This is a genomic window from Limosilactobacillus mucosae (genome assembly GCF_046939755.1).
In the GTDB taxonomy this organism is placed as follows: Bacteria; Bacillota; Bacilli; order Lactobacillales; family Lactobacillaceae; genus Limosilactobacillus; species Limosilactobacillus mucosae_A.
The window spans coordinates 1-56,932 of the sequence record NZ_JBKZAY010000013.1 but is presented as its reverse complement, the minus strand read 5'-3'; the positions used below and the strand labels follow the sequence as shown (position 1 = coordinate 56,932).

General features: G+C 46.6%; 56 protein-coding genes and 2 riboswitches. Of the genes, 26 read left to right on the top strand and 30 right to left on the bottom strand.

Features of this window, described 5'->3' with window-relative positions:
* Positions 1-165: 165 nt before the first annotated feature.
* Both zwf and ACLUWI_RS05935 read right to left on the bottom strand, forming a co-directional pair.
* Positions 166-1,644, bottom strand: coding sequence for a glucose-6-phosphate dehydrogenase (zwf, locus tag ACLUWI_RS05940; RefSeq protein ID WP_347953905.1), 1,479 nt, complete (start codon positions 1,642-1,644; stop codon positions 166-168).
* 301 nt (positions 1,645-1,945) lie between these two features.
* Positions 1,946-3,112, bottom strand: a complete 1,167-nt coding sequence (locus tag ACLUWI_RS05935) for a CynX/NimT family MFS transporter (RefSeq protein WP_412146579.1) — start codon at positions 3,110-3,112, stop codon at positions 1,946-1,948.
* A gap of 255 nt (positions 3,113-3,367) precedes the next feature.
* Between ACLUWI_RS05935 and ACLUWI_RS05930 the strand changes: the two genes are divergently transcribed.
* On the top strand, positions 3,368-3,799 hold the full coding sequence (locus ACLUWI_RS05930) for a VOC family protein (RefSeq protein ID WP_412146578.1): 432 nt from the start codon (positions 3,368-3,370) through the stop codon (positions 3,797-3,799).
* Between the two features lie 53 nt (positions 3,800-3,852).
* Here ACLUWI_RS05930 and ACLUWI_RS05925 read toward each other — a convergent pair whose 3' ends face one another.
* A complete protein-coding gene (locus tag ACLUWI_RS05925; RefSeq protein ID WP_412146577.1) occupies positions 3,853-4,782 on the bottom strand; it encodes an aldo/keto reductase in 930 nt (309 codons plus the stop codon).
* A gap of 92 nt (positions 4,783-4,874) precedes the next feature.
* Positions 4,875-5,333, bottom strand: coding sequence for a class Ib ribonucleoside-diphosphate reductase assembly flavoprotein NrdI (gene nrdI, locus ACLUWI_RS05920; RefSeq protein ID WP_412146576.1), 459 nt, complete (start codon positions 5,331-5,333; stop codon positions 4,875-4,877).
* Between the two features lie 154 nt (positions 5,334-5,487).
* On the opposite strand from nrdI, the gene ACLUWI_RS05915 reads away from it, so the two are divergent.
* The 3 genes from ACLUWI_RS05915 (at position 5,488) to ACLUWI_RS05905 (ending at position 7,515) form a co-directional block, all read left to right on the top strand.
* Positions 5,488-6,351 (top strand): ATP-binding cassette domain-containing protein, encoded by an 864-nt coding sequence (locus tag ACLUWI_RS05915; protein WP_412146575.1) that lies wholly within the window; start codon positions 5,488-5,490, stop codon positions 6,349-6,351.
* Positions 6,352-6,368: 17 nt separating this feature from the next.
* Entirely contained in the window at positions 6,369-6,893 is a 525-nt protein-coding gene (locus tag ACLUWI_RS05910; protein ID WP_412146574.1) for a saccharopine dehydrogenase related protein, read from the top strand.
* 103 nt (positions 6,894-6,996) lie between these two features.
* The gene (locus tag ACLUWI_RS05905) at positions 6,997-7,515 is read left to right on the top strand and encodes a DUF1836 domain-containing protein (RefSeq protein ID WP_412146573.1); all 519 of its coding nucleotides are present in this window, start codon (positions 6,997-6,999) and stop codon (positions 7,513-7,515) included.
* Here ACLUWI_RS05905 and ACLUWI_RS05900 read toward each other — a convergent pair.
* A complete protein-coding gene (locus ACLUWI_RS05900; RefSeq protein ID WP_412146572.1) occupies positions 7,512-8,333 on the bottom strand; it encodes a sugar phosphate isomerase/epimerase family protein in 822 nt (273 codons plus the stop codon). The genes ACLUWI_RS05905 and ACLUWI_RS05900 overlap by 4 nt on opposite strands.
* A 400-nt stretch (positions 8,334-8,733) precedes the next feature.
* Between ACLUWI_RS05900 and ACLUWI_RS05895 the strand changes: the two genes are divergently transcribed.
* Complete coding sequence (locus ACLUWI_RS05895) at positions 8,734-10,110, top strand: Na+/H+ antiporter NhaC family protein (RefSeq protein WP_412146571.1); 1,377 nt, start codon at positions 8,734-8,736, stop codon at positions 10,108-10,110.
* A 55-nt stretch (positions 10,111-10,165) separates the two neighbouring features.
* Here ACLUWI_RS05895 and ACLUWI_RS05890 read toward each other — a convergent pair whose 3' ends face one another.
* The 3 genes from ACLUWI_RS05890 to ybaK form a co-directional block, all read right to left on the bottom strand.
* Complete coding sequence (locus ACLUWI_RS05890; RefSeq protein WP_412146570.1) at positions 10,166-11,599, bottom strand: C69 family dipeptidase; 1,434 nt, start codon at positions 11,597-11,599, stop codon at positions 10,166-10,168.
* Positions 11,600-11,679: 80 nt separating this feature from the next.
* Positions 11,680-12,420, bottom strand: a complete 741-nt coding sequence (locus tag ACLUWI_RS05885; protein ID WP_412146569.1) for a hypothetical protein — start codon at positions 12,418-12,420, stop codon at positions 11,680-11,682.
* Positions 12,421-12,426: 6 nt separating this feature from the next.
* A complete protein-coding gene (gene ybaK / locus ACLUWI_RS05880; protein WP_412146568.1) occupies positions 12,427-12,927 on the bottom strand; it encodes a Cys-tRNA(Pro) deacylase in 501 nt (166 codons plus the stop codon).
* Positions 12,928-13,199: 272 nt separating this feature from the next.
* Between ybaK and ACLUWI_RS05875 the strand changes: the two genes are divergently transcribed.
* From ACLUWI_RS05875 to ptsP, 4 genes are all read left to right on the top strand, one after another.
* On the top strand, positions 13,200-13,928 hold the full coding sequence (locus ACLUWI_RS05875) for a GntR family transcriptional regulator (RefSeq protein ID WP_412146567.1): 729 nt from the start codon (positions 13,200-13,202) through the stop codon (positions 13,926-13,928).
* An 11-nt stretch (positions 13,929-13,939) separates the two neighbouring features.
* Positions 13,940-14,743: a Cof-type HAD-IIB family hydrolase gene (locus ACLUWI_RS05870; RefSeq protein WP_412146566.1), complete on the top strand. Its 804-nt coding sequence runs from the start codon at positions 13,940-13,942 to the stop codon at positions 14,741-14,743.
* Between the two features lie 293 nt (positions 14,744-15,036).
* Positions 15,037-17,436, top strand: coding sequence for a phosphoketolase (locus ACLUWI_RS05865; protein WP_412146565.1), 2,400 nt, complete (start codon positions 15,037-15,039; stop codon positions 17,434-17,436).
* Positions 17,437-17,670: 234 nt separating this feature from the next.
* On the top strand, positions 17,671-19,398 hold the full coding sequence (gene ptsP / locus ACLUWI_RS05860; protein WP_412146564.1) for a phosphoenolpyruvate--protein phosphotransferase: 1,728 nt from the start codon (positions 17,671-17,673) through the stop codon (positions 19,396-19,398).
* Positions 19,399-19,476: 78 nt separating this feature from the next.
* Here the strand turns inward: ptsP and ACLUWI_RS05855 are convergent, their stop codons facing one another.
* Complete coding sequence (locus ACLUWI_RS05855) at positions 19,477-19,935, bottom strand: universal stress protein (RefSeq protein WP_412146563.1); 459 nt, start codon at positions 19,933-19,935, stop codon at positions 19,477-19,479.
* A 137-nt stretch (positions 19,936-20,072) separates the two neighbouring features.
* On the opposite strand from ACLUWI_RS05855, the gene ACLUWI_RS05850 reads away from it, so the two are divergent.
* Positions 20,073-20,480, top strand: a complete 408-nt coding sequence (locus tag ACLUWI_RS05850) for a hypothetical protein (RefSeq protein WP_412146562.1) — start codon at positions 20,073-20,075, stop codon at positions 20,478-20,480.
* A gap of 3 nt (positions 20,481-20,483) precedes the next feature.
* Positions 20,484-20,951, top strand: coding sequence for a hypothetical protein (locus ACLUWI_RS05845; RefSeq protein WP_412146561.1), 468 nt, complete (start codon positions 20,484-20,486; stop codon positions 20,949-20,951).
* 236 nt (positions 20,952-21,187) lie between these two features.
* On the opposite strand, the gene ACLUWI_RS05840 is transcribed toward ACLUWI_RS05845, so the two are convergent.
* Positions 21,188-22,045 (bottom strand): SAM-dependent methyltransferase, encoded by an 858-nt coding sequence (locus ACLUWI_RS05840; protein WP_412146560.1) that lies wholly within the window; start codon positions 22,043-22,045, stop codon positions 21,188-21,190.
* 3 nt (positions 22,046-22,048) lie between these two features.
* Complete coding sequence (locus ACLUWI_RS05835) at positions 22,049-22,465, bottom strand: helix-turn-helix domain-containing protein (RefSeq protein WP_412146559.1); 417 nt, start codon at positions 22,463-22,465, stop codon at positions 22,049-22,051.
* Between the two features lie 138 nt (positions 22,466-22,603).
* Here ACLUWI_RS05835 and ACLUWI_RS05830 point away from each other — a divergent pair, with 138 nt between their 5' ends.
* Entirely contained in the window at positions 22,604-23,563 is a 960-nt protein-coding gene (locus ACLUWI_RS05830) for an alpha/beta hydrolase (RefSeq protein WP_412146558.1), read from the top strand.
* Between the two features lie 171 nt (positions 23,564-23,734).
* Here ACLUWI_RS05830 and ACLUWI_RS05825 read toward each other — a convergent pair whose 3' ends face one another.
* Genes ACLUWI_RS05825 through ACLUWI_RS05810 form a run of 4 tightly spaced genes read right to left on the bottom strand, consistent with a single transcriptional unit; the run spans position 23,735 to position 26,756 of the window.
* On the bottom strand, positions 23,735-24,094 hold the full coding sequence (locus ACLUWI_RS05825; protein WP_412146557.1) for a hypothetical protein: 360 nt from the start codon (positions 24,092-24,094) through the stop codon (positions 23,735-23,737).
* A gap of 44 nt (positions 24,095-24,138) precedes the next feature.
* Positions 24,139-24,792 carry an energy-coupling factor transporter transmembrane component T family protein gene (locus tag ACLUWI_RS05820; protein WP_412146556.1) on the bottom strand — a complete coding sequence of 218 codons (654 nt, stop codon included), beginning with the start codon at positions 24,790-24,792 and terminating at the stop codon, positions 24,139-24,141.
* A complete protein-coding gene (locus ACLUWI_RS05815) occupies positions 24,793-26,178 on the bottom strand; it encodes an ATP-binding cassette domain-containing protein (protein ID WP_412146555.1) in 1,386 nt (461 codons plus the stop codon).
* Positions 26,178-26,756, bottom strand: coding sequence for an ECF transporter S component (locus tag ACLUWI_RS05810; RefSeq protein ID WP_169461653.1), 579 nt, complete (start codon positions 26,754-26,756; stop codon positions 26,178-26,180). Before ACLUWI_RS05810 ends, ACLUWI_RS05815 begins: the two co-directional genes overlap by 1 nt.
* Before the next feature lie 88 nt (positions 26,757-26,844).
* Positions 26,845-26,934: riboswitch (TPP riboswitch) on the bottom strand.
* Positions 26,935-27,190: 256 nt separating this feature from the next.
* On the opposite strand from ACLUWI_RS05810, the gene hemH reads away from it, so the two are divergent.
* Complete coding sequence (gene hemH, locus ACLUWI_RS05805) at positions 27,191-28,207, top strand: ferrochelatase (RefSeq protein WP_412146554.1); 1,017 nt, start codon at positions 27,191-27,193, stop codon at positions 28,205-28,207.
* Positions 28,208-28,257: 50 nt separating this feature from the next.
* Here hemH and ACLUWI_RS05800 read toward each other — a convergent pair whose 3' ends face one another.
* Positions 28,258-29,217 carry a nucleoside hydrolase gene (locus tag ACLUWI_RS05800; protein ID WP_272215417.1) on the bottom strand — a complete coding sequence of 320 codons (960 nt, stop codon included), beginning with the start codon at positions 29,215-29,217 and terminating at the stop codon, positions 28,258-28,260.
* 180 nt (positions 29,218-29,397) lie between these two features.
* Here ACLUWI_RS05800 and ACLUWI_RS05795 point away from each other — a divergent pair, with 180 nt between their 5' ends.
* Complete coding sequence (locus tag ACLUWI_RS05795) at positions 29,398-30,405, top strand: NAD(P)/FAD-dependent oxidoreductase (RefSeq protein ID WP_412146553.1); 1,008 nt, start codon at positions 29,398-29,400, stop codon at positions 30,403-30,405.
* 107 nt (positions 30,406-30,512) lie between these two features.
* Here the strand turns inward: ACLUWI_RS05795 and ACLUWI_RS05790 are convergent, their stop codons facing one another.
* The 4 genes from ACLUWI_RS05790 to ACLUWI_RS05775 form a co-directional block, all read right to left on the bottom strand.
* Positions 30,513-30,839, bottom strand: a complete 327-nt coding sequence (locus ACLUWI_RS05790) for a heavy metal-binding domain-containing protein (protein ID WP_412146552.1) — start codon at positions 30,837-30,839, stop codon at positions 30,513-30,515.
* Between the two features lie 15 nt (positions 30,840-30,854).
* Entirely contained in the window at positions 30,855-31,523 is a 669-nt protein-coding gene (locus ACLUWI_RS05785) for an NAD(P)H-dependent oxidoreductase (protein WP_412146551.1), read from the bottom strand.
* 144 nt (positions 31,524-31,667) lie between these two features.
* The gene (locus ACLUWI_RS05780; RefSeq protein WP_412146550.1) at positions 31,668-33,800 is read right to left on the bottom strand and encodes an LTA synthase family protein; all 2,133 of its coding nucleotides are present in this window, start codon (positions 33,798-33,800) and stop codon (positions 31,668-31,670) included.
* A gap of 129 nt (positions 33,801-33,929) precedes the next feature.
* Positions 33,930-34,190, bottom strand: coding sequence for a hypothetical protein (locus tag ACLUWI_RS05775; RefSeq protein ID WP_272215410.1), 261 nt, complete (start codon positions 34,188-34,190; stop codon positions 33,930-33,932).
* 129 nt (positions 34,191-34,319) lie between these two features.
* On the opposite strand from ACLUWI_RS05775, the gene ACLUWI_RS05770 reads away from it, so the two are divergent.
* Positions 34,320-34,976: a histidine phosphatase family protein gene (locus ACLUWI_RS05770; RefSeq protein ID WP_412146549.1), complete on the top strand. Its 657-nt coding sequence runs from the start codon at positions 34,320-34,322 to the stop codon at positions 34,974-34,976.
* Positions 34,977-35,039: 63 nt separating this feature from the next.
* On the opposite strand, the gene ACLUWI_RS05765 is transcribed toward ACLUWI_RS05770, so the two are convergent.
* The 3 genes from ACLUWI_RS05765 to ACLUWI_RS05755 all read right to left on the bottom strand — a co-directional run bounded on the left by ACLUWI_RS05765 (position 35,040) and on the right by ACLUWI_RS05755 (position 39,076).
* Positions 35,040-36,482: a C69 family dipeptidase gene (locus tag ACLUWI_RS05765; RefSeq protein WP_412146548.1), complete on the bottom strand. Its 1,443-nt coding sequence runs from the start codon at positions 36,480-36,482 to the stop codon at positions 35,040-35,042.
* Positions 36,483-36,567: 85 nt separating this feature from the next.
* Entirely contained in the window at positions 36,568-37,923 is a 1,356-nt protein-coding gene (locus tag ACLUWI_RS05760) for a nucleobase:cation symporter-2 family protein (RefSeq protein WP_412146547.1), read from the bottom strand.
* Positions 37,924-37,986: 63 nt separating this feature from the next.
* Positions 37,987-38,084: riboswitch (purine riboswitch) on the bottom strand.
* A gap of 71 nt (positions 38,085-38,155) precedes the next feature.
* Positions 38,156-39,076: a magnesium transporter CorA family protein gene (locus ACLUWI_RS05755; protein WP_412146546.1), complete on the bottom strand. Its 921-nt coding sequence runs from the start codon at positions 39,074-39,076 to the stop codon at positions 38,156-38,158.
* Positions 39,077-39,200: 124 nt separating this feature from the next.
* Here ACLUWI_RS05755 and ACLUWI_RS05750 point away from each other — a divergent pair, with 124 nt between their 5' ends.
* The 6 genes from ACLUWI_RS05750 to fucP all read left to right on the top strand — a co-directional run bounded on the left by ACLUWI_RS05750 (position 39,201) and on the right by fucP (position 44,218).
* Positions 39,201-40,103, top strand: a complete 903-nt coding sequence (locus ACLUWI_RS05750) for an RluA family pseudouridine synthase (protein ID WP_412146545.1) — start codon at positions 39,201-39,203, stop codon at positions 40,101-40,103.
* 30 nt (positions 40,104-40,133) lie between these two features.
* Positions 40,134-40,913, top strand: a complete 780-nt coding sequence (locus tag ACLUWI_RS05745) for a TerC family protein (RefSeq protein ID WP_412146544.1) — start codon at positions 40,134-40,136, stop codon at positions 40,911-40,913.
* Between the two features lie 4 nt (positions 40,914-40,917).
* Entirely contained in the window at positions 40,918-41,235 is a 318-nt protein-coding gene (trxA, locus tag ACLUWI_RS05740) for a thioredoxin (protein ID WP_412146543.1), read from the top strand.
* 242 nt (positions 41,236-41,477) lie between these two features.
* Positions 41,478-42,398, top strand: coding sequence for a ribokinase (gene rbsK / locus ACLUWI_RS05735; protein WP_412146542.1), 921 nt, complete (start codon positions 41,478-41,480; stop codon positions 42,396-42,398).
* 52 nt (positions 42,399-42,450) lie between these two features.
* Positions 42,451-42,846: a D-ribose pyranase gene (gene rbsD, locus ACLUWI_RS05730; RefSeq protein WP_006500760.1), complete on the top strand. Its 396-nt coding sequence runs from the start codon at positions 42,451-42,453 to the stop codon at positions 42,844-42,846.
* A 13-nt stretch (positions 42,847-42,859) separates the two neighbouring features.
* Positions 42,860-44,218, top strand: a complete 1,359-nt coding sequence (gene fucP, locus ACLUWI_RS05725) for an L-fucose:H+ symporter permease (RefSeq protein WP_412146541.1) — start codon at positions 42,860-42,862, stop codon at positions 44,216-44,218.
* 99 nt (positions 44,219-44,317) lie between these two features.
* Here the strand turns inward: fucP and ACLUWI_RS05720 are convergent, their stop codons facing one another.
* Entirely contained in the window at positions 44,318-45,547 is a 1,230-nt protein-coding gene (locus tag ACLUWI_RS05720; protein ID WP_412146540.1) for an ammonium transporter, read from the bottom strand.
* 267 nt (positions 45,548-45,814) lie between these two features.
* On the opposite strand from ACLUWI_RS05720, the gene ACLUWI_RS05715 reads away from it, so the two are divergent.
* Positions 45,815-47,149: an MATE family efflux transporter gene (locus tag ACLUWI_RS05715; protein ID WP_412146539.1), complete on the top strand. Its 1,335-nt coding sequence runs from the start codon at positions 45,815-45,817 to the stop codon at positions 47,147-47,149.
* A 69-nt stretch (positions 47,150-47,218) separates the two neighbouring features.
* Here ACLUWI_RS05715 and ACLUWI_RS05710 read toward each other — a convergent pair whose 3' ends face one another.
* Complete coding sequence (locus ACLUWI_RS05710; protein WP_412146538.1) at positions 47,219-47,590, bottom strand: winged helix-turn-helix transcriptional regulator; 372 nt, start codon at positions 47,588-47,590, stop codon at positions 47,219-47,221.
* A gap of 110 nt (positions 47,591-47,700) precedes the next feature.
* On the opposite strand from ACLUWI_RS05710, the gene ACLUWI_RS05705 reads away from it, so the two are divergent.
* Positions 47,701-48,570, top strand: coding sequence for an aldo/keto reductase (locus ACLUWI_RS05705; protein WP_412146537.1), 870 nt, complete (start codon positions 47,701-47,703; stop codon positions 48,568-48,570).
* A gap of 58 nt (positions 48,571-48,628) precedes the next feature.
* Here the strand turns inward: ACLUWI_RS05705 and ACLUWI_RS05700 are convergent, their stop codons facing one another.
* The 3 genes from ACLUWI_RS05700 to trpX are packed head-to-tail and all read right to left on the bottom strand — an operon-like array spanning position 48,629 to position 51,274.
* On the bottom strand, positions 48,629-49,393 hold the full coding sequence (locus ACLUWI_RS05700) for an ABC transporter ATP-binding protein (RefSeq protein ID WP_412146536.1): 765 nt from the start codon (positions 49,391-49,393) through the stop codon (positions 48,629-48,631).
* A complete protein-coding gene (locus tag ACLUWI_RS05695) occupies positions 49,386-50,285 on the bottom strand; it encodes an ABC transporter permease (protein WP_412146535.1) in 900 nt (299 codons plus the stop codon). Before ACLUWI_RS05695 ends, ACLUWI_RS05700 begins: the two co-directional genes overlap by 8 nt.
* Positions 50,282-51,274: a tryptophan ABC transporter substrate-binding protein gene (gene trpX, locus ACLUWI_RS05690; protein WP_272208871.1), complete on the bottom strand. Its 993-nt coding sequence runs from the start codon at positions 51,272-51,274 to the stop codon at positions 50,282-50,284. The genes ACLUWI_RS05695 and trpX overlap by 4 nt, the downstream gene beginning before the upstream one ends.
* Before the next feature lie 358 nt (positions 51,275-51,632).
* On the opposite strand from trpX, the gene ACLUWI_RS05685 reads away from it, so the two are divergent.
* Entirely contained in the window at positions 51,633-52,862 is a 1,230-nt protein-coding gene (locus ACLUWI_RS05685) for an aminotransferase class V-fold PLP-dependent enzyme (RefSeq protein ID WP_412146534.1), read from the top strand.
* Positions 52,843-53,274: a Fe-S cluster assembly sulfur transfer protein SufU gene (gene sufU / locus ACLUWI_RS05680; RefSeq protein WP_412146533.1), complete on the top strand. Its 432-nt coding sequence runs from the start codon at positions 52,843-52,845 to the stop codon at positions 53,272-53,274. The genes ACLUWI_RS05685 and sufU overlap by 20 nt, the downstream gene beginning before the upstream one ends.
* 98 nt (positions 53,275-53,372) lie before the next feature.
* Here sufU and ACLUWI_RS05675 read toward each other — a convergent pair whose 3' ends face one another.
* Together ACLUWI_RS05675 and ACLUWI_RS05670 are read right to left on the bottom strand one after the other, a co-directional pair.
* Complete coding sequence (locus ACLUWI_RS05675) at positions 53,373-54,464, bottom strand: NlpC/P60 family protein (protein ID WP_412146532.1); 1,092 nt, start codon at positions 54,462-54,464, stop codon at positions 53,373-53,375.
* 194 nt (positions 54,465-54,658) lie between these two features.
* Positions 54,659-55,168 (bottom strand): flavodoxin family protein, encoded by a 510-nt coding sequence (locus ACLUWI_RS05670; protein WP_412146531.1) that lies wholly within the window; start codon positions 55,166-55,168, stop codon positions 54,659-54,661.
* A gap of 168 nt (positions 55,169-55,336) precedes the next feature.
* On the opposite strand from ACLUWI_RS05670, the gene ACLUWI_RS05665 reads away from it, so the two are divergent.
* Positions 55,337-56,881 (top strand): ABC-F family ATP-binding cassette domain-containing protein, encoded by a 1,545-nt coding sequence (locus tag ACLUWI_RS05665; protein ID WP_412146530.1) that lies wholly within the window; start codon positions 55,337-55,339, stop codon positions 56,879-56,881.
* Positions 56,882-56,932: the final 51 nt, after the last annotated feature.

The window sequence follows — 56,932 nt, the reverse complement described above, 5'->3', positions numbered from 1 at the left end:
AGCGGTAAAAGTTGAAGAAATAATTGCTAAACCTTGCACAATCTTTACATTAAGATGATCGATAAAATTTGAAAAAATTAAGTAAAAAACTCAATCAACTGAAAAACAATTGGTTGAGCTTTAAGTAAAAAAATTTCACAAAAACGATTAAAACGATCTTTGATTTTAGTGATTCAGACGGTAAACCCATTGACGGCCATCGCGAGCCAACAGTTCGTCAGAAGCAGCTGGACCCATTGAACCAGGCGTGTAGTTAGGGAATTGAGGTTCTTCAATGTCCCAAAGCTTGCGGATAACGTCAACGAACTTCCATGCGTAGGCAATTTCAGCCCATGATGCAAAGTTGGTGTGGTTGCCTTCCAGTGCATCGTGGAAGAGACGTTCGTATGGTTCTGGCGATTCGTTCTTAGCTTCGTCGCTTTGCAGGTACTTCAGGTCAACTGGTTCAGTCGTGAAGCCTTGGCCAGCGCGCTTAGCGTTCAGACGCAGTGAGAAGCCGGAGTTTGGTTCAACGAAAATCGTCAAGACGTTGGAGTTCAGGGATTGTTCACTCTTCATCCGTGGGTTGGCGAAAATGTCGATCAGCGGCTTCTTGAAGACAACGTCGATGCGAGTAAACTTGTCAGCCAGTTTCTTACCGGTCCGTACGTAGAATGGCACGCCAGACCAGCGGTAGTTGTCAAACATCAGCTTGGCAGCAACGAAGGTTTCCGTAATGGAGTTTGGATCAACACCGTCTTCATTGCGGTAGGCGTGCGTATCATCGCCGGCACCATATTGGCCACGGACAAAGTTGGCGGCTGCTTCGGATGGGGTGTAGACCCGCAGTGAACGCAGTGCCTTGATCTTTTCAACCCGAACATCAGTGTCAGTGAAGGCGACTGGTTGTTCCATTGCCAATTGCGCAACGATTTGCATAATGTGGTTTTGCAGCATGTCACGCAGCGCGCCAGATTGGTCGTAGTAGCCAGCACGTTCTTCAACACCCAGCTTTTCGCTCAGCGTTACTTGGATGTTGTCAATGTAGCGGTTGTTCCACAGAGATTCAATGATCGTGTTGCCAAAACGCAGGGCTTGGATGTTTTGAACCATTTCCTTACCCAGATAGTGGTCGATCCGGAAGATTTGGTTTTCGTTGAACGTTTGTGACAGTTCGTCATTCAGCTTCTTAGCGGATTCGTAGTCGCGACCAAATGGCTTTTCAATCACCAGACGATTGAAGCCATCTTTGGTCAGCAGGTCCTGCTTCTTTAGGTTCAAGGCAATCGTGCCAAAGAATTGAGGAGCCATGGACATGTAGAACAGGCGATTGCCTTCAGCGCCAAATTGCTTGTCCAGTTCTTCCAGGCGTTGCTTAAGCACGGTGTAGTGTTCAGGCTTGGTAACGTCATGGGATTGGAAGAAGAAATGCTTAGCAAATGCCTGTGCTTGACCTTCTTCGTTTTCCATACCGTTGACGGACTTCAAAACCATTTGTTGGAAGTCTTCATCGCTCAGCGGACGCCGAGAAGTCCCGAGCAGAGCAAAGTGTTCTGCCAGGTAGCCTTTCTTGTAAAGGTTGAATAATGATGGGTACAGCTTGCGTTGCGCAAGGTCGCCGGCTGCCCCGAACAGCGTAATTAAAGCTTTATTTTCCTTAGCCAAAATGTTCACTCCTTCTGAAAATATCAGAAAATCACTCTAACGCTTAAATTATATACTTTTATGTTCAAACCTGCACTAGAAAGCGTCCCCACTTTTTACTGAATTTTGAAATGGACCACGCCTAAGAAAAGCGCATTCTGGGGTTTTGTTAAACGCTTATCAGATAATGGTATAGGCCGAAAATAAAATTTTATTTTAGCATTAAGCATTGACCTGACGTTAAAGCAATCGCTTGCACGTATCTGATTTTTAGTAAAAAAGCACGCCGACTTCAAGCAGGCGTGCTTTGAATGATCAGTAATTAATCGACATAAGGCTTGCGTTCGCTTAAAACGCCAAAAATGGTGAAGACGATGGCAACCAGCATGGTAGTAAGTTCACCGGCAAACCATGAGTCGCTGGCAGCCTTAAGATTACCGACGACCATCGGACCAACAGCAGCCAGCAGGTAGCCTAATGATTGAGCCATGCCAGACAGTTTACCCGTATCAACCGGAGTTTTAGTCTTTAAGCTGAACAAGGTCATAATCAAGGCAAACGTTGATGAAGTTCCAATTGCCAAGAACAGGCTGACAAAGACAAACCAACCAAAGCTATGGAACGGCAGCATCAAGCCAAGATAGCCCAGAATCGTGAAGATACCGGCACCGAGAATCAGCGGCGTCCGGTTGTTCAGCTTGGTTGCCCATAATGGCGCTAAAAAGGCCCCAGGCATGGAGAACAGCTGGAACAGTCCCGCGATTAGACTGGATTGATTGCTGTTTAGTCCGGCACTGATTGCGATTGATGGCAGCCAGGCAACCGTTGTATAGAAGACAAATGATGAAAGACCAAAGTAGACCAAAATCAGCCAGGCCGTCTTGTTTTTCCACATGTTGATGCCAACGCTTGATGATTCACTGGTTCCGCGTTGGTTGAAACGCAGATTTGGCAGCCATAATACCAATGTTGCCAAAACCAGCATGCTGAGGAGCATTACTGAGAACTGCCAGCTGCTGTTTTGCGCGACTGGAGTAATGGCGTAGGCGCCAATTGCCGAGAAGAGTGCCAGTGAAACATTATAAAGACTGGTCATTGAACCGATCTTGTCAGGCAGGTTTTCCGTGATGATGGCAGGCAGGAGCACGTTTAAAAAAGTAATTCCGATGCCGACCAATAGCGTGCCGATCATTAAGGAAGCGTAGTTGAGAACCCGCAGCCAAGAGCCGGCAAATAAGATCAGCAGGGCAATCGCAATCGTCAATTCATTGCCAAGCTTTTGTCCAATCATTGGTACTACGACCGCGACCAAGCCAAAACAGATTAAAGGAATCGTAGTTAGAATTCCCAGGCTGGTAGTAGCCACATGAAATGAGGCCGCGATATTGCCAACGATTGAGGGAATCGAGGTTATCGGCGTCCGCATGCAGGCGCCCAGCAGGAAAATACCTAAAACTAAAAAGGCGCTATGTTTGCGTGTGTTGTTCAAAAGATCATTCCTTTCTTGATTTAGTAGTTGGTTATTTGTTTCCGCTTTTTTCTAAGACCACGTCATTGTAACATGAATCTGCACAAAGTTTAACGATTTACATGCAACAAAATCAAGATGAACGTCAAAATGCAGTATTCGTCGCAATAAACGACCATTGACGCTTATCTAGCTCTTTTTTGAATCGAAGTCGTGATTTGACGAATGCTCTGTGGCTCCCTATAATTTAAAAGAACACTTTATCGGAGGAAAATTATGACGGCAAAAATCTATCCGTATTTGACTTTTGAAAATGCGCGCGAAGCCATGCACTATTACGTGGAACAGTTTGGCGCCGAGATCATCTACCGTCGGCCGCTTTCAGCGGAACAGGCTGAAAATCTTGGTTTGGCGTTGGATGATCTGGATGCCACGACGGCGCACGGTGAATTTTCAATTGTTGGACAGAAAATCGTCTGTGCCGATGCAACGATGGGTAATCCCCAAACCTCTTCGCTGATCTCCTTGCTTTTGGATTTTGGCGGTGATGAAGCGGGCGCCAAGGAATTATTCGATCGCTTGGCTGCCAGTGACGCACAGCGTGTAACCCTGCCTTTTGGACCGCATGAACTGGGCGGCAATCTGGGACAAATCGTTGATCAGTACGGCATTACCTGGCTGATCAGTGCAGGAATCCCACAAGAATAAACTTATGAATTAAAAAAGCGAATCAGGTCATTTACGACCGGATTCGCTTTTTACTATTTAAAGCTGGCGGGATCGGCAATCACGTTATCGATGCCATTAGGATTGCCGGACCATTTGAATTTGTCGTACCAGATGGCATGTTTTTCGGTATCCAAAGTATCGATCTGCATGCATTCTGCTGGTGACAGTTCAAAATCAAAAAGATCGGCATTTTCCCGCATGCGTTGAGGGTGCGTGGTTTTGGGAATTACAATCAGATCATGCTGCAAAGCCCAGCGCAGTTCAATTTGGGCTGGCGTTTTTTGATGGCTTTGAGCAATCTTTTCGATGATCGGTTCGTGCAGGAGCGTGCCATTACCCAGTGGCGACCAGGCTTCCATTTGAATGCCATGCTGCTGGCAGAAGTTGACGACAGCTGGCTGATGAATCTTGGGATTGAACTCGATTTGATTGATGGCGGGCATGATTTGAGCATGGTCCAATAGATCACGCATGCGCTCAACATCGAAATTGCAGACACCGATTGCCTTAGCCTGACCATCGGCATAGATTCGTTCCATTGCCTGCCAAGTCTGGTTGTATAAGTCGTTGACCGGCCAGTGCATCAGTAACAGATCAACGTACTCGGTCCGCAGAGCCCGCAGCTGTCCTTCGAATCCTTTGCGTACACGGTCATAGTCACCTTGATCGCCATTATAGATCTTGGTAGTCAAAAATACGCTGGCGCGGGTACGCTTGGTAGTTTGAAAGGCATCCTGCATTCCTTGACCAACCGCACTTTCATTGCCATACTGCTTGGCCGTATCCAACAGCACGTAGTCGTTTGTCAATGCATCGTAAACCATTTGTCGCGTAGTTTTGAGCGGAGTCTTCCAAACGCCCAGACCAATCTGAGGCATTAACAGGCCATTGTTTAGTTGAACTTTTGGCTGCAAATTCTGATTCAAAAAATCATCTCCATTACTGCATGAAATCGATACCATTGCTAATCCTATTATAAAACTGTTTGTTCACGTGAAACGTATAAAAATTAAAAAAGCATGACCAAAGACTGTCATGCCAAAAATATTGTTGATTAGGCGTTGGCCTGTTGCCAGCGCTTGGTTAGGATAGCGTAGATCTGCTCAACGTCCTGGCTGGTACCACGTAGTTCGTAGTCAGCCAAGAATGGTACCTTGAATTCGTAGGCATACTTGCGGGCAGTCAGGCAGTACTGTTCATTAAAGTTGCGATTGCCGCTGCCGACTACGCCTAAGCATTTTTTTGCATTATCGTTTTCTGCGATGTATTCGCCCAAAGCATTGGTCATCAGTTCTTTAACGCCAGAATCAAAACCATTGCCGCCGTCAAGATAAGTCGGCACAAAGGCAAAGAAGGGTTCGCTTTCAGCTGCCGGCATCGTTTGATCAGTAATTTCTTTTAGATTGATGGTCGGTAGCTGCGGATTGAAACTGTGCTGTTGTTGGGCGTATGCCTGTAGACGGGTTAGAAATGAGCGCGTGTTGCCCTCGATAGAGATAAAAAGGATGTTCATGTCGTTTGATTTCCTCTTTCTTATTGATTAATAGTTGATAACATATATTTTAGCTGATTTTTAGGGTAGTTGATACTGTCTTTTTAGCTTAAAAATGGTTTGATACAGCAACCACGTTATAATAAAAGCAAAGGATTAGAAAGGATGATTTTTCATGGTCGAAATAGTCATGCATAGTTTGACGATTGAAGCCGATAATGGCAGTCAGTTGTCAAATATTGACCTAACGCTGCATTCGCCTAATGTAGTGGCTTTTTGCAGTGCTGATCCATTATTTGGCGAGACGATGTTCTCATTGCTGCGCAGGCATGGTCAGCCAACCAAAGGTACGATTCAGATCAACGACCAGCCTCTAAAGGCATTTCGTCATCCAGAAAAAACGATGGCAATGCTGGATGATCTTAGATTTAAGGATCGCTGGACGATTCAGCGGGCAATTCATCAGGCTCAAAAAGGCAGTGCTAATTCGATTGACGATGAGCAGGCTCAACAGATTCTAAGTCAGTTTGGCCTGGAATGGCAGCTTGTAATTGGCGATCTCAGTCAAAAACAAAGAATCGAACTGAGCATAATTCTGCTGTTGGTCAAACAGCCCCCCGTCCTTTTGCTTGACCATGCGACTGACCGACTGTTACCGCAGGAAGCAAAGGCAATTTGGCAATTGCTGCGCAGCTATGCTCAAAAGACGGATGCATTGATCTTGATGACCAGCGATAATATGACGACCATGATGAGCTGCGCTGATGACATTTATTATTTCAGTCGCGGCTATTTGACTTCAACGCGCCACCTGCATCCTCAAAGCAGCGTTGACTGCGTGATTACCGTTTTTGGCAATGGTTTTCCGATTGAAACGGCCCAGAAACTGGGAGCCAGAATTTTGGAAGAAGCTCCTCAAGAAACCCGTTTTTTATATGCGGGTAATATTCAAGCGATTCTGCCGCTGCTGGAGCAAAGTACGATTACCGATGTTCGCATTGAGGATGCCACGGTGGCAGATGAACTGATGACCTACTAGTAAAATGAGGTGAGACGATGAATCGAATCATATTAATCGGTCAACGTAATGATGGCTTAAGCGAGTACCTGCTGTCATTGATGCCAGATGCTATAGTGGAGCCAAGTTTTCATTTTGAGCTGCAGAGTCAAGATGTCTTGTGCTGGCTGCCCCAGCCTGATGATCCGGTTGACCAGGATGTCTATGATCTGGTTGACTTGATCGATGACAGTAACGTGCAGCCGGCAAAAATCGTAATGCTCTCAATTGCCGGGACCGCCGATGATGCCACTAATGAGCAGTTGCAGAAATGGTATGGCAAACCGGCTTTGGACCTGGTATTAGGTCATCAATATGCGATTAAGATGATTGATGAGCTTGAGTTTCCATATGTGATTGTGCGGGCGTTGCCAATTGTTCCACGCGAAACGGCCTTAAAGATCATTGACGAGGGTCAAATGATGACGGGACAGGCAGTTGGCTTAGCTCAGGCAGCCAAAGTGCTGAAGACGGCACTGACGACTGATCAGTACCGCAATCAATCTGTTGGCATTGAAGACTAAAACATGAATACTTTGACGACCAATCAAATGCAGTAATATTGTATACTGGTTTTAAAAACTATCTAAAGCAACCAATCTATCTACTTGGAATGGGGGAACCAAAATGACGAGTTTTGAACGCTGGCAGGCTAACTTGGGAAAGATTCAGCTGCCGCACTGGGACGAGCTGCCAGATCTGGATCTTTATGTCGATCAAGTCGTTGCCTTGGTCAATGATCGGGCCTTGGGGATGGGTATCGCGCCAATTACCAAGTCGATGATCAATAATTATGTTAAAAAAGGCATCATCATGGCTCCGGTAAAAAAGAAGTACTCGCGTTACCAGCTGGCGGCCGTGATTATGGTTGCCATGCTTAAGGGAAGTTTTTCGATTCCTTCAATTCATGAGGGCATTAAGCAGGTTACGATCAATAATTATCCGCAACAGGCTTATGATCGATTCGTTGACTTGATGAATGCCCGATTGCATAACCAACCAGCAACGGCTGATAATCAGCTTGATCCGATCAATGACCAGCTGATCAATTACGTAGTGGAAACGCTGTTCAACCGCATGCAGGCTGCTGAGCTGCTAAAAGCCATGCAAGAGACTCAGCAGCCGCGCGACATCAAGAAAGGCTAATCAAATTCTTGAGCTATTTTGGCTAAATAGGCATGACTCTGCAGCTGTTCTTGACAGTTTTGCTGGTTTTGGAGATTGATTTCATAAATACTGGTAGCATTAGGATTTAAGCATGGCAAGACGCCGCGCCAATCAATCTTGCCGGTTCCCAGAGTCAGGCTGTCATGGGTTTGCCCCATTGAATCGACCAAATGATAATGAACGATCTGGTCTTTTAAATGGCGCAGTGATTTTTGCAGGCCTTGATTACTGCCGTGCAGCCAGATGAAACAGTGCGAGGTATCAAAGGCCAACCGATAATGATGGCTTAAAATCTCATCTTCCATTGCTGGATCGCCATAGGCAAATACCGGCGCGATGGAATTTTCAAACATGATGTGGCTGCCGCCTGCTTTTGCAAAACGATCCAATCGATCAAACGCGACTTGTTGTGCAGCCTGCAGATTAGGATAGCAGTCGATGTATTTGGTGGTTTCTTGAGCATAGGCACCGTGAATCAGACATTGAACGTTGAGATCCTTAGCCAAACCGATTAACTGCATCGTGGTCTCTTCGACAAAACGATACAGTTCGGGAAATTGTTTTTCAGGAGCCACGATCTCAGCATGAGTAGGTCCAAATTTCATCGGATGATGTAGAACAATCTTACTGACGCCACGGCTCTGCACGTACTGGACGGCCTCATATAGGTGCTGATAGCCGCTGGGGGTAAAGTCGCCTGCGTCAGTATAGAATTCATAGACGTCGGGATGATGCCGCAGACGATCGTCAATTTGCGCGCGACTGCTGCTGCCCTTTAGCCCAAGAAGTATTTTCATTTTTAATCGCCATCCTTTAAAACAGATTACCTTAATTATTATAGGGCAATCAGCACGTAATGCCCTTGCTGAATATTTTGCCCAAACCAAAGATTCTTATAAAATTAAAAAAGTCTAATTTTATATTGATTTTCTAATCTGATGGTTTTACAATGAGGCCAATAATTTTAAAAACGGAGATGGAATCATGGTCCAAGCATTTTCTAAGTTAACGTCTTATCAACGCTATCTGTAAATGATAGTGGTTGTGTTCGTTATGGATGCAGGCACGCAACAGCTTGTATCCGCGGAAGCTTGACATGATGCCGCCGCGGGCCGTCCCGTGGCGCTTGATGATTCATCAAATTTGCCGTCACGGAACAGCGTGGCGGTTTTTTATTTTGGAAAGGATGAACGGTCGATGGAACAGCGGCATTTGAAAATGACAGAAAGTCTCGGCGTGATCGTCGTCATGTTTTTGATTTTGGGAACCTTAATCATTAAATACAAGATGAGTCCGCAGATCCCAATTCTCTGCGTCTTTACGCTGCTTTTATTTTACGGCAGACTGCGCGGCTTTGCCTGGGAGGAGATTATCGGCGGGATTGCTGAAGGGATCAAGCCGGGAATTATTCCGATGATGATCTTTATGATGATTGGGCTTTTGATCAGTACCTGGCTGGCTTCTGGAACAATTGCAACGATTATGGTCATTGGCTTTGATCTGATTTCGGTCAAGTTTTTCATTCCGACTGTCTTTTTGGCTTGTGGTATCGTTGGTATTATCGTGGGCAATGCGTTTACAACGATTTCGACACTGGGCCTGGCCTTTATGGGAATTGGCCACGTTCTGGGCTTTAGTAATGCAATGACGGCTGGGGCCATCGTCGCGGGTGGCTTTTTAGGCAATAATCTCTCGCCGCTTTCTGACACCTCCAATCTAACCACCAGTCTGATCGGCAATCGCGTTCCGGAACATTTGAAAAATACTGCTAAGTCTGCGGTGCCTGCAGCAATTGTGACTGCCGTTATCTACGCGGTGATCGGTTTTCGTAATACCAGTGCGGATCTTTCACGCGTAGACGTTATCAGTAGCGCGCTCAAATCAAGTTTTCATGTTGGCGTTTGGTCGCTGTTGCCGATTCTGGTGCTTTTGATTATGTCGTTAAGGCAGGTGCCGGCGATTCCGACCTTATTGGCTGGCTCGTTTACGGCGCTGGTCTTGACCAAGATCTGGACGCCATCGCTGTCATTTGCCCAGATCAGCAATATGTTGATGAATGGCTTTCAGATGCATGGTAGTAAGCTGCTTGACTCGTTAATGTCCGGCGGTGGGATTGCCCACATGCTGAACTCGATTGCTCTGATTCTGTGTGCCTTATCAATGGGTGGGCTTTTAATGAAATACGGGGTTGTCGATCAATTGCTGATTGTTCTGCAAAAATGGGTCAATACGCCATTCAAGCTGGTTTTGGCAACAATTGTCAGTGGAGTAGCTGTCAACGTAATGATTGGCGAGGAATACCTTTCTGAGATTCTACCAGGCACGGCTTTCAAAGCAGCTTACGAAGAACAGCAGCTTTCTCAAAACATGCTGACGCGTTCATTAGTAGCTGGCGGTGCCGACATTAATCCCTTAGTACCTTGGAGCGTCAGCGGAATCTTCATTGCGGGAACCTTAAGCCTGCATGACTACGGCTACGTTGCCTTTACGCTCTACCCGCTGCTTAATCCGCTGGTAACTTTGATTCTGGCGGCATTGCCACAATCGAAAACCTCAAAGAAAGTAACTGCCTAAATAATAACCGGCAAAAAGCCCCGCATTTCAGCTGAGATGCGGGGCTTTAATAATGTTAAAGATTTTTATCCATCGTAAAAGTCAGTTTTGAAAGCTCTAGACCATGCATGATCAGCTGACTCATCAGTTCTTTGGTGCGTTTAGCCATTTCGGCAACCATTTCGTGGGTCTGCTCGCTCAAAACATCACTCGCTTCATTGTTGTCCATTCCTTCAGCAAGGGGAGCAGTTTCATCGATCCACTTGTAGAAATATTGGCGTGCGTCCTTGAGGTAGTCGAGATCGGCCTGTAAAAATTCGGCATGATGGCTTTCAACGATCATGGAAAGTGCTCGGTACATCCAGTAGGCACTCTTTAGGTTCATATTAAGCTCTTTAGGCGTGTTCTTGTAGCTGGCATCAACATCCGCGGCATTGCCAAAGAATGGGACGTATGGCGTGAACGTTGGAATCCCAAAGCTCATCCACATGATCGTTGAAGCAGCTTCTGGCAGATCAGGCCGAACCTGTAGAATGTGCGAGTTTTGGGTCCGGTTCAAAGAAATTGGCCGGAACAGATGCTTTTCTTTATCCGTGCCGTGGCCTAACGGATCATAAGGCGTGTTTTGATAGTGACTGCTCAAAACTTCCTCAACGTCTTCCAAGGTAATCTTATGGTCGGCCTTCATGACAAATGGCAGGTCAAAGTCCAGTGGATCCATCTCAACATCGGGGCTTAGAACCTTGTGACCATACCATTGCCGAGGCGTGTTGTAGTGCTGATCAAAAACGGTGGCCGTGCCAAAAATGTGGCGGAAGTTCCAACCGTCGCGATCCGGATTCAGATGGTGTTCTGCGACGAACTCGCGAATCGTGTCATCCCACATAAAGTTGTCAGGGTCATTGAAGTCAACCTCTTGAATGGCGATGCGATTGCCGGTTACCGCGTAGCAGTCATCAGGAATGCGCTGTGCGACCCAGTGATGACCGGTAATGATTTCCATATACCAGACGTCGTTTTTATCACTGAAGATTACGCCATTGCCTTCTGCAGAACCGTACTTTTTGATCAGTTGACCCAGATACTGTACCCCTTCGCGCGCGCTGTCAATAAACGGCAAGGTAGCGGCAACGATCAGATCTTCATTGATACCGGTATCTTCAACCAAAGGATCAAAGGCCAGTACTCGTTCATTGGAATAGGTGCTTTCAGTAGCGCTCATGCCGACGTTCTTTTCGTTAAAACCGCTTTCGTCAAAGACACCTTCCGTTTTGTAGTTGACGTTGGGCGTTCCTTGGTAGCGGTAGCCGTCAGCGGGACGATCAACCACGCATTTGTTAAGGTAGGCCTTAACCTGGTTGGGCTGGTTATGGTATGCCGGGTAGGTAACGAAACGCTGTGGGGTCAGGGGACCAAACGTATCATCGTTGCGGGCAGCCATGGTTGAGCCATCAATGGTAGCATTCTTGCCGACCAAAACCGTGGTACAGGCAGACAGATTTTTCTTCATTCTTTTAGACCTTCTTTTTCTACAAAGATTCCTAATTGCATTATAAAAATAATTCTAAGCGTATCTGGACAGCAGGTCAATTATCCCAAGCGGCTCAGCAGACTCAAAATCCCCAGCATCAGCAGATTGATCAACAGGGCAAATGCCAGCGACCAATAAAAAGGAGCCAGCCAGGTTCGCAGAGTCTGTGCGACGATCGGCCCTGTCGTAAACTGACAAAGAATCAAAGCCGTCGCCAAAAAAGCAATGATCAGCGTCATCAGACCAGTGGCGGAGTTTTCCAGATCAGCATTACTGAGATCAAAGCCGCCAATAGCAATGTTGCCGATCAAAACCAGCCACAGAATCGCGCGGCTGGCCGCTAGATGAATCTGCGGCGCCGCGGTTTGGGTGATCAAGGCATGCCAAAGCGTAAAGATTCCCGGCACCAGCCATTGAGTCAGGACAATGATTGCCAGTGTACAGCCAACGACTGGAGCAATCCCGATAAAGACATTGCCAACGCGCTGATAAAAACTATGCTCGTTCCAGGCATGATTGACATAGCCAAGAGCGTTGTCGGCTGGATTATGCGGATCAGGCACGTGCAACAGACGAAAACTGACAACCTGATGGCCAAAAAACAATGCCGTCAGCAGGTGACTCAGCTCATGAATGACAACGCCAATACCGCCAAGGATGATCTGGGCATAAAACCCGCCGATGACAACAGACAGAGCTTTGTTGCGACGACTGATCATAACGGTTAGCGCACCTAAGAGTACCGGAATCATTACCAAAAAAAGCCCCAGCGCGCCCAAGACTTTAAAATAGCCGTTCATGATCTTTTAATGCTGCTGCAGGTCGGCAAACTGGGCATGAACCAATTCAGCCAGCGCTTCTGCATTGACGGCCACGGAACGACCAATCTGACCAGAGGAGACATAGATTCGTTCGCTGGCTTTGGCATCATTATCGATAAAAATCGGGTACTTATGCTTTTCCCAAATGCCAACTGGAGTATTGGCACCGTGTACGTAGCCGGTCGTCTTGAGTAGATTCTTTAATGGAACCATGTCGACTTTCTTGTTGCCGGAAACTCGCGCCAAGGCCTTTTCGTCAAGGTGACTGTCAATTGGAACTACGCCAACTAATGGTCCAGTGGTTGGCCCTTCCAGTACTAGTGTCTTATAGATGAGATGCTCGTCGATACCCAGATGATCGACTTTCAATGACCGGACATCGCCATCTTCAAACGTTGGAAAGACAATTTGCTGATAAGGGATGTGGTGTTTATCGAGAATCTGTTCGACTTGAGTTTTTTTAATGCGTTGTTTTTTCTTGCTCATAAAAATAAAGTGTCTCCTTAATAATTTAAATATCAACCAGGTAATTAATCAAAACCGCAAGCCCATTATGACATGAGTTGCCTGAATTGATAAGGCGATGATCAGGTGTCCAATTTAAGATTGGGTATCAAATTTCAAGTTTTTGTCAAATCTGGGACGGACCAATTAACGTAAAAATGGTAACCAATTATCATGAGATTTGATATACTATGAACTGATTTAGATACTATAAGTTAAGACAGGGGTCGATGGACCGACCGAGGGGTAATTACATGGCAGACTTAGTATACCGCTCAGTAATGCGCGATATAAAACATAAGATACTCAATGGCGACTACGCGAACATGAAGCTTCCCGATGAACGCAGCCTTAGCAGTGACTACGGGGTCAGCCGCAGTTCCATTAAGCGGGCCTTGGGAATCTTGGCGCAGCAGGGCATCATTTTTAAGAAACGTGGTTCGGGGACCTTCATCAACCCGCTCTATTTAAAAAATCAGGCGATGTTTCGCTATGAGGGCAGCAATCTGGGGATTACCGACAGTTTCAAGCTTGATGGCAAAAAGCAGAGCATTAAACTTTTGAACTATCAAGTCGTACCAGCCAGCCAAGAAATTCAGCAGGATCTTTTTTTAAACGATAATGATTTTGTCTACCAGATCAAACGGCTGCGCTTGATTGACGATCAGCCATTCATGATTGAAACGGGCTATATTCCAATCAAGATCATGCCGATGCTTTCACCGGCTATTGTCGAAGGATCAATCTTCAACTATTTAGAAGAATCACAAAATAAAACCGTTACGCGCTCATTTATGACGATTTCGGTCTCGCCTTCCAATGATGAAGATCAAAAAGAACTGCACCTAAAGCCAGTCGAGCCAGTCGGCATGATGGAGGGCGTCTTTTTCTTAGATGATGGGACGCCGTTTGAAGTCTCAAACATGCGCGTGCACTATCAATATATGAAATACAATACGTTTGTCAATCTAAACCAAGATTAGGGGGGATCAACTTGATTAAGGCGATTGCCGTTGATATGGACGGTACTTTTTTAAATTCACAAAGCACGTTTGATCGACCACTGTTTGAAAAAGTCTATGCTCAGCTGCAGGCAAAAGACGTTGAATTTGTCGTCGCCAGTGGCAATCCGATTTATCAGCTGGCTGAAAAGCGCTTTGCCAAAGAAGCAGATGGCATGGCTTTTGTTGCCGAAAACGGGGTTGAGCTGATTGATCGCGGTCAGGAGATCTACTGCGGCCAATTTACCAAAGAGCAGGTTGCGACGCTGGTTGCATTTTTCCGCTCCATTCCTGACGGGCATTTGATTATTTCGGGGCGGCACCACGCCTTTGCTTTTGCGGGTGAAGATCCGCTTTTTATTAAACGCGTGCAGTCGCATTATATCCATATGAAAAAAATTCAATCATTGGCTGATATTGATGATCCGGTGGTTAAGTTTATGATGGATGTTCCGCCAAAAGAAACCAGATTTTGGATGGATGAGGTCATCAAACGGTTTGGCAAGATCGTTCATCCCGTATCAAGCGGCTATGGCAACATGGATTTGATCATTCCAGGAATGGATAAGGCAACTGGCTTAAAGCGGCTATTAGCGGCGCGTGGGTGGCAGCCCAGTCAGCTGATGGCGTTTGGTGACGGACAAAATGATGCTACCATGCTGAAATTAGCGGGTGAGAGCTATGCCATGGCGCAAAGTGCTCCAGAAGCCATTGCGGCCGCTAAGTTTCGTTGTGGCAGCAATGATGAGAATGGCGTGTTGAACAAGATCATTGAACGTTTTGATTTGAATGTTTGAAAGCCGGCCTGATTTAAAGCGGGCTTTTTTATTTCTTAAGAAAAAATTAGAGTGAAAAATACGCCTTTTTCGCAGAAATTCTGCTAAAATTTGGGTGTTCAATCAATCGGAGCAACTATGGTAAAGCCTTTTATAACAAAGGGAGAGACGGATTTTTAATAATTGGACCGTATCAATTTTCAAAAAGGTTGACTTTTAGAAAAAATCCTATATCATAGATAGCGTAAATTGATTGAGGTTTACGAGACGTTATAGTCAGAACGTAGTTATTTTATTTAAGGAGTGTAATATCGATGGCAGTAAATTACGATTCCAAGGAATACTTGGAAACTGTTGACGCTTACTGGCGGGCAGCCAACTACCTTTCTGTTGGTACGCTGTTCCTGATGCACAACCCTCTGCTGCGTCGCGAACTGAAGCCTTCCGACGTTAAGCCAAAGCCAATTGGTCACTGGGGTACGATTGTTCCTCAAAACTTCATTTATGCACACTTGAACCGTGTCATCAAGAAGTACAATGTAAACATGTTCTACATTGAAGGTTCAGGTCACGGTGGCCAAGTTATGGTCAACAACTCTTACCTGGATGGTTCCTACACGGAAATCTACCCAGAAATCACCCAAGACGAAGCTGGTATGGCTAAGCTGTTCAAGCACTTCTCCTTCCCAGGTGGTACTGCTTCACACGCTGCTCCTGAAACGCCAGGTTCACTGCACGAAGGTGGGGAACTGGGTTACTCACTGTCTCACGGTGTAGGTGCAATTCTGGACAACCCAGACCAAATTGCCGCTGTTGAAATCGGTGACGGTGAAGCCGAAACTGGTCCTCTGGCTGCTTCTTGGTTCTCTGACAAGTTCATCAACCCAATCAAGGATGGTGCCGTTCTGCCTATCCTGCAAATTAACGGTTTCAAGATCTCCAACCCAACGATCCTGGCTCGGATGAGCGACGAAGAACTTACTAAGTACTTCGAAGGTATGGGCTGGAAGCCATACTTCGTTTCCGCTTACAACGGCGAAGGCTTTGATGGCTACAAGGACACCATGGAAGTTCACGAAGAAATGGCTAAGACGCTGGATGCTGCTATTGAAGACATCCTGGCTATCCAAAAGCACGCTCGTGAAACTGGTGACGACTCCATGCCACAATGGCCAATGGTAATCCTGCGTGCACCTAAGGGTTGGACTGGTCCTAAGAAGGACTTGGATGGCAACCCAATCGAAAACTCATTCCGTGCTCACCAAATTCCAATTCCAGTCGCACAAGACGACATGGAACACAAGGACATGCTGATCAACTGGCTGAAGTCCTACAAGCCAGAAGAACTGTTCGATGAAAACGGTGCTCCAGTTGCCAAGGTTACGGCTAACACGCCAGAAGGCAACAAGCGGATGGCTATGAACCCAATCACTAACGGTGGTTTGGATCCTAAGCCACTGGTTATGCCAGACTACCGCAAGTACGCGGTTGACGTACAAGGTCACGGTGTTGTTAAGAAGCAAGACATGATCGAATGGGGCAAGTACCTGGACGAAATGTTCCAACTGAACCCAGACAACTTCCGTGGTTTCGGTCCTGACGAGTCCAAGTCCAACCGTCTGTACGCTGTTCTGGACAACGATAAGCGTCAATGGATGGAAGACATTCACGAACCAAACGATGAAGACTTGGCACGTCAAGGTCGGATGATCGACTCACAACTTTCTGAACACCAAGCAGAAGGTTGGCTGGAAGGTTACACGCTGACTGGTCGTCACGGTTTCTTCGCTACTTACGAATCATTCGGTCGTGTCGTTGACTCCATGTTGACTCAACACCTGAAGTGGATGCGTAAGGCTAAGGAACAATACTGGCGTCATGACTACCCAGCATTGAACTTTGTTGACACTTCTACGGTATTCCAACAAGACCACAACGGTTACACTCACCAAGATCCAGGTCTGTTGACTCACCTGTACGAAAAGGAACGTGCTGACCTGGTTAAGGAATACCTGCCAGCCGACACTAACGAACTGCTGGCTGTATCCGACAAGGCCTTCAACGACCGCGAATGCATCAACGTCTTCGTTACGTCCAAGCACCCACGTCTGCAATGGTTCTCCATTGACGAAGCTACTAACATTGTTAACCACGGTCTGGGCTACGTTGACTGGGCATCTACTGACCAAGGCGCAGAACCAGATGTTGTCTTCGTATCTGCTGGTACGGAACCAACTGAAGAAGCTCTGGCAGCTATCGACATTCTGCACGACAACTTCCCAGAACTGAAGATTCGTTACATCAACGTTGTTGAAATCATGAAGCTGATGACGCCTGACAAGAACGCTGAAGGTCTGACTGACGAAGAATTCGACCGTTACTTCACGGCTGACAAGCCAGTTATCTTCGCATGGCACGGTTTCCGTGACATGATCCAAAGTCTGTTCTTTGACCGTCACAACCACAACGTTCACATCCACAGCTACCAAGAAAATGGTGACATCACGACGCCATTTGACATGCGTGTGCTGAACGAACTTGACCGGTTCCACCTGGCTAAGGACGCTATCCTGAGCGTACCTGGTTACGAACAAAAGGCTGCTGCCTTCGTAAACGAAATGGACAACATGGTTGACAAGCACAACCACTACATCCGTACTGAAGGCAAGGACTTGCCAGAAGTTGAAAACTGGACTTGGAAGGGTCTGAAGTAATTTAACTTCGCTCGACTAAAACCTTAATATGAAAGCCGCTCGATTCATTTGAATCGGGCGGCTTTTGTTTTATCTGTAAGGCAGCCTAGCTTCAAATATATACTGAACCGATTGATAATACTTATGCAAACGCTTAAATAATGGTGGAAATGGAAATGATAACGGTTTATAATATACGAAGTTGATATATGTCAAACGGTTGACATTAGAGAATTGATGAGGGGGACAAACATTATGTCGCAAATCATTAAAGGGATTGCCGCCAGTGACGGGATTGGAATTGCTAAAGCATATCTGCTGATTGATCCGGATCTGAGTTTTGAAAAGAAAACGATTACCGATCCGGCCGCTGAGTATGAACGAGTTGAAAAAGCCTTCAGTGCCTCAATTGCCGATTTGGCGACCATCAAGCAGAACGCCAAGAGCCGCTTGAGCGATGAAGAGTTGGAAGTTTTTGACGCGCACATCGCCATTCTATCTGACCCAGAAATGAAGAATCAGATCAAAGACGAAATCGAAAGCCAGCACGTTTCCGCCGAAGAAGCCATGACGGACGTGACAACCAATTTTGCCAACGTCCTGGCCGCTATGACCGACAACAAGTACATGCAGGAACGGGCCGCGGACGTTAAAGACGTTGCTAAGCGGGCACTGAGTCATCTGTTGGGCAAGCAGCTGCCTGACATTGCCTCTATCAGCGAACCGGTCGTAATCATTGCCAAGGAGATTACGCCATCCGATACCTCGCAGATGGATGCCAAGTTCGTCAAGGGACTGGCAACCGATCTGGGCGGTCGGACCAGTCACGCGGCCATCATGGCACGGACATTGCGGATTCCGGCCGTGGTCGGTGCCGAAGACGTCACGAGCACGATCAAGAGCGGCGAAATGGTCATCGTTGATGGTCTGCATGGTGATATCATCGTTGATCCAAGCCAGGCTCAGATCGAGGAGTATCAGGCCAAGGCAGCCGCGTTTGAAAAGGAGCGGGCGGAATGGGCCAAATTGGTCAACGCGCCATCCGTTTCCAAGGACGGTCAGCATTTTGAGATCGCGGCCAATATCGGCACGCCTGATGACGTGGCGGATGCCGTTAAGCAGGGGGCCGATGGAGTCGGCCTGTTTAGGTCTGAGTTCCTGTACATGAGCAGTGATCATCTCCCAACCGAAGACGAACAGTTCGAAGCCTACAAAAAGGCAGTCGTAGGCATGCAAGGCAAGCCGGTCGTCGTGCGGACGCTGGACATCGGTGGTGACAAGCCGCTGAACTACCTGCCGCTGCCTGAAGAAATGAACCCATTCTTGGGCTATCGGGCCATTCGAATCTGCCTGCACCGCCCAGACATCTTCAAGACGCAATTGCGCGCCTTGATTCGGGCCTCCGAATTTGGTCCGGTTGAGATCATGTTCCCAATGATTGCGACCCTAGCCGAATTGCGCCAGGCTAAGGCAATCTACCAGGAGTGCAAGGATGAGCTGCAAAAGGATCATCCTGGCCTGGGCGACAATGTTAAGATCGGGATGATGATTGAAGTGCCACTGGCGGCTTTGTATGCCGATCAATTGGCCAAAGAGGTCGACTTCTTCAGTATCGGGACCAACGATCTGATTCAGTACTGCTTTGCGGCTGACCGAGGCAACGACGCGGTATCCTATCTGTATCAGCCACTTAATCCGGCCTTTTTGCGGCTGATCAAGCACGTGATTGACGCCGCTCACGCCAACAACACCAAGGCGGCCATGTGTGGCGAAATGGCTGGTGATCAGTTGGCTATGCCATTATTGCTGGGCATGGGACTGGATGAGTATTCCATGAGTGCCAGCTCGATTCTGCGGACGCGGAGCATGATGAAGAATCTGGACACTAAGGAATGCGCCAAGTGGGCCAACGACGCCATTAACCTATGCTACACGGCTGATGAAGTGGAAAAGATGGTTAAGACGCGGTTGGGTTTAGACTAAGCGTATCGGTTTAATGCTAAAAAAGAAAGACATGCTTCTTCCAGATGGGGCATGCCTTTCTTTTTTATTGGGTAATTGCTATTTTTGCGTGCGGGCAACCATGACGTCAGGTTTCGCCACACGAATTACATAACCGGTTACCGAACCCAAGACGATGCGTTCAAAAGTTGATAAGCCGGTCGAGCCAATGACAATCAAGTCATTGTTATGGTCTTTAGGAAAGTCGCGTCCGATAACCTGCTTAGGATTACCAAATCGCATGTGAATGTCGACCTTGGTAACGCCGGCATCGATTGCTTTTTGCTTGAGGTCTTCCAAGCGTTCCTGGGTTGTCTTAACCAAGTCATAGGTCTGATCGGGTGAAAGTGAGCTGGCCGGCGCGTAGCCATCAGAAAGCTGTGTGACCTGAACGACATTTAAAATATCCAGGTGAGCGTCGCAGGTTTTAGCCATTGCAATACCCTTTTCCAAAACCTGAGCGGTAACCTTTGAACCATCAACTGGCACTAAAATGTTGTGATATTGTCCATCTGCCATTGTTTAATCATCTCCTGATTTCTATAATTTTAGTATACAATATTTTTGGGTGGCAATCGGCAGAGTAATTGAGGTTTACAGCGCTTTCTAGTAGAATGGTGATGTTGCCAAGCAAATTATGAGGAGATTTTTTTAAAATGAAGAAAGTATCGAACAACGTCATCAAAGTGATTGCCATTTCCACGGTTACGATGCTGATTGCGCTGACTTTGGAACTGCTGATGTATCATCAACATGGCACGTCACTGGTCAGCGGCACGGTTTTATGGCGTGCTGGACTGATTATCGCGCTTTCGGTTGTCGTTGATTTTTTGGCGGCGCTGGACTGGCGTTTTGATGGTTATGTAACGGTATTGGTAATGCTGTATTATGCTGCCGCGGACTGGGGTGCTTTTGAGGTGGTGCGGCCTAAAGCTTCCGTCTACGGGATATTCGTACAGGTGTTGGCAATCCTGGGCATCATTCTTTGTATTGCCGGAATCTGGTATGGTATTAAGCAGCGTCACTACTACTCAATCCAGGAAATCAATAAAATGGGGCGATAAGCGATGGAATTAACGGTGAATGATTATCTAACCCAGCTGGATAAAGCAAAAACGCAGACGGATGATGCTGACGCGGCTCAGATTCAGCAGTCGGCAACGCTGGCAAAGGGGCTGCGGTTTGTAATTGATCAGCTTGATGCTGGCTATCTGGCTCGTTATGCGTGGCAAGTAGCTATGCCAAGTGGTGATTCACTTGAAGTGGCGCTGGAAACCAACTTGATCAATATACCGATGCAAGAGGCTGCGCGTCTTGATCCTAAGCTTTTAGAAGGTACGGATGCCAAACCGGTTAATCTGTATCTGGTGGCATCGGGAACTGATTTGAATGCTTCAGGTTTGAGAATTGATGAGTTGGCTGCTGCTGATGAGTTAAACGGCTCAATCACCGTGCTGACTGAAAAAATGCAGGTCTGGGTAACGAAACAGCTGGTACAGACTAATGAGAACCGGGCGGCTAAAGCAACTGAATAATTTGCATGAGAGCTTTAAGTATGCTATTCTAGCCATTGCGATGAGTCGAGAGGTCAGGCAGCCGACCCTTGTTTGGCTGCCCCGCGCGAGCGGAAATGACATTTCGAGCGGGGCCCGTTAACTTGCCGGATTGCAAGGGGCCTGGCAATGGCGAAAGTGGACGTTCGTCATTAGCCTGAGATAGCATCAATACGCAGAAAGACCACCGGAGGATTTTTCCTTCGGTGGTCTTTTGCTTAACGTGCCAAATAGATCTGTTCATCGATCAAGTCAAATGAATGCAACTGCTCATTTACTTTCTGCAGCTCAGCATCTTGTGTCAGCTGAGCATTTTGCCAGAATTTAGCTGAGTCAGTAGCGCCGTTTTTTTCGCCGATGACCAACAGTTTGACTTCCGGATAGTCTTTGCGCAGCAGCTGCAGGACTTCCCAATCAATTTCCAGCTTGTCTGGCGACCATGACATGATGACGTAATCAACTTGACTGCCATATTTTTTAATTGCAGCTAGGGCATCTAGGGGCTCAATCGTAGTGACAGGATGCTTACCAGTTTCGTTTTCCTTGGTCCAGTCAGTGCTGTCAGTGGCAAAAATCGTTTGTGCTGGCCGCAGATTCCGCAAACCGTTGGAGATATAGCCATTCCCCGCCATGATTTCAAGTGTTGGCCGTCCGTGCAGATATTCTGAAAGGGCCTTGATATAAGGAGCATTGACGTAAGACCACATGCCATAGGTTTCTTCCAGATAGTCGCGATAATTGCGCAAGAGACGGTCCAGTTTCGGCAGGGCATCTACGTAGCGATTCCAGATTCGGTCGCCTTCTGGATTGCCTTGTGGATATTGCTCGTTGACCTTTTTAAAGATGATGTCTTGAATGTTGTCGGGCAGCAGCAGTTTAGGCAGTGGCTGCGGCAAAAGACCATTTTTGATCAGCCGATCGCTTTCCAAAACGTTATTGATCAGAAACTTAATCTGCGGAAAATCATCGAACAGATCGCGATAGGTCGTCAACTGCTCGATGTACGGCTGCTTTTTAACGACTTGATGGGCTTTTTTAACTTGTTTTTTGAGTTTCTTTAACTGCTTGGGATTCATTGATTACTCCTTAAAATCAAGGTTCAGTTCTTCTTGCTTGCCGTAGAAGGTATCGGTTTCACTGCGCTGGCTGCGTCCTTTCAGATAGCCATTGATTAATTGAAAAATTTCATAGCGATCCTGGCTGGTTAAGACGGTATCTTCAAACAGCAGATCTTGATTTGAGAAGAAAAGTTTTGCCAAGTCATGACCGTCACGTTCAGTTCGACCACATAGATAATCCATGCTGACGTCAAAAAATTCGGCTACTTTACGAACCTCAACGAATGAAGGGTTACGGATGCCACGTTCCCAGTTGCCGATCTGAGTTGGCGTGTTGGGTCTTTCGCCAGGTCCCAGATGCTCGTTCAATGCTTGGGCAAGTTCCTTTAGGGTGATGTTTTGGCCTTTTCTTAAGGCACGCAGACGTTCTGGAAACATACGCTCACTTCCTTAATTAATTTGTTATGATTATTTTATCATCATTTAAACAACAGAGCGTGTAAAAAGAATTTCGACAATCAAAATAAAATCTGCTAAACTGGTATCACTGTGAGTTTGAGAAAAAGAGGGATAATTTTGCATCATCAATCCAAGAAACATTGGTGGCTGCGCTGGCTGATCGGCATAACAGCAACGCTTTTGATCGTAATTTTTGTTGCGGGCGGCTACTTTTTTCATGTGGCAATGGTGCCGGGACACAAAGACTTTATCAATAACAATCCGAAAATCGTTAAGAGTGATCCCTTGTATCAGCAGAAAAAGTGGTACCAAGACGTTCATAAAACGCGTTGGACGATCAAATCTGCAACCGGCAACTATCGATTGGATGCCTGGTACGTACCAGCGGCTAAAAAGACCAATAAGAGCGTTTTGATCGCGCATGGTTTTATGGGTAATAAGGATCAGATGGGAGCCTATGCCGCGCTGTTTCATCAGTTGGGCTATAACGTCCTGGTTCCCGATGCCCGCGCGCAGGGACAAAGCGAGGGCAAGTATATTGGTTATGGCTGGCCGGAACGCTATGACGAGCGCAAATGGATCGACAAGCTGATCAAGTATCATGGTCAAGACAGCCAGATCGTGATGTTTGGTGTCAGCATGGGTGGGGCGACGACTATGATGACCAGTGGCATCCAGCTTCCACGCCAGGTTAAGGCCTTTGTTGAGGACTGCGGCTATTCCAGTCTGGCAGCTGAGATCGATTATGAGGCCCAGAATCTATATCACCTGCCATGGCTGGTCCGTAAGCCTTTGGAAGGATCACTGAGTATCATCAACCGGATCGCTAATGGTTTTTATCTGCATGATGCCAGCTCAACGACAATGCTGAACCGGAATCAGCGGCCAATGCTGTTTATTCATGGGGCTAATGATGATTTTGTACCGACACGAATGGTATACCAAAACTATCAAGCAACGCGAGGGCCTAAGCAGCTCTGGGTTGTCAAAGGTGCAGCGCATGCTAAGTCGTTTGCCACGCATCCCAAGGCTTATCAAAAGCACGTTCAGGAATTTTTGAATCAATACGTAAAATAAGCGGATTGGCTGAAAAAACGTTGGAGAATGAATGTTGTCGTTGCTAATCACTTTACAGTGTTAAAATCGAGTTAAAGACCTTACTGAAATCCAAACGATTTTAGCAAGGTCTTTTGATTTTCTAAAAAATCCCTGCCCCATTACTGAGACAAGGATTTAATAACTTGCAGACTAGAATTCCTGATTATGGTCTTGGGGATGGCGGCCCAATAAAACTGCGATTCCCATAGCAATGTTGTAGATTAAAAGTACTAGAGCCAGCAGCAGTGCAAAGGCTGCCAGAATGCTGAACAAACCGCCTAAATGAGCCAGATTCTGCATGTTGGCTGCTCCAATGATTACAAAAATCGCAATCATGTACAGGAGAGGGAAGATCTGACTCCAAAAGGCCTTGACAGCGTTTTGGCGCACCTCGTTGAAACCTTGATATTTTGCGATAATCCAGACGATCAATGGAAAGATGACCGGCAAAAAGAAAATACTGAAATAGGCTAGCGCGCTGACGATTCGCTGACCGAATTTGTTATCCATAAATTGTACCCCTCCAAATATTTTCTTTGATTATATCTAATCATTCATGGTAGGGCAAATGTGATAATTTGTATTAAAATGACACTAATTGATAATATTAGCCAATCGCGAGCCGTCAATGCGATCTGGTGAACGCTGGTCCGCGCTCGATCCTCAACATAGCCGTGTGATTCCATAGCCTGCGCCAGTTGATCTGACCAGGTGATGGCATGCAGAATTGCTTTGAAATAAAGTGTTGGCGACCACCAGGACAGATTGATGCCCCGCATTTGGCCAGCCGCGCGAATCGTTTTAACCGCCATTTTAATCCGAGGAATCAGATTGACGGCCGCCAGCGTTCCATAGGCAAACTTGCTGGGCAGGTGCAGATTTTGTTCCAGAGAACGGGTGAGTTCCAGTGGACTGGTGGTCTGTGTAATGGCCGCGCCGGTAAAAACGTAGACATAGATTCGTGAAAATAGGACCCAGGCATAAAAATAGTCATGACCAGGACTGAACCAGGCAATCGTGATAAATACCGCGACTGCTGGAAATAGCGGCATTAAAAACAGCCAGCCAAACAAGCGGAGCCGAATACGCTTAGTCAAAAGATAGGCGATGGCAATCATAATTAGGACCAGATTGATCGTTAAATGACGCGTAAACGAGACTTCTAAAGCAATAATCAGCACCAACAACAGTTTAAAACTTGGATTCATTTAAAATTCCTCCCGATAGCTGAGCCGACCGTCTGCTAGGTTCACGTGCCGATCAATCAGCTTTTCCAGCCCCCCCAGCTGGTGGCTGATAATAATCATCGTTTGCGGATAGACTTTCTGGCTGGTCTTGATCAGTTCAACGACATTGTGCAGCGAATGAAGGTCAAGACCGCTAAAAGGCTCATCCAACAGCAGAACCGGCTGCCCCATCATCAGCATTAAAAGCAGCTGCAGCTTTTTTTGCTGCCCGCCAGAAAGCGAATAGACCACGCGATCCTGCAATTTGCTCAAGCCAAGCAGCCTAAGTGCCGCGGTCAGGTGTTCATTATCAAAGTAAGGGTTGCGACCCTTTTTAAGACTCAGTGCCAATTCTTCTTTAACCGTCACGCTAAGAAACTGGTCGACGGCATGTTGGAAGACATAGCCGACCTGTTGAGCATAGCGGCGCGGCTTGATTTTTTGACTGTTCTGACCATCATAGACGATCGTTCCCTGATAGGCTGCCAAGTGCGTAATAGCCTTAAATAATGAGGACTTCCCGGTTCCGGTCGCACCAGTCAGCAGCGTTGTCTGATTTTTGAAAAACGAAAAGTCGTTTGCCGTGATCAGTTTTTCATCCCCATGTTCAATCACCACGTTTTTGAGGGTTAGAATCGGCTGGTCGCTGGCAGTTGGCAGTTTGACATGGTGGACTGTGGCGACCAGCTGATCGGCTGACTTAAGCAGCGCATCACTGGCAGCAGCGTCAAGCAACTGCGCATGCTGATTTTCAAAATGAATGATCTGTTTAGCCAAGCCGCGATAGCCATGCAGATCGTGATCAGCAACGATAATCGTTTTGTGATACTTTTCCTGCAGTAAGGTTAGCTGGTGGATCAACAAGCTCCGATTATGGTTGTCAATGCTGGCAAACGGCTCATCCAACAGTAGAATATCGGTATCCATCGCGACTAAAACGGCTAAGGCGGCCCGCTGCTGCTCGCCACCTGACATTGTGGTCAATTGGCGATCGCGTAAGTGCTCAATGCCGCAAAATTTTAGGGCATGCTCAATGCGGACGGGCATTTCGCTGGATGGCAGCTGGAGATTTTCCAAGGCAAATTCTAATTCATGCTGTGGCGTATCAAGCGCGAACTGCATCCCAGGATCCTGAAACATCATGGCGACCGTTAAATCATTAGGCAGTTTGATGTTTCCCCGTAGGATTCGGCCGCCGTATTTGGGCAGCAGACCGGCTAAGAGGCGCATTAGCGTGGATTTACCGCTGCCGGAAGCACCATAAAAGAGCGTCCAGGAATTAACCGGGATTGTCAGCGTAACATCTTTTAACGTCGTATGCTTTGGCGTATATGCAAAAGTCAGATTGTCGATTGCCAAATGAGTCATTAGTCGTTAAATTCCTCGCGTTTCATGACGTGCGAGCGTTCCAGCAGCCGTTCGATCAGCATTACCAAAACGCCGCAGAAGAAGAACATTGAAAGCAGCCGGCCACTAAAGTAGTAAACGTTTTTGAAGCCAAACTTGTTGTAGCCATTGCGGAACCAATCCCAGGCAAACGTAACGATTGTCGTGGTAATGGTCGTTGCAACGGCTCCCAGCCAGTCATAGTGCTTGTAGCCGGTCAACGTAAAGCCCAGTTCGCTGGCAATTCCTTGGACAGCACCAGAAATCAGGTTGGCAGCCCCCCATTGATCGCCAATCAGTGCTTCGCCAGCGGCACCTAAAAATTCACCTAAAAAGGGCGCGCCTGGCTTTTTCAGCATGAATCCTGCCATCGGACCGGCCATGCACCAAAGCCCCATGGTTAGATCGTTGCCCATCATTGGCAGCTTGAGCGGTGTAAAGACAATGGTCAGCGCGTTGTACATAAAGGCAGCTGCCCAGTAGATTACCCCAAAGATAATGCCAACCAGTGCGAGCAGAATAATATCACGCAGATGAAACTTGTTATTTTTTTTGGCCATGAAAGACCCTCCTAATGATTGAAAATTTCAATCATCCGTCCAAAAGAAAACCCACTATGGAAAAATCCACAGTGGGGCTGATTACAACAGATTATTTACCGTATCTCCCTTCGCTGGTATTATCCAGAGCAGGTTCAATGGGTATTATCTCAGCCGTATGGCACCCCAGACATGAATGATTGATCGTTTTCATATTACAAAATAACTGGGCATAGTGCAAGCCGTCATAAATTTTATCGAAGTTTAATTTGAAAACCAAAAAAGGATTTAACTGAGAAATTGGTTTGCATCAAGGCGGGGTTGAATTTGTTGAAATTAGCTGATAATCATTTGATTAGCTTAAACACAATATATAGCACTTAGAGTCAAAACTAGCTACTATATGTCGTGCTAGAATATTCTTATTGAATTCCAACAAATTAAGAGGCAAGACTATGAAGAAAAATCAAAAAGGCATTCTGCTGGTTAATCTCGGAACGCCAAGTGATCCCAGCGTTCCCGCGGTGACTGAATTTCTAGGGCGATTCTTAAGCGATCGGCGGGTCATTCATCTATCGCCATTGATCTGGCAGCCAATCCTAAATATGATGGTGCTGCCCCAACATGCTCCCAAGTCGGCAGCCAATTATGAGAAACTCTGGTCGTCAGAAATTGGTTCACCCTTGCTGCACTATACCCAGCGTCAGGCTCAGCTGCTGCAAAAGCGTCTGCCGGATTATACGGTTCGCTATGCTATGAGCTACAGTCAGCCGCTGATCGGTGCAGTCTTAAAAGAATTTGAGTTTCAAGGAATTACCGATTTAACGATTATTCCAATGTATCCGCAGTATTCAACTACGACCACGGCTTCGGTTCAAGATGACGTTGCCCGTTTTTACCAGGATCGAAAAACGGTTCCCGAAATTAGATTTGTCAGTGATTACAGCAGCTTTTGGCCGTATATCAAAGCACTATCGAATAAACTGCAAAAAGCAGCTGCTAAAATGAAGCCAGATGCAATCGTCTTTTCATATCACGGCATTCCGCTCAGTTATCAAAAGGCTGGGGATCCATACGCTCAGCGCTGCCGGCAAACGACCATGGCAGTAATTGAGCGCTTGGGCTTGCATATTCCTTGCTTTCAAGCCTATCAGTCGCGTTTTGGACCAGCAAAATGGCTGACCCCGGCCACCAAAGATCTTTTAACCGCGTTGCCTAAACAAGGCTATCGTAAAGTATTGGTTGTCGCGCCTAGTTTTACGGCTGACTGTCTGGAGACGATTCAGGAATTGGGCGAGGAGAACCGAGACGCCTTTTTGGCTGCTGGTGGAAGCGAATATCAATTGCTGCCAGCCTTAAATGATGATGCCGAGTGGGTTGAGGCTTTAGTGCAATTAACGTTATTAAACGCTGTAATGCCGGCTCAGAACGCGGCCATGGATCTGCCATCAGCCGATCTGCAAATCGAATAGGATCGAAAAAACCTCATCGACAAGCGCCGATGAGGTTTTTTATTTAGTAATTAGTGTTCTTTCAAGATGCCGTTCAAACGTTCCATGAATACTTTCAAGTAACGTTCCTTATCAACGTTAACAGCAACCTTGACGTTTGGATTAGGATCGTTCAAACGTGAATTGTCACCAATCGTCCGGCCGTAGTTGTGTTCTTCGTAGTCAACCTTCATGAACAGGCTGATCGTTTGAACGAAGGTAGGGTCGATGGAGACGCCGACTGCCAGCGGATCGTGCAGGGCACAGCCGTTCTTGTCGATGTCCAGGTTGTAGTAGGCATCAATGTAGAAGTCGGTAATGTCAGCGTAGGCCTTACCCGCTTTTGTACCCAGATCACGCCATTGCTGCGTTTCCTTCTTAGTCAAAAGCGTGCGCAGCGTAACGTCCAAACCAACCATCGTTAATGGCAGGTCACTTTGCAGCACCGTGTTGGCAGCCTTGGCGTCTTGGTTGATGTTGGCTTCAGCAACGTCGGTAACGTTACCTTCAACCGTCAATGCACCACCCATGAACGTAACATTGCCGATCAGGTGAGCAATTTCAGGATCCTTTTCCAGGGCAGCGGCCAGGTTGGTCATTGGGCCAGTAGGGATGATGATCAAATCCTTACCGTACTTGTGGGCTGCTTCGATGTAGAAGTCGACACCGGATTCGGCTTCAACGGCACGCTTAGGAGTTGGCAGTTCAACATCGCCAATTCCGTTGTTACCGTGAATGTCTTTAGAAACCTGCATAACTTCAAAGCTGTCAGTCGTGCTGGAGTGTGGCAGACCCTTGTAGACTGGCACATCGGTTTGACCCAGCAGCTCCAAAAGCTTCAGACTGTTTTCAGCACAGACGTCCAGCAGGTTGTTGCCGTAGGAAGCCACGATCCCGATCAGATCAACTTCTGGATCAGCAACTGCGTAAGCCAGCGCCAAAGCGTCGTCAACACCTGTGTCCAGGTCTAAAATCATTTTCTTTTTAGCCATTGATTGATTTCCTCCGAATGAGTATTGTTAGATAACGTTTACAATTACATAATAACCAAAAACCGATTAAAACTCAAACATTGTTTTAACAACAATTAAACCGTTTTATTAAAATTGAGGCGCTAAGCCGTGGTACAATGGCTTTTGTCGTAGAAAAGATTTTTTTAAACGAGGTAAATGATGATGGAACAGACATATGACGTAACGATTGTTGGTGGCGGCCCTGCCGGAATGTTTGCTGCTTTTTATGCTGGTCTGCATGAATTAAAGGCGCAGCTGATTGAAAGCCTGCCTCAGCTTGGCGGCCAGGTTGCTGCGCTCTACCCAGAAAAGCAGATCTGGGACGTGGCTGGTGAAGTTGGCGTGCAGGGACGAGAACTGATTGCCAAGCTAGAAAAACAGATGGCCATTGCGCCAATTGACCAGTTTTTAGGCGAGCAGGTTACCAATGTCGTTAAGCTGGCTGACGGGACCTTCAAGATCGAATCGGCACAGCGAACGTCCTATTCCAAAGCCGTAGTGATTGCATTGGGCAACGGCGCCTTTTCACCACGCAGACTGGCATTGGATGGTGCTGAACAGTTGGAAGGACAACAAGTACGCTATTTTGTCAGCAATCAGGCCGATTTTGCCGATCAGCGCGTGGCAGTGCTAGGTGGCGGTGATTCAGCAATTGATATGGCTTTGATGTTAGAGCCGATTGCCAAAGAGGTCCACCTGATTCATCGCCGGGATGCCTTTCGTGCTTTGGAACATACCGTCTCCCAGCTGAAAAAATCACAGGTTCAGGTTGAAACGCCATACCTGCCTAAAGATCTGCGGCTGAATGCGGATGACTCGGTTGAGCTGACCCTTAAAAAAATGCGGTCGGATGAAGAAAAACATCTGAAAGTAGACAAAATTTTAGTTAACTATGGCTTTACCTCCAACAACGCTGCGCTGAATGAGTGGGAACTGCCATTGGCAAGCGAGCGGGGACTGATCAAGGTTGGCTCTAAAATGGAAACCAGCGTCCCTGGCGTCTATGCAATTGGCGATGGCGTTACCTATCCTGGGAAAGCAGCGCTGATTGCAGTTGGCTTTGGCGAGGCGCCAATTGCGATTACGGCTTTAGCTAAAGAGCTTTACCCTAAAAAACGAATGGCTACGCACAGCTCATCGATGCACATCAAATCGCAAAATGACTAAAAAGAATCTACACTATCTGGTGTTGGCGGCTGCCAATGCCAGATTTTTTCGTAAGAAAAGAGCCAGGCGGCATTTTGCAGCCTGGCTCTTAATCAATCAATTAGTTATCAATCGGTGAATTTTACAGCCGTGCCATAAGCAACGACGGACTGCATGTCGGTTCCGATTGAGCCAGAATCAAAGCGCATCATGACCACAGCATCAGCATTCTTGGCCTCGGCATCCTCGCGCAGGCGGGCAATCGCAACCTCACGCGATTCGTGCAGCATTTTAGTATAGGCTTTGATCTCGCCGCCAACCACGTTTTTCAGGCCGGCGCCGATGTTGGAAAAAACGTTTTTGGACTGGGTGGTAACGCCAAAGACTTCGCCTAAAACTTCATAGTTGTGACCTGGGATCTTTTCAGTCGTCGTAACCAGTATTTCTTTCGTCATGTTCTTGCCCCTTGTCTATTTGATCGTTCGGTAGATGTCAGAAATAGCCTGCCGTGATTTAGGCTTAATCGGCTCATCACGATAGCCGAAACTTACCATAACGGCCACTCCCCAGTGCTGGCGGTCTAAAATGCCTTTTTCAGCCAGGTAGGCTTCGACTTTTTCGCGATTAAAGCCCTCAATTGGACAGGAATCAATCTTTAGCGCGGCAGCTGCTGCCATCATATTGGCCATGGCAATGTAGCACTGTTTGGCTGCCCAGTCAAAACGGGTGCGTTCATCATTAATGTCCATGTCGGTTTCTTGAAAATGCTTAAAGGCCAGTGATGATTTGGAATTGGGATCGTATTCGTGGCGTTTGACATCTTGGACCATGTATTTTACGTAGTCGCTGTCGTAGGTAACGTCTTTTCTGGCAAAAATCAAGAGCAGCTTGTCGGCGCCATTGATGCTGTTGACGGCTCCCCAAGCGATAGGCTTAAGATCTTGACGCATCTGCGGATTATCGAGCTCAACGAACTGCCACGGTTCATAGCCAAACGAACTGGGCGAAAGGCGGCCCACTTCCAGAATCGTGCGCCAGTCATCATCGTCAACTTTGCGATCGGGATCAAACTTTTTGGTAGCGTAGCGGCGGTTGGCAACTTCAATCAGTTTTTCTTGAATCTCTTCATGTTCACGCATAATACAGTTCACGCCTTTCTAAATCGATTTATTTTAATTTTATCATGAATTTTAGGACTGATTAAGCGGGTTCAAAGCGAAACAAAAAAGTCCAGCGTCCGCTTTGAACCAGACGTTGGACTTAAAAATAAAGCAAACGCAACCTTAATTACCATTGCCATCAGGATTGGTAATCTTGATTCGGTTGGAACTCGTAGCAGAGTGACCTTGTTCGGGAGCGTTGGTGCTATAGCTGTCAGTAGTGGTCTTGTCGTTATTCTTGGAGAAGATGCTGGTTGATTGAATGCCCTTGGACTTTTCGATCTTCTTTTCCTTCTTTAATCCATTGGCATAGTTGTAGTCTTTTGGATTGACGGCCTTAAAGCCTTTTGGATGGTAGAAGCGCAACAGATTCTTCTCGTTAAGCGAATCAGACAGGGCCAGTTCCTCAGAGACCTTCTTTTGATCGGCTCGCAGCTGTTTTTTCTCCTGCTTGGTCAGCTTAGCCAGCTTACCAGTCGAATTAAGATAGATCTTGCCGCTGATGCTGGTGTACTTTGGCGTCACGAAGTCTTGGTTGCGCAAGGCAACTACTTGATCGTGCTGTGAGCTAAACAGGTCGGTTCCAAACTGGATATAGCGCTTAGTGCTGATCCCCAGCAGATGCAGCAGCGTTGGCAGCACGTCGATTTCGCCGCCATAGGTACTGTAGATGCCACCGTGACCACCAGAGCCAGGGATAACGAACATCAGCGGCACCCGCTGCATCTGAACATTGTCAAAGTCGGTCCAGTCATCAGCATTCTTGCCTAAGACACTGGCCAGGTTCTTGTTTTCTGAATTAGAGATCCCATAATGGTCACCATAAATCATGATGATTGATTTCTTGGCCAGGCCGGTCTTATTAAGATAGTTAAAGAATTCCTGCAGCGACTGATCAAGATAGTGCGCGGTAACGAAGTAGTTGTCAACCGTTGACGATCCAGTATTCGTCGTCGTGAAATTGGAGTCTTTATCCTCATCATCAAGATCAAATGGGAAGTGGTTGGTAACCGTTAAGTATTTGACATAGAACGGCTGCTGCAAGTGCTGCAGATACTTGATCGAGTCCGCAAACAGCAGCTTATCTTTTAAGCCATACCCAGTTGCCTTGTCGCCGGACGTGTCGAAATAACTGGCATCAAAGAAGTATTGATAGCCAAGGTTTTTGTAGACGTTGTTGCGGTTCCAGAAGCTGGCAACGTTGCCATGGAAAACCGCTGAGGTATATCCAGCCCGCTGCTTCAAGATGGCGGGCGCGGCCTGGAAGGTGTTGTCATTGCCTAGCGTTGCAAACAGTGAACCTTGCGAAAGTCCATACGTGCTGGTTTCCAACATGTTTTCCGCATCTGAGGTCTTGCCTTGACCAACCTGATTAAAGAAGTTGGAGAAGGCATAGGTGTCTTGTCCATGATACAGTGAATTTAAAAATGGCGTAACTTCTTGACCGTTGATTTTTTTATCGATCAGGAACTGTTGGAAGCTTTCCAGGTGAATAACGATTACGTTGCGGCCCTTGGCAATCCCAAACAGCTTTTTGTTCGGCGCGGCATAATGCTCTTTAGTAAACTTCTCAACGGTCTTAAGCTGTGATTTGGTAGCACTCTTGCGCATTTGACTGACGTGCTCGGATTTAACCAGGTCATAGCCCGTAAACGCATCCAGCCCTAAGTACTTAACGATGTAGACGCGGTCAAACGTCCGCCCCAAGAGCTGGGGACGATCCATTTCCGCCACCATCAGATTCAAGCCGCAGATGACTAATGAAACTGAGGTGAAGGCAAATGCCAGTCGGTGCGAAAAAGCGCGGGGATCAAACTTGATTTTTCTAAAGAGCATTAAGAGCAGGATGATGACTATATCAAGCCAGTAGAAAACATCATGAAAATTGGTCAATGCCAAAGAACTGCCGCTGAGGCCCTGATTGACTTTTGAGTAGCCGGTCATGGTGGCAATCGTCATAAAGTCCGTAAATTCACGGTAGTAAATAACATTTAAGTATAATAGCAGTGTATTGGCAATGTCGATTCCCATTAAAACAGGATAGAAAAAGCGCGATCGCTTAAAGTAAAATGCCAGACCAAACAATAGCAGGGTGGTTCCCAATGGATTGATCAGGACGATTAGATATTGAATCAAGCCCTGAGCGCCTAATTTAAAATCAGTGAAGTAGGCAATTAAGGTTTTAATCCAAAAAAGGAACACCAAGAGGGCAAAAAAGCCAATCCTGGTGTTCACGAGTTTGCTTAATCGTTTCATGTCGAAAAATATCCTCGCAGTTATATGATTCTTAACATACCCATAAAAGAGCTTAACGTCAATCATTCTAGCACAAATTCAGCTTGTGCAAGTAGATTGCGGCAAAACGTTGAGGAAACTTAATCAGATTTACGCTTTTACCGGTGCTGGATCAAGCAACCAGTCATAATGAAACAGTCTTTTGAGCTGACGGTTGACGGGAATCCAGATTTGCGCGTGCCAGATGTCTTTTAATGATGCCAAAAAGATCTGGTCATGCTGATGTTTGGCAGTTAGTGGCAACCGCAGAATCTGGCCGGTTTCGGTTTTGACGGTAATCGTCTTGCCATTCATCCCAACGATCTGGGCGGCGACGACATCTTGTTCAGAATGTGGATTACGTAGTTCCATGCAACATCCCTTCTTTCGATGCTTTTAATGTTACGGGAAATATTTGAAGAATCTATGATGGGCACCTTATGTTATCCTTAAGTTTAAGAAAGCGTTACAATCGCTTTAGAATCAAAGGGGGTACTGAGCTTGAAAAAGTTGAATATCTATCTGGTACGGCATGGTCAGACGTACTACAACATCTATAACAAGCTGCAGGGCTGGAGCAATTCGCCGTTGACGCAAAAGGGAATGCAGGATGCGCGCAATGCAGGGGAAAAGCTGGCCAAGATTCATTTTGACGCGGCTTTTTGCAGTGACACTACCCGCGCTGAAGTAACGATGCAGACGATCCTGGACATGAATCAAGCAGATTCGGTCAAACAGCCAATAACGGCACCATACTTTAGAGAAGAGTTCTATGGCTATTTTGAAGGCGCCAATATGGATGAGGCCTGGTATCTGGCTGGGGCGCCACATGGTTTGCCGACTTTTAAGGCCATCGTTGAAAAATATAATATTGGTCAGGCCAAAGACTGGCTAAAAGATGCCGATCCATTTCACCATGCAGAAAACAATACTGAATACTGGGCTCGCGTCGATCAGGGAATTGAGCTGATTCGGCAGGCTGATGTTCCAGATAATGCCAATATTCTATGGGTTAGTCATGGCAATACGCTGCTTAGCCTAATGGAACGCTTTGGCCACGGCAAGTACGATTTAACGGTGCGTCCGGAAAATGGCAGTCTGACCAAGCTGATCTTAACTGACAATAGTGTTGAGGTTGAATACTACAACCGTAAATAACTGCAGACAAATAAAAAAATCGCGTGTAGTCAGACTTAATGCTGACCGTACGCGATTTTTGATTTAAAGATTATCGCCAAGCTCAAACTGATACTTGGAGTCAAGCAGCGATTGTTTGATCAGACTGCTGAGCAGCGCGTGGGTCCGTTTAGTAACCTCAGCGGCCGTCTGCAGATTGGCTTTGGTAAGGAAGTTGTTCAGCTCACCTTCCTCAAGATCTGCTGCTTGTTGGTCGATTTGGTCAATTCGTTGCAGGCCAAAGCTTTGACAGCCATCACGATATTCATTGATCTCGTTGATAAATTTGTGATAGCGTGGTTCAACGATAACGGCCAGTGTTTTATACATCCAATAAGCGCTGTTGGGATCAACCTCGGCGCCAGCTTTTTGGTAGTTGGCTGGTGTATCAGAGATGTTGGTATAAAACGGTACGTATGGACTGTAGCAATAGAAACCGAAATTGATCCATTGAATGGCGGCAAATTCTTTTGGCACGTGATTGCGAATCTGAAGAATACAAGAGCTTTGATTGCGGTCAAGTGAGATTGAGCGGAACTTGCGCTGATCTTCCTTGGTTCCCGAGGCAAAGGTTCCCATTGGATCATATGGCGTGCCATTGTAATGAGAAGAAAGAAAGGTCTCAACGTCTTCGATGGCAATCTTCTTTTCTGGCCGTCGCAAGAATGGCATGTTCTGACTGATTGGGTCCTGTTCGATGGATGGATTGAACAGCTTTTGTCCATACCAGGTTCGGGGCGTGTTATAGTAACTGTCGGCCTCGCTCTGCGTTCCGAAGATGTTGCGATAGTTAAAGGTCGTTGGGTCGGGATTCAGATGGTTCTTTTCGACGAATGACTTTAAAGTTGATGCATACATGAAGTTGTCGGGATCGTTAAAGTTGATTTCTTGAATCACCATGATGTTGGGACAGATGGCATAACAGTCGTCTGGAATGCGTTGAGCGGCCCATTGATGGCCAGCACCGGTTTCAAAGTACCAGACTTCATCTTGATCGGCAAAGGCAATCCCATTGCACTCGCCGGTTCCGTACTGTTCGATCAGCTTACCAAGCCGGGCAACGCCTTCTCGGGCAGTTTTGATAAATGGTAGTACCAGATACAGCATAGAATCCTCATCGATGCCATTTTTAACCAATGGATCATGGCCTAGACAGCGAGCATTGGTACCTTCAGTTTCGGTAGCGCTCATTGCCACATTGTATTCATTGATACCCTGTTCGTCCCAGCGCCCTTTGATCTCATTTTCTTGAGCGTTTGGTGTAGCCGTAAAGCGACAGCCATGACCATGAAGCGGAATTTTAACGCCTGAGTATTCAGAAACAAACTCTTCATCATAGTCGCGAGCCGGAAAGACTTTGAAAGTTTTTTGGTTGATGCCGCTTTCGCCGTCTTCATCACGCGCAATAATGGTTGAGCCATCAATCGTTGCCTTTTTGCCGACCAGCATTGCCGTGCATGAAGAATGAGATGAACCAAAATGTTCCATATGAAACAAAACCCCTTTCAAGTTAGATCTGGCTTTATTTTACAACTAAAAAGGCACCAGTGAAGCAATCACTGATACCTTAATCTTAATTTTCGTTCATAACTGGATCAGCAGCTTTGGGACTAGTCTTGATTTTGCTTTGCACCGGCTTTTTGAAGTCCTGCCAGTTAAAGATCAGATTTAAGATTACGGCTGCCAGACTTCCAACGACCACCCCGTTGCCCAGAATAATCTGCGCCTCGGTAGCCAGATGCTGAAAAATCTGTGGATAAACGGTTACGCCAAGCCCCAGTCCAATTGACATCGAAGCGACCAACAGATTGCTGTTCTGATTCAGATCAGCCTTTTGCAGAATCTGAATTCCTTGCACGCCGACCATGCCAAACATCACGATCATGGCACCACCCAAGACTGGAGTTGGAATAATCGTTGCCAATGCCCCAGCTTTAGGCAGCAGTCCCAGTACTAAAAGCAGGAAGGCGGCGTAATAGACCGGCTTGCGGGTTTTGACACCAGACATGCGCAGCACGCCGACATTTTGCGAGAACGTTGAGTAGGGGAAAGTATTGAAGATTCCGCCCAGAATGGCAGCGATCCCTTCCGCACGATAGCCGCGCTTCATATCGTCTTCAGTGATCTTTTGACCAGTCACGTCGCTTAGAGCAAAGTAGACGCCAGTCGATTCAATCATTGTTGTTAAAGAAACCAGCATCATGGTAACGATCGCACTGCCGTTGTACTTAGGAACGCCAAAGTAAAAGATTTGCGGCAAATGGAACCAGGAAGCTTGAGCAACCGGGGTTAATGAAACCATGCCAAACACACCAGCAATAAGAGAAGCAATCAAAATTCCAAGCAGAATTGCGATTGATTTAACAAAACCTTTGGCAAATGCGTTGATTGCTAAAATAATAACAATCGTTAAAAAGCCAATTGCCAAGTTGGCTGGAGCGCCGAATGACTTGGCAGCTGCAGAGCCACCGCCAAGATTTTGAAAACCAACCGGCACCAGCGTAAAGCCGATAATGGTAATCAAAGATCCGGTTACGACTGGTGGGAACAATTTTTTCATTTTGGCAAACAAGCCGGCAATCAAAAAGACGAAGATTCCGGCACAGATGATGGCACCATACATGTAGGCAATGCCCAGCTTGCCACCAATTGATTCCAAAGGAGCAACCGACTGAACTGCACAGCCTAAGACAACTGGTAAGCCAATCCCTGTCAGTGGGGTTTTACGCAACTGCAGCAAAGTAGCAATCCCGCACATAAAGATGTCAATCGAAACCAGATAAGTCATCTGAGCCGTGTTGAAATGCAGAAAGTTGCCAATCAAAAGTGGGACCAGGACGTCACCTGAGTACATGGCCAGCAAGTGTTGAAAGCCAAGAACCAGATTTTTGCCAAAGTCGTTTATTTTTCCCTGTGATGCACTATTCAAAATTTTTCCTCCTGCGTCAGCCCATACCGACTAAGCTAAAAAGTCGCCATGGCAGGCAACCATGACGACTTTTTGGCTGCTTATAGTCCTGAATTTACGGTTCAGGGTAGAAACTCTCGCCCGTATTGCGAGAATATATAGGCTTAACTATAATTTAACAAGATTTATCTTAACATAGTCCGAACTTTATTACAAAGAAAAGCTTAATTATCAATTAAATACCGAACTAATTTTACCGCCACCAATGCCGATTGAATAGAAACCAAATCGACAATAGGATCATGATTAGGGTAATCACAATCGTAATCTGCCAAGCCCATTCGCTTTGGGCAAAAGGCAGTGAGCGGACATTTTGCCCATAAAAACCGGAAACGATGGGTGGAATTGCTAAAACAATCGAATAAATAGTCAGGAATTTCATAGTTTGGTTCAGATTGCTATCCAAGACCTTGCTGTAGGCGTCAGAAACACGAGCCGAGACATCGGATGTCATCTGGGCCATTTCTAAACCTTGCTGAGCTTCAACGATGATGTCGTCCAGATCGTTAAGCTGACGATGCGACATTCGATGGCTGAAGCGTCGTTTGAATTCTTCAAGTAAGGAGACGTTGCCTTTTAGTGAGGTTAGGATATAAACCAGACCAGTTTCAATTTCCATGAATTCAGTAATCGCCTTGCGTTCCGTGTGATTCTGCAGGTTGCGCTGAATCTGCTGACGCTGTTGATCGGCGCGACGAATTGGTCCAAAATAGCTGGTTGAAAGCTTGTATAGGGTTGGCAAGATGAAATCAAAACGATCATTGACTGGTCCGCGTTTTTTCATGGCCTTGAGCTGCTTGGCCAAGATGCCGTTGACAAAGTTGGTTTGGGCATTGGTAAAGGTCAAAACGTTATTGGCCGTCAGCATGATACCAATTGGCGCCGTTTGGGGTGCTGAGACCTCATGCGTTGGTACATAGACGTCAAAAATCAGCAAGGTGACACCGGCATCACGATCAACCTCAACCCGCGCCTTTTCATAGGGGTCAATGGCATAATCCAGAAGTTCTTTAGTGACTTCATATTTGTTGATCAAATCCTCACGTTCATGAGGCAAGGGCTCAAACACGCTGATCCAATAGCTTTGTTCATTGATTAGTTCGGCACTCAACATGATTATACCCTCCGTGAAAATTGGTCTTTAGGTATAATTCAACTATTTAACGCGCTAAAATTCAACCCAGGCAGCCAGAAGAACTAAAAAAAGTATCAAATAATCATCAATTAAGGGGATTACGATGGAAAAAAACTGGAAAATTATCGAGACGCTGGCAAATAATCAGTCGCCCAAAACGCTGCGTGACCTGCTGCAAAAGCAATGGCTGCTGCCACGACGCTTTGTATATTATCTCAGAACGCGCCATAACGTTTTGGTCAATGGTCAATATTATCCTGTCAATCATAAAGTGCAACCGGCAGATATAGTTGAGCTGAATTTTAATGGTGATGAGTTTCGGACGCCGCAAACGCATTATCGACCAACTCCACAGCCGCGACTGGACGTGTTGTTTGAGAATCGCGACGTCTTGGTAGTTAATAAACCAGCAGGACAAAAAATGCATCCTAATCAGCCACTTGAAACTGGGACTCTGCTCAACGATGCAGCCGGTTATTTAAAAACTTCAGCAGCTGATGCCTTTATGGTGCACCGGCTTGATCAAGCAACCAGCGGCGCCGTAGCAATTGCTAAAAATCCGATTGTCGTACCGATTTTGGATCGCTGCATCAGTCAAGGACAAATGCATCGCCAATATCTCGCGCTGGTGGCCGGCAACATTGCTCAAGATACGGGAAAATTTGATTGGCCAATTGGCAGAGATCTGCTTGATCAGCGCAAGCGGCGGGTTAATGGTTTTGCAAGTCAGCCGGCACTGACCTATTATCAGGTTGCCTGGCGCGGTAAGAATGTCTCGCTGGTCAGACTGCAATTGGCAACCGGTCGGACTCACCAGTTAAGAGTTCACCTGGCTTATAGCGGTCATCCAATCATCGGTGATCCGCTGTATGGCACAATTGAAGCTTCGCGAATGATGCTGCATGGCATTAAGCAGCAGCTGGTTTTGCCGTTTACTGAAAAAATTCAAACAATTCAGGCACCAATAGATGACGAATTCAAACGAATTTTGTTAAAATACAAATAAAGAGACAACAAATAGATAAGGAGGAGTTCATTGTCACTTTTAACTAAGCTTTACGGACCGTTCTTTGACTTGCACAACTGGGAAGCTGTGATAACTTCAAGTCAGGATTGGCTGATCATCCTTTCACTGGTATTGATCGAATGTCTGTTATCCGTGGACAATGCAGTGGTCTTGGCAGCTCAGACGCGGGTTCTGCCGACGCTTAAAGAACAAGAAGAATCTCTGTTTTATGGGATTTGGGGATCTTACATCTTCCGTTTCTTGATTATTGGACTTGGCGTTTACCTGATTCATTTCTGGGAAATCAAGGTCATTGGGGCTGCCTACCTGGTATATCTGGCCTATCGTTTCTTCCGCTATAAGTTTCAGGGCAATCCGAAACGGCGTAGCAAGCAGGCCAGTCCCAAGGCTAACCGTAAAGGCCTAACTGGTCGTAAGCGTTTCTGGTGGGTCGTCGCCCAGATTGAGTTCATGGACATCATATTTTCCGTTGATTCTGTGTTGGCTTCACTTGCAATTTCCTCAAATCCAGTGATTGTTTTGATTGGTGGATTAATTGGTATCATTTGTATGCGGGGAATTGCCGAAGTGATTATGCGCTTGATGAACAAGATTCCAGAATTAGAGCCAATGGCGTATATCTTGATTCTGTTCGTTGCCATTAAGCTGTTCTTATCGATTCCGGCAATTGATATTGAGATTCCTTCAAGTGCTTTTGGGATCTTTGTGTTGGCCGTTTTCGTTATTACGATTATCGTGCATTTGGTACGGCGCAAAAAGCATGCGCAGGCAACCAATAAAAAGGAGTAGTCGAATGGCACAGGAAGCAACCAGCGAAAACTTTGACAAGATGATTCAAGGCCCGCTGACTGTAGTCGATTTCTGGGCACCATGGTGTGGACCATGTAAAATGATGGCACCAATCATGGCAGAACTGGAAAAAGAATTTGCAGGGCAGATCAAATTCGTCAAATTTAACGTTGATCATCAACAAGCAATCGCGGAACGCTATAAAGTGATGAGTGTTCCCAGCCTAGTGCTTTTTCGAAATGGCGAAGCTAAGGAAAAAGTAACTGGCATCTATCCTAAAGATCGACTGGCACATTATTTTGCGCGTAAAGCAGCTGAATAAGCCTAGCGATATTAAAAAGATCCGATTCGTTTAAGCGAGTCGGATCTTTTTTTACTAAAAACTTGATTTGGGAAAACGTTTGCCATGGCGCCATTTTCATCGCTTACATTAGTAAAATTCATAAATTAATTTTTCGCAGAGGGGTTGCAAACGATTTCAAATCATGTTAAATTAACAACGTTGAAATTTTCGTAAAACGATTTACAAAAACGTTTTACAGTGGAGATCATAGGAGGAAGCAAATGGCTAAGAAAATTGCGGTTTTAGGCAGCATCAATGTTGATACTACCTACCACGTACAGCGTTTCCCAATGCCTGGTGAGACAATCTCGGCAGGTTCCAAGAGTTCCGCTCCTGGTGGTAAGGGTGCCAACCAAGCAGTTGCGGCTGCTCGGTCCAATGCCAAGACTTGGTTTATCGGGATGGTTGGCGCTGACAACGAAGGTAAGTTCATGCGTGAGGCCTTGCAAGAAGACCATATCGATACCAAGCTGATTGGAATTGATGAGCTGCATGGTACGGGAACGGCTTTGATTACGCTTGATGCCGAAGGACAAAACGACATCATGGTTTATGGTGGTGCCAACCAAGCAATGACGACTGAGGTTTTGAAAAATGCCGATTCAGTCTTTGAAGAAATCGACTTTCTGATCAGTCAGTTTGAAACGCCGCAAGCAGTTACCGTAGAAGCATTCAAGCAAGCCAAGGAACATGGCGTAACGACGATTTTGAACCCAGCACCAGCTCATGAAATTTTACCAGAGCTACTGCAATACACGGACGTCGTAATTCCTAACGACAGCGAAAGCTTTGTTTTGACGGGAATTAAGATCACGGATGAGGACTCCATGCTTAAGTCTGCGGAATGGTTTAAGCAGCAAGGTGTTAAAAATCTGTTGATCACGCTGGGCTCAAAAGGGGTCTTTTACTGTACGCCACACGGTCACGGAATGGTACCGGCATTTAAGGTCAAGGCTGTTGATACGACGGCAGCTGGTGACACGTTCATCGGCGCATTGGCCTCGCAGCTGGACAATGATCTGAGCAATGTTGCCGATGCTCTGGTCTATGCTCAGCGTGCTTCCAGTCTGACCGTTCAAAAGATGGGCGCAATGCCATCGATTCCAACGAGTGAAGAAGTCAAAGCCGCACTTGCCGAATAATCGCGGCTAAACGTTCGCAGCAATAAAAATTAGGAATTAGGAGATTTTGATCATGAAGAAAACTGGAATTATCAACTCTGAAGTGTCTGCTGTCGTTGCCAACATGGGCCACATGGACTGGCTGTCAATCGGTGATGCCGGCATGCCGGTACCAATGGGCACCAAGAAGATCGACCTGGCACTCGACAAGCAGCTGCCAAGCTTTATGGACGTCTTGAACAACGTCTTAAAGGAAATGAAGGTTCAAAAGATCTATCTTGCCGATGAGATCAAGGACCAAAATCCAGAACAGTTGGAAAACATTAAAAAGGCTTTGCCTGATGTTGAGATCGAATTCATGCCGCACAGTGATTTGAAGAAGAACCTGGCCAAGACGCACGCCTTCATCCGCACGGGTGAGATGACGCCTTACTCCAACATTATTCTTGAATCCGGCGTTACGTTCTAGCGAGGTGTGAGCCATGCAAAATAGTAAGAATTCTGACAAGGGCCAAAGCTGGCTGCAGCTGCCAGACGGTTACCTTGACAAGACCCCAATGTTTCAGTTCCTGCTGGTCTGCCTGATCTTCCCGCTCTGGGGGGCGGCAGCCAGTCTGAACGATATTCTGATCACGCAGTTCAAAACGGTCTTTACGCTGAACGACACGGCCACGGCCTTCGTTCAATCAGCCTTTTACGGCGGCTACTTCCTGATGGCCATCCCGGCTTCTCGAATCGTTAAGAAGGCTAGCTACAAGGTTGCCATCCTGGTTGGGCTGATGTTTTACATCATTGGCTGCTCGCTGTTCTTCCCAGCTTCCAAGATTGCTACCTACAGCGTGTTCTTGGTTGCCATCTTCGCGATTGCCGTTGGTCTGAGCTTCTTGGAAACGTCCTGTGACACCTACGCCTCCATGATGGGTCCGCGCAATACGGCCAACCAGCGTTTGAACTTTGCCCAAACGCTGACGCCGCTGGGTGACATTTTAGGGATCGTCTTGGGTAAGTACCTGATCTTTGGCGAAGGCGGCAACCTGGCCGACAAGGTCGCTCACATGAGCAAGGCTGAGGCCCACGCCTACAACCTGCACATGCTTCAATTGACGCTGCGTCCATACAAATTCATCCTTGCAATTTTAATTGTTATCTTCATCGTCCTGCTGCTGACCAAGATGCCACGGGCCAAGGCCACGGCAGGTACGGGCGCAGAAGGTAAGGAAGCACAGCCATCTTTGGGCGAGACGATCAGCTACCTGACGCACAACAAGCGCTTTATGATGGGTGTCGGGGCTCAATTCATCTACGCCGGCATGCAGACGACGGTTTGGTCATTTACCATCCGTCTGGCGCTGAAGGTGATGCACGGCATTTCCGACTCTGAAGCCTCAACGTTTATGATCTACAGCTACGTTGCCTGGTTCGTCGGCAAGTTGGTTGCCAACTGGTTCATGAACCGCTACTCGATTACCAAGGTGCTGACCTGGTTCTCCGCGCTTGGGATGGTTTGCCTGGTAATTGCCTTTACGGTTCCAAACGCGACGGCCGTTTACGCAGCGATTGCCACGAGCTTCTTCTTTGGTCCTGAATGGCCAACGATTTACGCTCACACGCTGGACCAGATTCACGAAAAGAAGTACACCGAAACTGGTGGTGCCTTCATCGTTATGTCCCTGATCGGTGGTGCCATCGTGCCAGCCATTCAAGGACGGGTATCCGACCTTTCCGGTTCCATGCAGTTCTCCTTCATCGTGCCAGCCATCTGCTTTGCGATCATCACGTTCTACTTCTGGAATGAACATCGCTACGAAAAGGCACACCCTGAAGAAGTTCAAGAACACTAGGACTGACTTTTCAGTTAACATAAAAGGACAATCTCCGCCAATACGGGATTGTCCTTTTTTATTGCTGAGTGCAGCAAGTCTAATTATTCAGATAAATGGTCAGAGTTGAGGATTCGCCAATGAGCCAATCAGTTCGTGGTGTTCGCTGATGTCCAGGCCGCGCCCTTCCTCACGAGCAGAAACCCGAATCGTCATAAAGTGACCCAAGACTTTCACGATTGCCCAGACCATTACCGCGGTTGCGACAATGGTGATCAAGGTTGCCAGCGTTTGAATGCCAAACTGTGTAAAGCCACCGCCCATCAGCAGGCCATCATGAGTAACGGCAGGGTTGACCGTGTGAGTCGCAAAAAGGCCAGTCGCGATGCTTCCCCAGATACCGCTGACTCCGTGACAGCCGAAGGCATCTAGTGTGTCATCGACTTTTAGACGCGGCTTGATCTTGGTGATGAACCAACCACTGATCATGCTCGAGCCGATTCCGATAATCAAGGCTCCAGTCAAGGTAACGTAGCCACAGGCTGGCGTGATGCCGACGAGCCCACACAATACGCCGGTACAGGTGCCAACTAAGGTCGTGTGTCCTTCAGTATAGATTTCCAGTAATTGCCAAGTAACCATGGCCGCAGCGGCAGCAACTGTCGTCGTTAAGAAAGCTTGCATGGCAATGCTGTTGACGGCCAGCGCGGAACCCGCGTTGAAGCCATCCCAGCCAATCCAAAGCAAAGTCGTACCAAGCAGTACCCAAGACCGATCAGCAGGGCCATCAGACTCTTTGGTGTGCAGACGTGGCCCAATCATAGCCGACAGTACCAAGGCCGTGACCCCAGCGTTGATATGAACGACAGTCCCGCCAGCGAAGTCAAGCGTACCCAGCTTGGACAGCAGACCGCCGCCCCAGACCAGGTGTACCAATGGATAGTAGATCAAAATCGACCAACAGATGATAAAGAAGGTTAAAAACTTAAAACGAACTCGGCCAACGATTGCGCCCACAAACAATGCTGGCGTGATCAATGCAAACATCATTTCAAAGATTGAGAAGATGCCAACCGGAATTTTGCCAGTGGTCAGCTGCTTTAAGTTGGTGCCATGCATCATCAACTGGTGCAGGTTGCCAACAATGGCGCCATCACCGCTGAATGAAAGTGACCAGCCAACTGCGACCCAAAGCAGGACAGATAGACCACAGACGAAAAAAACCGACATAAATGTGTTGACGATGTTGCGGCTGCTTACCAAGCCACCATAGAAAAACGCCAGCCCTGGTGTCATTAAAAACACTAAAATGCTGGCAATCATTACGAATAACGTGTTTGCTGTACTCATTATTGCCATCTCCAATTCTCAAATCCCTAATCATTTTCTTAATGGCAATTAATTTAGACCAATTCTTTTGCAAAAACAATAGCTTAAGTTTAATTCTGAAAAATTAAATAAATTTATTAGACCACGCAAACTTTAAAAACGATGGAAACGCTTCACTATTAACATTTTTCAACCAAAATATGGAATAGACCAATTATAAAAAGATTGTTGATCAATCAATGATCATCTAAAATAATCAAGATTGTTTTTAAAGAAAGGAGTAAGAAAATGGATCAGCTTTTTGAACGTTCTTCCATTAAGAAAGCTTATTTTACGCTGGCAATGCCGGTGGTTTTAAGTTCAGCCGTTATTATTATCTATAATCTGGTAGACACGTTCTTTGTTTCCCAAACCCAAAATCCTGATCTGGTAGCGGGTGTATCGCAAGGCGCACCAGTTTTCAGTCTGTTGGTTGCAATTGGCGATATCTTTGGCTTAGGAGGCAGTTCACTGATTTCGCGGCTGTTTGGCGAAAAGCGTGATCATGAGGCTCGGCTGGCTTCAGGCTATTGTTTTTACGTTTCGATTATCGTGGGGATCTTGATGACGATCATCATGGTTGTCTTCCAGACGCCGATTCTGCATCTATTGGGAGCGACCACGGCTACTTGGCAGTACGCGCGGGAATACTATCTTGTAATTGCGTTTGGCGCGCCATTTATCGTTTTCGGCCTGACGCCAACCAATATCTTAAGAACTGAGGGACTGGCCGTGCAGTCAATGACGGCCAGCATGGTCGGAACGATTTTTAATATTATTTTGAATCCAATCTTTATTTTTCCTTGCGGTTTAGGAGCTGCAGGTTCGGCATTGGCTACGGTCGTCAGCAATGTTATTGGCGATGCTTTGATGATTTATTATTTAAATACGAAAAGTCAAAAACTAACGACCTCAATTCATGAAGTTAAGTTGAGTCCGGCACTGCAAAAAGAAATCTATTCGATCGGGATTCCGGCCTCGATTACCAATATTATGGTTATGTTTTCAATGGCCCTGACGAATCGCTATTTGATTGGCTATGGTTCGACCAGCGTAGCGGCAATGGGGATTGCTACCAAGATTAATACTATTATCTTTATGGTGATGGTTGGCTTTGCTTTTGGTGCCCAGCCACTGATTGGTTATACGTATGGTGCCAAAAATCAGAAACGATTTAATGAAGCCGTGCGTTTTGATATATTGGTCGTCGTTGTTTTTGGTGTCGTGGCAACGCTTTTGATGATGCTGGCGGCTCCTTTGATCATTCGTTTATTTATGAAGGATCAGACCGTGATTCGTGAAGGCACGACCATGATTCGCTGGCTGGCCAGTTCGACAACGTTGGGTGGCTGTATTTTAGTATTTACGACGATGTTTCAGTCAATGGGCAAAGCAGTCCCCGCATTTTGGCTGTCGGTGTCACGGCAAGGATTGATCTTCTTGGTCTGCATCGTAGTTCTGCATCAGTTGTTTGGCTATTGGGGAATCGTTTCAGCTCAAGCGGCATCTGACGTTTTGACGTTGCTGCTGGCTGTTTTGATGTGGCAAAAGAATCGACCGCATTTTAAAGGCAGTAAAAATTAATACCTTATTAGTGTGAAACAGCCGTTGCTCGATATTGAGACAGCGGCTGTTAGACTAATCTGAATAAATCTAAATATTTAATTTTAGATTCTGCAGGCGCTTTTCACCCCATTGGCACATGGCATCGATAATTGGCATCAGGCTTGCGCCAGTATTTGTGAGCTGGTAGAAGACGGCTTGGCGATGGTTGATCAGCTGTTCTTGACGTGAGACCAGGCCATCATTGACCATCTCCTTTAGCTGTTGTGTCAGCATCTTATGCGTAGCATGTTCAGAAAGGCGCTGCAGCTCATTAAAACGCATCGCGCCATTATGATAAAGACTGCAGATGATCAATAGCTTGTATTTACCGGAAAACATGGCCAAAGTGTATTCTTTGGCACAGTCAAAATCCTTTTGGCGTAATTTTTTTAGAGTATATTCTCTGATTGCATCAGTCATAAAAAGTCTCCTGTTCACGGTTACTAAAAAGTGCGTTATTGTGCATTGCTTAATTCTAATTTTATAATATACTTACAAATTGTTAGATGCCAAAAGAAAGAAGGATCATAATGGACAATCATTTCACAAGTGTAACTTCAATGCGTCGCTTAAACAATGGTGTTGAAATTCCATGCGTCGGTTATGGGACGTTTAGAACACCGGAATCAGTGGCTAAACAGTCAGTTGTGGATGCAATTGAATTAGGCTATCGGCATATTGATACGGCTGCAGTTTATGAAAATGAAGTCGGTGTGGGTCAAGGAATCGCTGCTTCAGGTGTTGCACGGGAAGACTTGTTCGTTACCAGTAAGCTTTGGAATACCGAGCGTGGCTATGAAAAAACAAAAGCTGCCTTTCAAGCAACCTTGGATCGTTTAAAACTTGATTATCTGGATCTCTATTTGATTCATTGGCCAGCCAACGAAAAACAGTTTGGTCAGAACGCAGAAAAGCTGAATGCAGAAACCTGGCGGGCGATGGAAGATCTTTACGATGAAGGCAAGATTCGAGCAATTGGCGTTTCAAACTTTTTACCGCATCACATTAAAACGTTGATGAAAACAGCCAGGATCAAGCCAATGGTTGACCAGATCGAAGTTCATCCAGGATGGCCACAGACAGAAACGGTTCAATGGCTGCAAGCACAGGATATTCTGGTTGAAGGCTGGGGTCCATTAGGTGGTCAGGGAGCTAAAGTCTTAGTTAACGATACGATGAAAGAAATTGCCAAAGCTCATGGCAAGTCAACGGCTCAGATTGCGTTGCGTTGGGAATTGCAGCAAGGCGTTTTGCCGCTGCCAAAGTCGGTTCATCGCGAGCGCTCGGCCCAAAATATGGAAATCTTTGACTTTGCGCTTTCAGAGTCTGAAATGCAGATGATTCAAGCGTTGCCAAATCTTGGTGGGCAATGTGCTAAACCTGATGAGGTAGATTTTTAATTGTTGACTAAAAAGACATTCCGTAATGATGCGGAATGTCTTTTTGAATGTCGTTATTTTACATTTCAAAGTAGGCGTACAGATCGTCAACCGTTAATTTGGCTTTTTCAGCTGCATTGTAATCAGCTTTGATCTGACCATCTTTTAAAACGATCAGCCGATTGCCGTATTTGAGTGCGTCTTCCATATGGTGAGTAATCATTAAGGCTGTCAGATGATCCTCAGTGATGCGTTGATTGGTAGCATGCAGCAGATTGCGTGCCGTGTGTGGGTCCAAGGCAGCCGTGTGCTCATCAAGCAACAGAATGTCTGGTCGCTTGAGCGTAGCCATCAAAAAGCTCAGTGCCTGCCTTTGCCCGCCGGAAAGTGCTCCAGTTGGCGTGGTCATACGATTTTCCAAGCCATTGTTCATTTGAGCGGCCAGCTTGGTAAATTCTGGCATTTGCTGTTTTAAACGACGTGGAATCAAGTGCCGACGTTCACCACGTTTGGAAGCCAGCAGCATATTTTCAGCAACCGTCATGCGGGGTGCCGTGCCCAGCTTAGGATCTTGAAAAACGCGGGCTAAAAAAGCAGTACGCTGTTCTTCGGTCGTTTTGGTAATGTCAGCGCCGGCATGAAAAATCTGCCCAGCATCGGCTTTAAGATTGCCGCCGATAACATTGAAAAGAGTCGATTTACCAGCACCGTTCGTTCCAACAATGGTAATGAAGTCGCCGGCATTGATGGTCAGATTGATGCCCTTTAAAATCGTGGTTTCATTGGCAGTTCCTGGATTGACAATGGTTTTGACATTTTTTAATTCAAGCATTGGTTCAGTCATTGGTTTGGACCCCCTTAAAGAACGGCTTGCGAATGTGGAATAGCTTGTCCAGCTGTGGCAGCATCATGCATAGCGCCAGGACGATTGAAGAAATCAAGTTGAGATCGTTGGCGCTGAAGCCCAGTTGCAAAACCGCCAGCAGAATCAAGCGGTAGATGATGCTTCCCAAGGTTACGGCAACCAGCCGCTGAGATAGCGTCAGTTCGCCAAATGCCACTTCGCCAATGATAATCGAAGCCAAGGCGATTACGATGGTCCCAATCCCCATGTTGACATCGGCATAGCCATTGCTTTGAGCAACCAGGGCACCGCAAAGTCCAACCAGACCATTTGAAATCATCAAGCCAACATTGATTGTGGCATCGGTGTGGATTCCCAGCGATTTGGCCATCACTGGATTGTCGCCGGTTGCGATAAACGACTGGCCATAGTCAGTATCCAAGAAAAAGACCAGTAAAAGCGTAACAATGGCAATTACGATCATGCCTAAGACGACACTGTCGAAATATTGGGGCAGCGAGGTCATAAACGTGCCGGAAAAAAGCGTTCGTTTGCCAAGCAGCGAGATGTTCGACTTGCCCATGATACGCAGGTTGACTGAGTAGGCAGCCGTCATGGTTAAGATACCAGCCAACAGGAACGGAATCTTGCCTTTGGTGTACAGCAGCCCAGTCACCAGGCCTGCCAGCATGCCGGCACCAAAGGCCAGTAGAGTGGATACAATCGGTGAAAAGCCATTGCTGATGGCAGTTACGGCTACGGCAGCTCCAAGTGGGAAGGTGCCTTCAACCGTCATGTCAGCCAGATTTAGAATACGGAAGGTCAGGTACAGTCCCAACCCCAGCAGAGCCCATAACAGACCCTGTCCAATTGCAGATACGATCAGATTCATTTGATTACCTCCCCATATTTTTCGGCTTCACGCTGGAAACTGGCTGGTACGTGCAGACCAAGTTTGCGTGCTTGTTTCAGATTTAGTACGGGTTCGCCGTGACGGATATATTTGATGGCGGTCGTTGATGGCTTTTTCTTGCCTTTCAAAATGTCGGCCGTCAATTTACCGCCCTCAACGCCCAGCTTGTATTGATTGATGCTGTAAGTGGCGACCCCGCCTTGCTTAACCATCGTATCAACGGCTGGGAAAACCGGTTTATTAACGGCATTGGCATTTTTGACCAGTGTCTGCATCGCGCCGGCAATTGTGTTGTCAGTTGGTACGATTACAGCATCAACCTCGCTCAGCATTTGCTGCGAGACCTGATTTAAGTCATTGCTGTTGGAAATGGAGTAAGCCTTCAGATTTAAGTGCATCTGCTTGGCATACTTCATAAATTCCTTATATTCAGTAACCGCGGAACTGTCGCTGGAAGTGTAGATGATCCCTAACGTCTTGGCGTGCGGCATGAACTTGTGAACCAGTTGCAGCTGTTCTTTAACTGGCGCTTGGTCCGAGATCCCAGTGATGTTGCCGCCTGGACGCTTGTTGTTCTTAACCAGGCCGGCACCTTGTGGATTGGTTACGGCACCTAAGACGATGGGAATCTTTTTGGTTGAGTTGGCCAGTGCCTGTGAGGCTGGCGTCGTAATCCCAAACAGAACCGTTGAGTTTTCATTGACCAGCTTGTTGGCCATGGTTTTTAGATTGCTTTGATCACCGTTGGCATTTTGATAGTCGATCGTAATGTTTTTGCCGTTGTGATAGCCCTCTTCGGCCAATCCATGGACAAATCCTTTATAGATCTGATCCAAAGCTGGGTGATGCATCAAGGTCAAGACCCCGACCTTAGGCTTTGATTGCTTGATGATGCCGCCATTTTCCTTGAAGTAGGCGACTCCAAGAAACGCAAGTAAAATGGCGATTACGGTATACATTCTTTTCATGGTGATTTGCCACCTTTCCGAAACCTTTGAATAATTGCTAAACGATAAAATAAAAGAGGAAGCCAGTCTGCAGGCTTCCTCTTGGGAAAATAAAAAGCCTGCATGTGGTTCCATGCAGGCTTGTATTATGAAATAAGCCGGCACAGAATGGATCTGACTTCCCAGACCGCATTCTGTGCGATCTGAGTTACCGGCTTTGCCAACGAATATTCAGTTGGATGCGGTTGTAACTCATGTGCTTATCTCCTTTCGCGTGTTTGATTGTTTTAAAGTATAATCAGTATCACGATCGTTTGTCAACACAAAAATTAAATTTTTATGAGTTTTTCCTAGTGTTTTTTTAAAGAAGGCGAATCAATTGGATATTAAACGCATCAAGCAGGATTTTCCCATTCTTAATCAGCAAGTCAACGATGAGCCATTGACTTATCTAGACAGTGCGGCAACGGCCCAGATGCCAAATTCGGTTCTAAATGCTATTGAGTATTACTACCGGCATGATCACGCCAACGTTCATCGTGGTACGCACACGCTGGCACAGCGAGCAACCGCGGCCTATGAGCAGGCGCGCCAAAAAGTGGCTGACTTTATCAATGCCAATCAGACTGAAGAGATTGTCTTTACCCGCTCGACAACGGAAAGTCTGAACTGGGTTGCTCAAGGCCTTACCAAAATGATTAATCCGGGTGATGTAATCGTAGCAACGGTAATGGAGCATCACAGCAACCTGGTTCCTTGGCAGCAGCTGGCCAAAAGAACTGGTGCCAAATTAAGGTTGATTGGCTTAAATGATCAACAAGAACTAGACTTAGATGATGCCAAACGAAAAATCGATGCTAAAGTTAAAATCGTGACGATTGCGCATGCCTCAAACGTTTTGGGCGTGATTAATCCAATTAAAGAACTCAGTAGCATGGCCCATCGAGTCGGTGCCTGCATGATCGTTGACGGTGCCCAATCCGTGCCGCATTTACCTGTGGATGTGCAGGATCTGGACGCGGACTTTTATGCTTTTTCCGGTCATAAGATGATGGCACCGACCGGCATCGGTGTTTTATACGGCAAAATGGAATGGCTAAAACGCTTAGAACCAAGTCAGTTTGGCGGCGAGATGATTGATCAGGTTGCCCAGCAGACGGCCACTTTTAAACCGGTTCCCTGGCGCTTTGAGGCCGGTACGCCCAACATCAGCGGCGCGATTGCCTTGGGCGCGGCGATTGATTATTTAAGTCAGTTTGGCATGCGAGCGATCGCGGAACATGAACGCAAACTGGCTGCCTACGCGATTCCTAAACTATTGGCAATTGAAGGCTTAACGCTATATGGCCCGCAAGATCGGCATACTGGCGTTTTGTCGTTTAATCTGGCCGGCATCCATCCCCATGACGCGGCAACGGCTCTTGATCTGGAAGGGGTAGCTGTTCGGGCAGGTCATCACTGTGCGCAGCCTTTGATGGATTATCTGGGGGTCAATGCGACTTTACGGGCCAGTCTGTATTTGTATAATGATCAACAAGACGTTGACCGCTTGATTGATGCGATTAAGGCAACAAAGGAGTTTTTTGAAAATGGGTTTGAGCAAGCTTAATTATTTATACCGCACGTTGGTTTTAGAACATGCCAGCCACCCACATCATCAAGGAACGCTGCTGGACGCAACCGCACGGACAACGCTGCATAATCCAACCTGCGGCGATACCATTAATCTCACAGTCAAAATCGATGATGATAAAATCAGCGACCTTAAGTTTACCGGCAGTGGCTGTACAATCTCACAGGCTTCAGCCAGTATGATGGGCGATGTTTTGATTGGCAAATCGGTGTCAGACGCCCGGCAGTTGATTCAAGCTTTTTCGAATCTGATCATCGGCCAAAAAATCAGCCCACAGTCCCAGAAACAGCTGCAAGATGCCGCGATTCTGGGCAGCGTGGCGCAGTTTCCGGCTCGGGTCAAATGCGCGGCTCTGGCCTGGCATGCGGCTCAAGAATTACTGGAATGATAAAAAAGACGCCTTATTCGCGGATTGCGAACAGGCGCCTTTTGCTTAAGCTGCTATCTTAAGCGTTAAGTTGATAAGAATGTTGATAAGTTTTTAAACTACTGCATAACGATGTAGTAGTTAGGACGGTAATATTGAATATTGCCTTCTTGCACGTTTTGACCAGGAGTTGGCGCTTGAATGTAATTGCCGTTTCCTTCCGCGATTGCAACGTGGTATGGTGCCGAATCGGTTCCCCAGAAGTAGAGGGCTCCCGCAGGCGCGTTTTCGACATCATAGTAGTGCGTTCCCAGCGTTGCCTGTTGGGTCGTCGTACGATAGCTGCTGGACAAGCCATATGAGTACTGTACCAAACCGGAGCAGTCAAAACCGCTTGGCGTATTGCCACCCCAGACGTAAGGCACACCAATCATCGACTGAGCGGTTGCCAAACCTTGACCAGCTGCCACTTGGCTGGTTGATGCCGTTGAAGTGGTGCTTGCGCTGGCACTGGCGGCGTCCGTTAAGCCATAGGTAATCGTGTAATTGGCCATTGCGGCATTGGCAGCGGCTGAGTTGGACTCATAGGTTGCCGAAGAAGCCGTGCTGGCTGCCGTAGTGGTTGTGGCAACTGCTGTAGTCGATTCAGTTGTAGCTGCCGATGTTGATTCGGTTGAATTGGTCGTTGCATCAGTAGAAGCAGCGACTTGATCACTGGTCGTTGCTTCCGATTGAACGGATTCAGCAGACGATGACTGTGATGCATTATCGCTGGCTGCCGTTTGTGATGAGGCAGTGCTTTGAGCAGCTGCATCAGTTGCCTGGCTGGTACTAGTTAAAGCACTGGCGGCAGTCGATGTCGAGCTTGAGCTGGAATCAGCAAAAACGCTGGCACTTGCAGCACTGATTGATGAGTTGGCCACAGCAGATTTAGTGGTCTGCTTTTGGCTGCTCTTTTGTCGATTGATGGTCGTTTCTGGAATCGTGATTCGCTGACCTGGGAAAATCAGATCCGGATTGGACAGTGAATTGGCCGAAACGATTGAAGAAACCGTGGTCTTGTATTGCTGTGCATAAGCCCAGATCGTATCGCCCGAAGCTACGGTAACCGTAGTATCGGCGTGGGCGGTCGTCTGCGCGGCGGTCATGGCTCCGGCAGCACCCACGGCAGCAATTAAGGCCTTAGCTGCTTTTTTCTTGATAGTAATCACTCCATCTTTTTGTTTTTTGCTCAGTTGTGCAAAATTCTGCACGTTTTTTAATTTAACAAGACAAAATGATGGGGTGGTGAAGACTATTTGAAAAAACTATGAAGTCATTCTGATTCCTGTAATACCAAAAGCCCGCCATCAATTGAATTAACGGCTTGGATAATCGTAGCGACTGCTGACAGCCTACTTGCGATTTAGTTAAGACTTTTGCCCAACTCATAAGCCAGGTTAGGATAAAATCTTAGGTGATGCGGCGTAGTTTCCTTACCGGCTAAGACTTGTCCGGTAAACTTCCAGCCCAGGTGATCAAAAATGGCCTTGAATTCAGATTTTAACGGGTCAAAATCGTTATGCGGCGCGCTGGCAATTAAAATAGCCTGCTTGTCATCATGCAGCTGTTCATCACGCTCGCCCATGTGATCAATGACGGCCTTCATCTGTGAGGACATGCCATAATAAAACATTGGCGTGGCAAAAACGATCAGATCGGCGGCTACCATTTGATCAAGCAGCCGTTCAGTTACGGCATCACCCGGCAGTAAATGATTGTCGGCGTCCATTTTAACGGGAGCCAAGGGATGGTGGCCGGCGTCAAAGATCGTAACGTGATTGGCCGCTGCCTGGGCTCCTTTGATCAATTGATGTGCTAAGATCGTTGAAACGGCAGGATCGTGGGGACTGCCTAAGATTGTCAAAATTTTCATGAAATGCCTTCTTTTTAGATTCTGCGACTATGCATCAACTCTATCTTAGCACTGATAAATATTTTAAATGTTTTAGAAGCCCGCTACTGCTGATTGAAGGGCAAGCTGGGTCTGTGCTAACATGAAAGGCACGTTGTTTATTTTTGAAACTAGGTGAGGAGAGAAAAAATGGCGGTTTTGGATGTTAGAAACCTGACGATGAGCTTTGCTGACAAGCGGCTTTATGAAGATGCCAGTTTTCAATTGGAAAAACATGAGCACATGGGAATCGTTGGTCAAAACGGGGCCGGCAAGTCGACTTTGATTAAAATCTTGATTGGCAAAGAGCTGCCAGTTGCAGGCGATATTAAATGGCAGAAAAATACCAAGATCGGCTATTTGGATCAATACGTCGATATTCCGCAGGGGATGACGCTGATTCAGTTTCTGCATACGGCCTTTCAAGAGCTTTATGACATCAATGAGCAGATGAACGAACTTTATGCAAGATATGCTGAGAAAATGGATGACCGCCTTTTGGAACGGGCAGGCCGGCTGCAGGAACGTTTAGACGCAGCCGACTTTTATGATATCGAGACCAAAATCGAGCGGGTTATGAATGGTTTAGGTCTAAATGATATTGGCAAGGACCATGTCGTTTCCGAAATGAGTGGCGGGCAACGCTCAAAAATCATTCTGGCCAAGATGCTGTTGGAAAATCCAGACGTGATTCTGCTTGACGAACCGACCAACTATTTAGATACCGCGCACATCGAATGGCTGATTGAATATTTGAATGATTTTGATGGTGCGGCAATGATTATTTCACATGACTACGATTTTTTGGAACGCGTAACCAATACGATCTGTGACGTTGCATTTGGTAAGATCACCAAGTATCGCGGCAGCTTTAAGCAGGCAATGCGACAAAAGGCTGAGCGCAAGGAGACCCAGGAGCGTGAATACGAAAAGCAGCAGGAAGTCATTGAAAAAGCTGAACGGTTTATTCGTAAAAACAAAGCGGGTTCCAAATCAACCATGGCTAAATCCCGTGAAAAAATGCTGGCCCGGATGAAACGAATCGATCCACCAACTGATAACCTAAAGGCAACGTTTCACTTTCCTTATGAAAATACCGGTTCCGCCAACGCCTTAAAGGTCAACCAGCTGTCAGTCGGCTATGGTCATCCGCTGCTCGCGCCCGTGACGTTTTCGATGACGATGGGTGAAAAGCTGCTGTTTACTGGATTTAATGGGGTCGGCAAGTCAACCTTGATCAAGTCGATTTTGGGCAAGATTCCGGCACTGCAAGGTACAGCAGTTTTTTCGCCTTCAGCACGGATTAACTACTTTGATCAGGATCTGGTGTGGGATGAGCCTAATCTAACGCCACTGGAGACGATTCAAAATCTTTTTCCGACCATGCAGCCTAAGACGATTCGACAAAAGCTGGCTAAGGCAGGAATCAATGCTGCCAACACGCAAAAGCCGCTGTCATTGTTGTCGGGAGGTGAACAGACCAAGGTTAAGCTGGCCATTTTGGAACTAACGCCATCAAACTTTTTAATCATGGATGAGCCAACCAATCACTTGGATGATGAAACTAAAGAAGGACTCAAAAAAGCACTGCAGGAATATCCAGGCAATCTGATCCTGGTCAGCCATGAGCAAAGCTTTTATCAAGGCTGGCTGGATAAAGTCTTAAATGTTGAGAAACTGAGTCTGCGCAAATAATAGGTCCGAAATGGGCAGTTGCCGATAATGAGGTAACTGCTTATTTTTTTA

Coding starts and splice junctions, on each gene's coding strand:
- ACLUWI_RS05930 (WP_412146578.1), top strand. CDS start 3,368: ATGACGGCAAAAATCTATCCGTATTTGACTTTTGAAAATGCGCGCGAA.
- ACLUWI_RS05925 (WP_412146577.1), bottom strand. CDS start 4,782: ATGGTATCGATTTCATGCAGTAATGGAGATGATTTTTTGAATCAGAAT.
- nrdI (WP_412146576.1), bottom strand. CDS start 5,333: ATGAACATCCTTTTTATCTCTATCGAGGGCAACACGCGCTCATTTCTA.
- ACLUWI_RS05915 (WP_412146575.1), top strand. CDS start 5,488: ATGGTCGAAATAGTCATGCATAGTTTGACGATTGAAGCCGATAATGGC.
- ACLUWI_RS05910 (WP_412146574.1), top strand. CDS start 6,369: ATGAATCGAATCATATTAATCGGTCAACGTAATGATGGCTTAAGCGAG.
- ACLUWI_RS05905 (WP_412146573.1), top strand. CDS start 6,997: ATGACGAGTTTTGAACGCTGGCAGGCTAACTTGGGAAAGATTCAGCTG.
- ACLUWI_RS05900 (WP_412146572.1), bottom strand. CDS start 8,333: ATGAAAATACTTCTTGGGCTAAAGGGCAGCAGCAGTCGCGCGCAAATT.
- ACLUWI_RS05895 (WP_412146571.1), top strand. CDS start 8,734: ATGGAACAGCGGCATTTGAAAATGACAGAAAGTCTCGGCGTGATCGTC.
- ACLUWI_RS05890 (WP_412146570.1), bottom strand. CDS start 11,599: ATGAAGAAAAATCTGTCTGCCTGTACCACGGTTTTGGTCGGCAAGAAT.
- ACLUWI_RS05885 (WP_412146569.1), bottom strand. CDS start 12,420: ATGAACGGCTATTTTAAAGTCTTGGGCGCGCTGGGGCTTTTTTTGGTA.
- ybaK (WP_412146568.1), bottom strand. CDS start 12,927: ATGAGCAAGAAAAAACAACGCATTAAAAAAACTCAAGTCGAACAGATT.
- ACLUWI_RS05875 (WP_412146567.1), top strand. CDS start 13,200: ATGGCAGACTTAGTATACCGCTCAGTAATGCGCGATATAAAACATAAG.
- ACLUWI_RS05865 (WP_412146565.1), top strand. CDS start 15,037: ATGGCAGTAAATTACGATTCCAAGGAATACTTGGAAACTGTTGACGCT.
- ptsP (WP_412146564.1), top strand. CDS start 17,671: ATGTCGCAAATCATTAAAGGGATTGCCGCCAGTGACGGGATTGGAATT.
- ACLUWI_RS05855 (WP_412146563.1), bottom strand. CDS start 19,935: ATGGCAGATGGACAATATCACAACATTTTAGTGCCAGTTGATGGTTCA.
- ACLUWI_RS05850 (WP_412146562.1), top strand. CDS start 20,073: ATGAAGAAAGTATCGAACAACGTCATCAAAGTGATTGCCATTTCCACG.
- ACLUWI_RS05845 (WP_412146561.1), top strand. CDS start 20,484: ATGGAATTAACGGTGAATGATTATCTAACCCAGCTGGATAAAGCAAAA.
- ACLUWI_RS05840 (WP_412146560.1), bottom strand. CDS start 22,045: ATGAATCCCAAGCAGTTAAAGAAACTCAAAAAACAAGTTAAAAAAGCC.
- ACLUWI_RS05835 (WP_412146559.1), bottom strand. CDS start 22,465: ATGTTTCCAGAACGTCTGCGTGCCTTAAGAAAAGGCCAAAACATCACC.
- ACLUWI_RS05825 (WP_412146557.1), bottom strand. CDS start 24,094: ATGGATAACAAATTCGGTCAGCGAATCGTCAGCGCGCTAGCCTATTTC.
- ACLUWI_RS05820 (WP_412146556.1), bottom strand. CDS start 24,792: ATGAATCCAAGTTTTAAACTGTTGTTGGTGCTGATTATTGCTTTAGAA.
- ACLUWI_RS05815 (WP_412146555.1), bottom strand. CDS start 26,178: ATGACTCATTTGGCAATCGACAATCTGACTTTTGCATATACGCCAAAG.
- ACLUWI_RS05810 (WP_169461653.1), bottom strand. CDS start 26,756: ATGGCCAAAAAAAATAACAAGTTTCATCTGCGTGATATTATTCTGCTC.
- hemH (WP_412146554.1), top strand. CDS start 27,191: ATGAAGAAAAATCAAAAAGGCATTCTGCTGGTTAATCTCGGAACGCCA.
- ACLUWI_RS05800 (WP_272215417.1), bottom strand. CDS start 29,217: ATGGCTAAAAAGAAAATGATTTTAGACCTGGACACAGGTGTTGACGAC.
- ACLUWI_RS05795 (WP_412146553.1), top strand. CDS start 29,398: ATGATGGAACAGACATATGACGTAACGATTGTTGGTGGCGGCCCTGCC.
- ACLUWI_RS05790 (WP_412146552.1), bottom strand. CDS start 30,839: ATGACGAAAGAAATACTGGTTACGACGACTGAAAAGATCCCAGGTCAC.
- ACLUWI_RS05785 (WP_412146551.1), bottom strand. CDS start 31,523: ATGCGTGAACATGAAGAGATTCAAGAAAAACTGATTGAAGTTGCCAAC.
- ACLUWI_RS05780 (WP_412146550.1), bottom strand. CDS start 33,800: ATGAAACGATTAAGCAAACTCGTGAACACCAGGATTGGCTTTTTTGCC.
- ACLUWI_RS05775 (WP_272215410.1), bottom strand. CDS start 34,190: ATGGAACTACGTAATCCACATTCTGAACAAGATGTCGTCGCCGCCCAG.
- ACLUWI_RS05765 (WP_412146548.1), bottom strand. CDS start 36,482: ATGGAACATTTTGGTTCATCTCATTCTTCATGCACGGCAATGCTGGTC.
- ACLUWI_RS05755 (WP_412146546.1), bottom strand. CDS start 39,076: ATGTTGAGTGCCGAACTAATCAATGAACAAAGCTATTGGATCAGCGTG.
- ACLUWI_RS05750 (WP_412146545.1), top strand. CDS start 39,201: ATGGAAAAAAACTGGAAAATTATCGAGACGCTGGCAAATAATCAGTCG.
- trxA (WP_412146543.1), top strand. CDS start 40,918: ATGGCACAGGAAGCAACCAGCGAAAACTTTGACAAGATGATTCAAGGC.
- rbsK (WP_412146542.1), top strand. CDS start 41,478: ATGGCTAAGAAAATTGCGGTTTTAGGCAGCATCAATGTTGATACTACC.
- rbsD (WP_006500760.1), top strand. CDS start 42,451: ATGAAGAAAACTGGAATTATCAACTCTGAAGTGTCTGCTGTCGTTGCC.
- fucP (WP_412146541.1), top strand. CDS start 42,860: ATGCAAAATAGTAAGAATTCTGACAAGGGCCAAAGCTGGCTGCAGCTG.
- ACLUWI_RS05720 (WP_412146540.1), bottom strand. CDS start 45,547: ATGAGTACAGCAAACACGTTATTCGTAATGATTGCCAGCATTTTAGTG.
- ACLUWI_RS05715 (WP_412146539.1), top strand. CDS start 45,815: ATGGATCAGCTTTTTGAACGTTCTTCCATTAAGAAAGCTTATTTTACG.
- ACLUWI_RS05710 (WP_412146538.1), bottom strand. CDS start 47,590: ATGACTGATGCAATCAGAGAATATACTCTAAAAAAATTACGCCAAAAG.
- ACLUWI_RS05705 (WP_412146537.1), top strand. CDS start 47,701: ATGGACAATCATTTCACAAGTGTAACTTCAATGCGTCGCTTAAACAAT.
- ACLUWI_RS05700 (WP_412146536.1), bottom strand. CDS start 49,393: ATGACTGAACCAATGCTTGAATTAAAAAATGTCAAAACCATTGTCAAT.
- ACLUWI_RS05695 (WP_412146535.1), bottom strand. CDS start 50,285: ATGAATCTGATCGTATCTGCAATTGGACAGGGTCTGTTATGGGCTCTG.
- trpX (WP_272208871.1), bottom strand. CDS start 51,274: ATGAAAAGAATGTATACCGTAATCGCCATTTTACTTGCGTTTCTTGGA.
- sufU (WP_412146533.1), top strand. CDS start 52,843: ATGGGTTTGAGCAAGCTTAATTATTTATACCGCACGTTGGTTTTAGAA.
- ACLUWI_RS05670 (WP_412146531.1), bottom strand. CDS start 55,168: ATGAAAATTTTGACAATCTTAGGCAGTCCCCACGATCCTGCCGTTTCA.
- ACLUWI_RS05665 (WP_412146530.1), top strand. CDS start 55,337: ATGGCGGTTTTGGATGTTAGAAACCTGACGATGAGCTTTGCTGACAAG.